Source organism: Actinoplanes sp. TFC3 (genome assembly GCF_001553785.1).
GTDB lineage: Bacteria > Actinomycetota > Actinomycetes > Mycobacteriales > Micromonosporaceae > Actinoplanes.
The window spans coordinates 571,367-629,037 of the sequence record NZ_LOJP01000001.1 but is presented as its reverse complement, the minus strand read 5'-3'; the positions used below and the strand labels follow the sequence as shown (position 1 = coordinate 629,037).

General features: G+C 69.3%; 43 protein-coding genes and 1 pseudogene (1 of these 44 cut by a window edge). 17 read left to right on the top strand and 27 right to left on the bottom strand.

The features are described from left to right. Positions 1-161 carry the 3' portion of a CsbD family protein gene (locus TFC3_RS02695; RefSeq protein ID WP_067495106.1) on the top strand. Its footprint begins 13 nt before the window's first position, so only the last 161 of its 174 coding nucleotides appear in the window; the start codon falls outside the window, past its left edge; it ends in the stop codon at positions 159-161. A 220-nt stretch (positions 162-381) separates the two neighbouring features. Here the strand turns inward: TFC3_RS02695 and TFC3_RS02690 are convergent, their stop codons facing one another. From TFC3_RS02690 to TFC3_RS02680, 3 genes are all read right to left on the bottom strand, one after another. After that, positions 382-2,583 carry an MMPL family transporter gene (locus TFC3_RS02690; protein WP_067495103.1) on the bottom strand — a complete coding sequence of 734 codons (2,202 nt, stop codon included), beginning with the start codon at positions 2,581-2,583 and terminating at the stop codon, positions 382-384. A 95-nt stretch (positions 2,584-2,678) separates the two neighbouring features. Continuing rightward, the gene (locus tag TFC3_RS02685; RefSeq protein WP_067495100.1) at positions 2,679-3,323 is read right to left on the bottom strand and encodes a response regulator transcription factor; all 645 of its coding nucleotides are present in this window, start codon (positions 3,321-3,323) and stop codon (positions 2,679-2,681) included. A 17-nt stretch (positions 3,324-3,340) separates the two neighbouring features. Beyond that, positions 3,341-4,618 (bottom strand): sensor histidine kinase, encoded by a 1,278-nt coding sequence (locus TFC3_RS02680; protein WP_067495098.1) that lies wholly within the window; start codon positions 4,616-4,618, stop codon positions 3,341-3,343. A 123-nt stretch (positions 4,619-4,741) separates the two neighbouring features. Between TFC3_RS02680 and TFC3_RS02675 the strand changes: the two genes are divergently transcribed. Then, positions 4,742-5,866, top strand: coding sequence for a serine hydrolase domain-containing protein (locus tag TFC3_RS02675; RefSeq protein WP_067495095.1), 1,125 nt, complete (start codon positions 4,742-4,744; stop codon positions 5,864-5,866). Between the two features lie 9 nt (positions 5,867-5,875). On the opposite strand, the gene TFC3_RS02670 is transcribed toward TFC3_RS02675, so the two are convergent. The 9 genes from TFC3_RS02670 to TFC3_RS02630 are packed head-to-tail and all read right to left on the bottom strand — an operon-like array spanning position 5,876 to position 14,843. Continuing rightward, complete coding sequence (locus TFC3_RS02670; protein ID WP_067495092.1) at positions 5,876-6,376, bottom strand: MarR family winged helix-turn-helix transcriptional regulator; 501 nt, start codon at positions 6,374-6,376, stop codon at positions 5,876-5,878. Positions 6,377-6,428: 52 nt separating this feature from the next. Further along, on the bottom strand, positions 6,429-6,986 hold the full coding sequence (locus TFC3_RS02665) for a copper resistance CopC family protein (RefSeq protein ID WP_067495089.1): 558 nt from the start codon (positions 6,984-6,986) through the stop codon (positions 6,429-6,431). 43 nt (positions 6,987-7,029) lie between these two features. After that, the gene (locus TFC3_RS02660) at positions 7,030-9,327 is read right to left on the bottom strand and encodes a hypothetical protein (RefSeq protein ID WP_067495086.1); all 2,298 of its coding nucleotides are present in this window, start codon (positions 9,325-9,327) and stop codon (positions 7,030-7,032) included. Next, complete coding sequence (locus TFC3_RS02655; RefSeq protein ID WP_082771824.1) at positions 9,324-10,307, bottom strand: glycosyltransferase family 2 protein; 984 nt, start codon at positions 10,305-10,307, stop codon at positions 9,324-9,326. The genes TFC3_RS02660 and TFC3_RS02655 overlap by 4 nt, the downstream gene beginning before the upstream one ends. A gap of 14 nt (positions 10,308-10,321) precedes the next feature. Next, entirely contained in the window at positions 10,322-11,512 is a 1,191-nt protein-coding gene (locus TFC3_RS02650) for an acyl-CoA reductase (RefSeq protein WP_067495084.1), read from the bottom strand. Then, positions 11,509-12,546 carry an acyl-protein synthetase gene (locus TFC3_RS02645; protein WP_067495081.1) on the bottom strand — a complete coding sequence of 346 codons (1,038 nt, stop codon included), beginning with the start codon at positions 12,544-12,546 and terminating at the stop codon, positions 11,509-11,511. Before TFC3_RS02645 ends, TFC3_RS02650 begins: the two co-directional genes overlap by 4 nt. Then, on the bottom strand, positions 12,543-13,874 hold the full coding sequence (locus TFC3_RS02640) for an AMP-binding protein (protein WP_067495078.1): 1,332 nt from the start codon (positions 13,872-13,874) through the stop codon (positions 12,543-12,545). The genes TFC3_RS02645 and TFC3_RS02640 overlap by 4 nt, the downstream gene beginning before the upstream one ends. Beyond that, the gene (locus tag TFC3_RS02635) at positions 13,871-14,608 is read right to left on the bottom strand and encodes an SDR family NAD(P)-dependent oxidoreductase (RefSeq protein WP_067495076.1); all 738 of its coding nucleotides are present in this window, start codon (positions 14,606-14,608) and stop codon (positions 13,871-13,873) included. The genes TFC3_RS02640 and TFC3_RS02635 overlap by 4 nt, the downstream gene beginning before the upstream one ends. Continuing rightward, complete coding sequence (locus TFC3_RS02630; RefSeq protein ID WP_067505821.1) at positions 14,601-14,843, bottom strand: acyl carrier protein; 243 nt, start codon at positions 14,841-14,843, stop codon at positions 14,601-14,603. Before TFC3_RS02630 ends, TFC3_RS02635 begins: the two co-directional genes overlap by 8 nt. Before the next feature lie 206 nt (positions 14,844-15,049). Here TFC3_RS02630 and pseB point away from each other — a divergent pair, with 206 nt between their 5' ends. The 6 genes from pseB to TFC3_RS02600 are packed head-to-tail and all read left to right on the top strand — an operon-like array spanning position 15,050 to position 21,080. After that, positions 15,050-16,024, top strand: coding sequence for a UDP-N-acetylglucosamine 4,6-dehydratase (inverting) (gene pseB, locus TFC3_RS02625; protein WP_067505818.1), 975 nt, complete (start codon positions 15,050-15,052; stop codon positions 16,022-16,024). Continuing rightward, complete coding sequence (locus TFC3_RS02620; protein WP_067495072.1) at positions 16,024-17,142, top strand: DegT/DnrJ/EryC1/StrS aminotransferase family protein; 1,119 nt, start codon at positions 16,024-16,026, stop codon at positions 17,140-17,142. The genes pseB and TFC3_RS02620 overlap by 1 nt, the downstream gene beginning before the upstream one ends. Positions 17,143-17,147: 5 nt before the next feature. Then, a complete protein-coding gene (locus TFC3_RS02615; protein ID WP_067495069.1) occupies positions 17,148-17,954 on the top strand; it encodes a hypothetical protein in 807 nt (268 codons plus the stop codon). Next, entirely contained in the window at positions 17,951-19,351 is a 1,401-nt protein-coding gene (locus TFC3_RS02610; protein ID WP_067505815.1) for a hypothetical protein, read from the top strand. The genes TFC3_RS02615 and TFC3_RS02610 overlap by 4 nt, the downstream gene beginning before the upstream one ends. Then, complete coding sequence (locus tag TFC3_RS02605; protein WP_082771823.1) at positions 19,348-20,085, top strand: cytidylyltransferase domain-containing protein; 738 nt, start codon at positions 19,348-19,350, stop codon at positions 20,083-20,085. The genes TFC3_RS02610 and TFC3_RS02605 overlap by 4 nt, the downstream gene beginning before the upstream one ends. Further along, complete coding sequence (locus TFC3_RS02600) at positions 20,082-21,080, top strand: PseG/SpsG family protein (protein ID WP_067495066.1); 999 nt, start codon at positions 20,082-20,084, stop codon at positions 21,078-21,080. Before TFC3_RS02605 ends, TFC3_RS02600 begins: the two co-directional genes overlap by 4 nt. On the opposite strand, the gene TFC3_RS02595 is transcribed toward TFC3_RS02600, so the two are convergent. After that, the gene (locus tag TFC3_RS02595; protein ID WP_161952519.1) at positions 21,077-23,104 is read right to left on the bottom strand and encodes a bifunctional diguanylate cyclase/phosphodiesterase; all 2,028 of its coding nucleotides are present in this window, start codon (positions 23,102-23,104) and stop codon (positions 21,077-21,079) included. The genes TFC3_RS02600 and TFC3_RS02595 overlap by 4 nt on opposite strands. A 326-nt stretch (positions 23,105-23,430) precedes the next feature. Between TFC3_RS02595 and TFC3_RS02590 the strand changes: the two genes are divergently transcribed. From TFC3_RS02590 to TFC3_RS02575, 5 genes are all read left to right on the top strand, one after another. After that, on the top strand, positions 23,431-23,922 hold the full coding sequence (locus tag TFC3_RS02590; RefSeq protein ID WP_067495061.1) for a response regulator transcription factor: 492 nt from the start codon (positions 23,431-23,433) through the stop codon (positions 23,920-23,922). A 121-nt stretch (positions 23,923-24,043) separates the two neighbouring features. Then, positions 24,044-25,555 carry an MFS transporter gene (locus tag TFC3_RS02585; protein WP_067495059.1) on the top strand — a complete coding sequence of 504 codons (1,512 nt, stop codon included), beginning with the start codon at positions 24,044-24,046 and terminating at the stop codon, positions 25,553-25,555. A 36-nt stretch (positions 25,556-25,591) separates the two neighbouring features. Beyond that, positions 25,592-26,632: a S66 peptidase family protein gene (locus TFC3_RS02580; RefSeq protein ID WP_067495056.1), complete on the top strand. Its 1,041-nt coding sequence runs from the start codon at positions 25,592-25,594 to the stop codon at positions 26,630-26,632. 229 nt (positions 26,633-26,861) lie between these two features. Continuing rightward, positions 26,862-27,554, top strand: coding sequence for a hypothetical protein (locus TFC3_RS38465; RefSeq protein WP_173745291.1), 693 nt, complete (start codon positions 26,862-26,864; stop codon positions 27,552-27,554). Next, a complete protein-coding gene (locus tag TFC3_RS02575; protein WP_369819663.1) occupies positions 27,532-28,041 on the top strand; it encodes an ATP-binding protein in 510 nt (169 codons plus the stop codon). Before TFC3_RS38465 ends, TFC3_RS02575 begins: the two co-directional genes overlap by 23 nt. A gap of 334 nt (positions 28,042-28,375) precedes the next feature. On the opposite strand, the gene TFC3_RS02570 is transcribed toward TFC3_RS02575, so the two are convergent. Continuing rightward, positions 28,376-29,521: an NAD(P)/FAD-dependent oxidoreductase gene (locus TFC3_RS02570; RefSeq protein WP_067495053.1), complete on the bottom strand. Its 1,146-nt coding sequence runs from the start codon at positions 29,519-29,521 to the stop codon at positions 28,376-28,378. 212 nt (positions 29,522-29,733) lie between these two features. Here TFC3_RS02570 and TFC3_RS02565 point away from each other — a divergent pair, with 212 nt between their 5' ends. Further along, the gene (locus TFC3_RS02565; protein WP_236717949.1) at positions 29,734-30,213 is read left to right on the top strand and encodes a MarR family winged helix-turn-helix transcriptional regulator; all 480 of its coding nucleotides are present in this window, start codon (positions 29,734-29,736) and stop codon (positions 30,211-30,213) included. A 680-nt stretch (positions 30,214-30,893) separates the two neighbouring features. On the opposite strand, the gene TFC3_RS02560 is transcribed toward TFC3_RS02565, so the two are convergent. Then, the gene (locus tag TFC3_RS02560) at positions 30,894-31,631 is read right to left on the bottom strand and encodes a TetR/AcrR family transcriptional regulator (protein ID WP_067495047.1); all 738 of its coding nucleotides are present in this window, start codon (positions 31,629-31,631) and stop codon (positions 30,894-30,896) included. 19 nt (positions 31,632-31,650) lie between these two features. On the opposite strand from TFC3_RS02560, the gene TFC3_RS02555 reads away from it, so the two are divergent. Further along, the gene (locus TFC3_RS02555; protein ID WP_153040070.1) at positions 31,651-31,851 is read left to right on the top strand and encodes a hypothetical protein; all 201 of its coding nucleotides are present in this window, start codon (positions 31,651-31,653) and stop codon (positions 31,849-31,851) included. An 81-nt stretch (positions 31,852-31,932) separates the two neighbouring features. On the opposite strand, the gene TFC3_RS02550 is transcribed toward TFC3_RS02555, so the two are convergent. The 4 genes from TFC3_RS02550 to TFC3_RS02535 all read right to left on the bottom strand — a co-directional run bounded on the left by TFC3_RS02550 (position 31,933) and on the right by TFC3_RS02535 (position 37,140). Then, complete coding sequence (locus TFC3_RS02550; RefSeq protein WP_067495042.1) at positions 31,933-33,510, bottom strand: M1 family metallopeptidase; 1,578 nt, start codon at positions 33,508-33,510, stop codon at positions 31,933-31,935. Positions 33,511-33,570: 60 nt separating this feature from the next. Further along, positions 33,571-36,012, bottom strand: coding sequence for a hypothetical protein (locus TFC3_RS02545; protein WP_067495039.1), 2,442 nt, complete (start codon positions 36,010-36,012; stop codon positions 33,571-33,573). Positions 36,013-36,016: 4 nt separating this feature from the next. Then, positions 36,017-36,640: a response regulator transcription factor gene (locus TFC3_RS02540; protein WP_067495036.1), complete on the bottom strand. Its 624-nt coding sequence runs from the start codon at positions 36,638-36,640 to the stop codon at positions 36,017-36,019. Between the two features lie 146 nt (positions 36,641-36,786). Further along, complete coding sequence (locus tag TFC3_RS02535; RefSeq protein WP_067495033.1) at positions 36,787-37,140, bottom strand: hypothetical protein; 354 nt, start codon at positions 37,138-37,140, stop codon at positions 36,787-36,789. 371 nt (positions 37,141-37,511) lie between these two features. On the opposite strand from TFC3_RS02535, the gene TFC3_RS02530 reads away from it, so the two are divergent. Next, on the top strand, positions 37,512-39,761 hold the full coding sequence (locus TFC3_RS02530) for a BTAD domain-containing putative transcriptional regulator (protein ID WP_082772349.1): 2,250 nt from the start codon (positions 37,512-37,514) through the stop codon (positions 39,759-39,761). Between the two features lie 61 nt (positions 39,762-39,822). Continuing rightward, on the top strand, positions 39,823-43,266 hold the full coding sequence (locus TFC3_RS02525) for a BTAD domain-containing putative transcriptional regulator (protein ID WP_067495027.1): 3,444 nt from the start codon (positions 39,823-39,825) through the stop codon (positions 43,264-43,266). Here TFC3_RS02525 and TFC3_RS02520 read toward each other — a convergent pair. From TFC3_RS02520 to TFC3_RS02485, 8 genes and pseudogenes are all read right to left on the bottom strand, one after another. Continuing rightward, positions 43,253-43,552: a YbaB/EbfC family nucleoid-associated protein gene (locus tag TFC3_RS02520; protein WP_067495024.1), complete on the bottom strand. Its 300-nt coding sequence runs from the start codon at positions 43,550-43,552 to the stop codon at positions 43,253-43,255. The genes TFC3_RS02525 and TFC3_RS02520 overlap by 14 nt on opposite strands. Before the next feature lie 26 nt (positions 43,553-43,578). Next, positions 43,579-46,905, bottom strand: coding sequence for a right-handed parallel beta-helix repeat-containing protein (locus tag TFC3_RS02515; protein WP_067495021.1), 3,327 nt, complete (start codon positions 46,903-46,905; stop codon positions 43,579-43,581). Next, entirely contained in the window at positions 46,902-50,147 is a 3,246-nt protein-coding gene (locus tag TFC3_RS02510) for a hypothetical protein (protein WP_067495018.1), read from the bottom strand. Before TFC3_RS02510 ends, TFC3_RS02515 begins: the two co-directional genes overlap by 4 nt. A gap of 4 nt (positions 50,148-50,151) precedes the next feature. Then, positions 50,152-51,516 carry a type VII secretion protein EccB gene (gene eccB / locus TFC3_RS02505; RefSeq protein WP_067495015.1) on the bottom strand — a complete coding sequence of 455 codons (1,365 nt, stop codon included), beginning with the start codon at positions 51,514-51,516 and terminating at the stop codon, positions 50,152-50,154. A 16-nt stretch (positions 51,517-51,532) separates the two neighbouring features. Further along, positions 51,533-52,942, bottom strand: a complete 1,410-nt coding sequence (eccD, locus tag TFC3_RS02500) for a type VII secretion integral membrane protein EccD (protein WP_067495012.1) — start codon at positions 52,940-52,942, stop codon at positions 51,533-51,535. Beyond that, positions 52,939-56,904 (bottom strand): type VII secretion protein EccCa, encoded by a 3,966-nt coding sequence (gene eccCa / locus TFC3_RS02495; protein ID WP_067495009.1) that lies wholly within the window; start codon positions 56,902-56,904, stop codon positions 52,939-52,941. Before eccCa ends, eccD begins: the two co-directional genes overlap by 4 nt. Continuing rightward, complete coding sequence (locus TFC3_RS02490; protein ID WP_067495006.1) at positions 56,901-57,248, bottom strand: hypothetical protein; 348 nt, start codon at positions 57,246-57,248, stop codon at positions 56,901-56,903. The genes eccCa and TFC3_RS02490 overlap by 4 nt, the downstream gene beginning before the upstream one ends. Then, positions 57,241-57,671: pseudogene (locus TFC3_RS02485) on the bottom strand (hypothetical protein); the annotation flags it as partial. The pseudogene TFC3_RS02485 and the gene TFC3_RS02490, both read right to left, overlap by 8 nt.

The window sequence follows — 57,671 nt, the reverse complement described above, 5'->3', positions numbered from 1 at the left end:
ACAAGATCGACAACAAGGCTGAAGAGCTCGGCGGCAAGGTGAAGGAGGGCGTCGGCAAGGCGACCGACGACCACAGCCTCGAGGCCGAAGGCAAGGCTGACCAGTCGAGCTCCAAGCTCAAGCAGGCCGGCGAGAGCATCAAGGACGCTTTCAAGAGCTGAAGCACGCCTTGACGAGCTGAGGCCTTCACAGCTTCTCCGAGGCTTTACCAGCCTCTACAAGCTGAAGTGCCTTGACGTTCAAGCATGCGCGTATGCGGGGGCAGGCCACGTGGCCTGCCCCCGCAGCTTTATGTTCCGATAGCTTCACCGCCGCTTCACCGTCGCACAGCGCCTGCCTCTCCTCGGCCCTCATCCGACCGGAGCTGTGGCGCGCCTCAGGTCACACGCGGGCGAGTTCGGATTCTGGCTCGGGGTCCGTGGCTCGGTGGGCGCCGATTACCGGCGGGGCGGGCTCGTGGGCGATCGCTGGTAGCCAGTTCAGCCAGCGCGGCAACCACCAGTTGCGCTCGCCGAGCAGGACCATCACCGCGGGCAGCAGCACTGCTCGGATGATGGTGGCGTCCAGGAGGACTGCGGCTGCCAGGCCCACGCCGAGTTCTTTGGTCGAGACCAGCGGCAACGTGGCGAACAGGGCGAACACCGCCACCATGACGACCGCCGCGCTCGTGATGACACCGGCGGTGCTGCCGATCCCGCGGGCCACAGCTTCTCGGGTTGGCAGGCCGCGGTCGTAGCCTTCGCGGATCCGGCTGAGGACGAAGACGTGGTAGTCCATGGACAGGCCGAACAGGATGATGAACAGGAACAGCGGCATCCAGGCGGTGATGCCGGCGCTGGATCGGAAGTCGAGCTGCTTTTCGAAGTGGCCGTACTGGAAGACGTAGACGAGCATGCCGTACGCCGCGCCGACCGACAGTAGGTTGAGTACGACCCCCGTGGCCGCCACCACTACTGAACGGAACGAGACGAGCAACAGCAGGAACGCCAGCCCGAGCACGAACCCGAACACCCACGGCAGCGAGTCGCTGAGCCGCTTGTTGAAGTCCACGTTCTGCGCCGTGTCACCGGTGACCGCCACAGTTGCGCCGCTCAGCGGACCGAACGACTGCGGGGCCAGGGTGCTGCGGAGCGTGGTCAGGGCCGCCTTGGACGTACCGTCATCGCCGTTGCCTTTGAGGGCGAGGGACACAACCGCGACCGTGCCGGCGGGATTGACCTTGACGGTGACCGGGCCTTGCAGGTGGTCCGAGTTCTCCGCGGCGGACGTGAACTTCGCCAGGGCTGCTTCGAACTCCGAGCCGCGCACGCTCGGCGCCTGAACCACCACTTGAGCGGGGGTTTCGTGACCCGGGTAGGCCGCCTCGATCCGGGTCAGCGTCTGGACTGTGGCCAGGCCCGGCGAGAAGTCCTTGAGCGTCTCGCCCTTGGTGCGCAGATCGAGCATCGGCGCCGCGAGCGCAGCCAGGGCGGCCACTGCCACCAGCGCGGAGACCAGCGGCTTCGCGAGTACGACGCGCAGCACGGCCTGCCACAAACGCCCGTCCCCGTTGCGCCGGTAGAGCCCGGGGATCTTGATGGCGTCAACCCGATCGCCCAGCGCGGAGAGCAGGGCCGGCAGCACCGTCAGCGAACCCAGCACGGCGGTGGCCACCACAAGGATCGTGCCGACCGCGAAGCTCTCGAACGTGGCGTCCTGGGTGAAGAACATGCCGGCCATGGCGACGACCACCGTGAGGCCGGAAACCCAGATCGAGCGTCCCGAGGTCTGCGCCGCGATCACCAGCGCCCGGTGCGGATCGGCACCGCGCCGCCGCTCGTCACGCTCACGCCGGATGTAGAACAGGCAGTGGTCGACGCCGACGGCCAGGCCCACCAGCAGCATCACGTGCATCGTCTCGTCGGCGGCCGGGACCATCCGGCTGACCACGGCCAGCAAGCCGAGCGCCGCGATCACCGCGGTCACCGCGAGCCCGACCGGCAGCAGCGCGGCGACGAATGCCCCGAACGCCACCAGCAGAATCCCCAGGGTGATCGGAATCGACAGCAGGCCCAGCCGGTTGAGCCCGGTCTCCAGCGAGTCGTCGACCATCTTGGCCCCGCTGGCATCGCCCGCCTCCGCCACGTAGAGCCCGGGGTGACGCTGCTGCACCTGGGCCACGGCGTCCTGCAACGGCTGCACCCGCTGCTTGGCCGTCTCCGGGTCGCCCTTCATGGTGAAGGAGACCAGCGTGGACGTGTTGTCCGCGGAGGCCAGGGGCTTGGCGACGCCGGCGACCTCGGGGCGGGCTTGCAACGTGCGGGTGACGTCGGCAACCGCCGCCTGCCGGTCCTGCCCCTGAACCAGCACCATCTCCCCGGCCGGCTGGTCGGGGAACCCGGCGGCGGCGATGATTTTGTCGGCCCGGCCCGATTCGCCGTGCCCGTAGTCGGAGTCGGTGGCCTCGGTCGTGCCCATTTGTCCACTGAGCACGGTGATGCCAGCGACGAAGGCTATCCACAGCAGAATCGCCCACGTGCGATGCCGGGCGCTCCACACCGCGGCTCGAGCCGCGATCCCGGTGACGTTGTCCCTGTTCCTCATGGACAACGACGCTATGAGCCAGCACGGCTGAGAATAAGCCGGTCAGCACCCGGACTCGCAGTAGTGCTAGCCCCACCCTGCCTGGAACGCCGGTCCTACCCCTGCAGGTAGGTCAGGACGGCGAGCACCCGGCGGTGCTGTTCGTCGTCCTGGTGCAGGCCGAGTTTGGTGAAGATGTTGCGCACGTGCTTTTCCACCGCACCATCGGTGACGACGATCTTCTTGGCGATCGCGCCGTTGGAGCGGCCCTCCGCCATCAGGCCCAGGACTTCTCGCTCGCGCGGCGTCAACGCCCGCAGCGGATCGTCACGGCGGCGGCGGACCAGTAGCTGGCTGACCACCTCGGGGTCGAGCACGGTGGCGCCGCCGGCCACCTGGCGCAGCGCGTTGAGGAACTCGGCGACCTCGGCCACCCGGTCCTTGAGCAGATAGCCGACCGCCCCTCGGCGGTCGGCCAGCAGATCGTCTGCGTATTCGACTTCCACGTACTGCGAGAGCACCAGGATCGGGGACCCGGGGACGCGGGAACGCGCTTCGACGGCGGCGCGCAGGCCCTCGTCGGTGTGTGAGGGCGGCATCCGTACGTCCACGATCGAAACGTCCGGCCGGTACTCCGCCACGGCCTTGACCAGCGACGGACCATCGCCGACGGCCGCCAGCACCGTGCAGCCGTTCTCCTCCAGGAGCCGGATGAGCCCTTCCCGGAGGAGTACGGCGTCGTCAGCAATCACCACCCGCATGCACGGGACACTACCGTTCAGGCCGGCAGCGCCACTGTCAGCGTGGTGCCACCACCGGACGGGCTTTCCAGGCTCAGCACGCCGCCGGCCGCCTCGACCCGGTCGGACAGCCCGGCGAGGCCGTGACCCTTGGCCTGACTGGCTCCGCCAACCCCGTCGTCCGCCACGGTGATCAGCAGGCCCGCACCGGCCCGGCGTACGGTGATCTGCACCTCGCCCGCGTGGCTGTGCTTGGCGACGTTGGTCAGCGCCTCGGCAACCACGAAGTACGCGGTGCTCTCCAGCATCGGGTCGAGCCGGCCCATCGCCGGAGCGTCCAGGTCCACCGGGATCAGCGAGCGCCCGGCCAGCGCGGTCAGCGCCGCTTGCAGCCCCCGGTCGACCAGGATCGGCGGTGCGATGCCCCGGGACAGGGCGCGCAGCTCGTCCAGGGTCTCCCGGGTCTGGGTCAGCGCCTCGGCAACCGTGGCGCGGGCCGCCTCGGGGTCGTGGGCGAACTGCTGCTCGGCCCGGCCCAGGTCCATGGCCAGCCGGACCAGCCGCTGCTGCGGGCCGTCGTGGATGTCGCGTTCCAGCCGGCGCAGCGCAGTGGCTTCGGCGGACACGGCGGCGGCCTTCTGCGCCTGGGCGGTGTCGCGGGCGGCGTTGGCCTCGGCGACCTGTTCGCGCAGCTCGTTGACCCCGTTGAGCAGTCCCCGGGCGAACAGCGCCTCGAGCAGCGTCACCCCGCGCATCATCGGGTAGAGCGTGCCGAGGAAGAAGAAGCCGGCGGCCATCCAGAACACCATCCGCGTGATGTAGCTGTCGCCCATGCCCAGCAGCTCGGGCAGGTCCTGGTTGTCCGGCCCGCGTGGGATGGTCCAGTCCCAGGCCGGGAAGGTCAGACCGCCGAGCGCCCCGGCCCACCAGGTGACCGCGACCGAGAACGCGATGGTGCTCGGGATCAGCCGGAGGATGGCGTGCAGCAGGTCGAGCCAGGACTGCCCGTCGGTGAAGGGCGTCAGCAACCGGCGTACCGGCGTCGACTCGGGCTTGGCCCGCTTGTAGCGGGGGTGCGGCATCCGCCGGCCGAGCACCGGGGCAATCCGGGCGCGTTCGAGCGTGGCGAATCCACGGGACATCCAGAGGGTCCCCATCAGGATGGGCAGACCGATCCAGATGATGGCGGTGCCGAGCCCGACGGCGAAGCCGGTGATGCCCAGCACGAGGGTCACGATGGCCAGCGGAAAGCCCAGCAGGACGTACTGGGTGTCGATTCCGAGCTGGCGCACAACTCGCACGGCGGGGGAAGTCATGACTTGACCCTAGGCAGCCGGCGCCTGCAAACCGATCCCGCTGACCGGCACATCGGAGGTAGGGCTAGCCCTACCTCGCCGAAATCGCCAGTACGGCGGTGGCGTTTGCGCGATGCTGACGTGATGAGCGACTGGACTCAGCTGCAGTCGACCGTGCAGCGCCAGATCGACGCGCTCGTCTTCGCCGGGCGCGAGATCGGTGTGCAGGTGGCCGCATATCTCGACGGGCAGACGATCGTAAACGCGGTGTCGGGGCTCGCCGACGAGTCCACGGGCGCCCCGGTCACCCCGGACACCCCGTTCTTCAGCTTCTCCACCGGCAAGGGGCTGACCAGCACCGCCGTCCACGTGCTCGCGGAGCAGGGGAAACTCGACTACGACTTGCGCATCGCCGAGGTCTGGCCCGAATACGGCCGGCACGACAAGCAGAAGACCACGGTGCGCCACGCGTTGCTGCACGCGGCCGGGGTGCCGTCGCTGCCGTGCTACACCACGCCCGAGGACTTCCTGGACTGGGATCGGATGTGCCGCACCATCGCCGGGTCGACCCCGGAATGGGAGCCGGGCACGCGGCACGGGTTCCACGAATGGACGTACGGCTGGCTGCTCGGCGAGGTGGTCCGGCGAGCCACCCAACGGCCGATCGCGTGGGTGCTGGCCGAGGACATCGCGCGTCCGCTGGGAGCCGAGCGCGAGCTGTTCTTCGGCGTACCCCCGCAGGATCTGAATCGGGTGGCCCGGCTCAAGGATCGCAACTGGCGTCAGTCGCTGGAACTGTTGAGCCAGCACATCGCGAACTTCGACGCGATCGCCCCGCCCAACGTGCGCCCGGAAGCGGGTCTGGCCAACCGCCGCGACATCATGCAGGCCGACATCCCGGCGGTGGCCACGGTCAGCGCCCGCGGTATCGCCCGGATGTACGCCGCGCTGATGGGCGAGGTCGACGGCGTGCGGCTGATCTCCCCGGCCCGGCTCAAGCAGGTCACAGCCGTGCTGACCGAGGGACCCGACTGGGCTTTCGCCGGAGATCTGCCCAAGACGATGGGGTACGTTGCCCAACTCGGCGGCACGCGTTTCGGCTGGAGCGGCAACGGTGGCAGCCTGGCCGGCTTCTACCCCGGCCTCAACCTGTCCGTCGCGGTGACCAAGAACTACCTGGGCACCACCGACGACGACCCGATGGAAGGCATCGCCGCCACCATCCACGCGGCAGTGCTCAGCCAGCGAGTTGTCACACCCCAGGCCTGACGCCGGCGGTTATGCGGGGCGCTTCGATCGGCGAGTTGTCGCTGAGCGGGGTGGGGCGGCGCGCATCTGGTCCCGGACGCGGCCCAGGATGCCGGCGATGGCCGTGATGTCGGCGTCGGTCAGGGTTTCCAGCAGCAGGCTCTGCACCACCTGGATGTGGCCGGGCATGACCACGCCGAGCAGGTCGCGGCCGGCCTGGGTGAGCGTGACCACCGTGCTGCGTTCGTCGTCTTCGGCCGGGGCCCGGGTGACCAGGCCGGCCCTCTCCAGTTGGGCGGCCTGATAGGTGAGCCCGCTGCGGCTGTAGACCAGGCCGTCCGCCAGGTCGGTCATGCGCAGCTTGCCGCTGGGCATGTCCCGCAGCGACGCCAGGATCTGGAACTGCGGGCCGGTGAGTCCGCCGTCGTCACGAAGCTGCTTCTCCACCGCGTGCTCAAGCAGGGCGGCCACATCTTTCAAGGCCAGGTACGCCTCAAGCTGTTCGGGCAGGATCGGACGGGGTTCGCTCACCCCCACATTCTACTTGCTTCGAATTCGCAGCTCATCGGGCAGCGTCCGGCACTCAACGGCGGCGGGTGCGGAAAAGGGCGACTGCGCCGGCCGCGACGACCACTATTGCCGCCGCCGCGATAGCGATCAGCGTTGCCGGCGACATCCCGCCGCCCGCCGCCGGCTCCTCCTCAACAAGATCAACAGCGGCAGGCGCCGGGGAAGGCGTCGAGGAGGCGGGTGCGAAAGGGGCAGCCGCGGCGGCCACCTGGAAGCCATACGACCCCTGCACCACATGCCCGTCCACCGAGACCACCCGGTAGGCCACGGTGTAGTTCCCGCCCGCCAGCGGAGCCGTCACCTCGATCGTGGCCCTTGTCGTGTCGACCTGCGGCGCCGAGGTGGTCACGCGCTGCTTGGCCGCGTCCGACAGCACGACAGTGGTGAAGTCCGGATTCAGCTTCTGCGCGAACGTCAGCGTGATCGCTTCCGGGGCCTTCTTCAGGGTCGCGTCGCGGGCTGGGTCGCAGGACAGGAGCTGGTTGTGTGCCCACGCGGGCGTGCCGGGCAGCAGCATGACCGCCACGGCCGCGAGGGCAGCCAGAACCGTTGAGACACGCGGGGTACGCATGGGCCGTTGGTCGGCCGGCCGGACGGGAAAGTTCCCTCCGGACTCAAGAAAGTTCGTAGATCGTCACCGGGCCGCTGATGTACCGGACTGCGGCCGCCGAGTCCAGCGCGGGCGAAACGAACCCCGCGCGGGCGTCGGCGAACAGCCACTTGACGTTGTACTGCTCTCGCAACGCCCGCAGGTCCGCTGGCGCAGCCGCACGGAAGGCCCGCTCGTTGAGCTGGAATTCAGCCTGATCGGGGGCCGGTTGTACGGGGTAGCTCAACCCGTTCACGCCGTTCGCGGCCACCGTCGCATCGGAGTAACCCCAGCTCTCCACGAGGGTACGACGACCGCCGAGCCCAGCCACCCAGAACGCCCGCGCGTCGCACGGCTCGGCCAGGGCGATGGCCTGGCAGTGCACGTTCGTGGCGACGATGTCGTCGTTGCCGGCGTGCTCGTCCAGCCAGATGGCGGCCCGCATCTCTTCCTGGGTGATCAGGCGCGAGGTGAGCGGCTGGCGTGCCGGACTGGTTCCGGTACGCCACAGCGTCTGCGAATAGCTGCTCGCGATCGCGGCCATGCCGGACCCCAGCGAGGCGGCCACCACCGCGACCAGCAGCGAACGCCAGCTCTTGCGCAGGACCAGCACCACGATCGCGGCCACGGCAACGAACGCGAGCGCCCGCAGCACCGGCAGACCCAGGGTCCCGGCCCACTGCGACCAGAGCTCGGTGTTGCTCGGCCGGGCGACGTCCGGGGCGGTCAGGGCCCACACCGCGCCGGCCATGAACCCGGCAACCGGGATCCACCAGCGGCGTACCCGGTCGGCCAGGAACCAGACGGTCAGCACGCAGCCGAACGGCAGCGCGCCCAAGAAGAAGTAGAACTGGCTCGCGGACGGGTGGTAGAACACCCACGCCGCGCCCGTACCGGCCACGATCATGCCGCCGAGCAGCCAGGCGGCCGGGTCGATGCGCATCGGGCGAGTTCCGAGGCCGAACAAGCCCAGCAGCCGGGGTGCCTGCATGACCAGCCACCAGGCGACCACGGCGAGCGCGAACACCCAGCCCCGGGCGTCGGCGCCGGCGAGGCCCGGCGGCAGGAAGCCGTTCTGGACGAAGCCGTCCGCAACGCCCAGGGTCTGCGAGTACGGGTCCATCCAGCGCAGCGCGGCAAGCGGTTGAAGGCCGAGCACGCCTGCTCCCCCACCGGCGAACAGCTTGGTGCCGAGGTACATGGGGATCAGCAGCGCAATGAACAGGCCGGCTGCCGCGCGCGGGAACGCCCGGTCGCGGATCCACAGCATCATCGCTGCCAGGGCCACGCCGGCGATCAGCGGGGGCAGGGCGCTGGACTTGGCTCCGGCGCAGGCCAAGGCGAGCACGGGGATCACGAACCAGAGCGGGCCCAGCGGCCGCTTGCGCAGCAGGTCGATGGCGAACAGGACGAGCAGGGCCAGCAGCGGCAACGCGTACGTCTGCGAAGGGCTGGGGAAGGTGAGCGGCGAACCACCGTTTGGTGTTACCGGGTTGCCGAGCGCGAGCGGCAGGGCACCGATGCCCGCGGCACCGGCGAGCGGACCGGCCCACCACTTGCCGCTGACCTCGCGGCCGAGCACCGCGATCACCATCAGCGCGGCCGCCGCGATCGGCACGTTCCACAGCCGCAGCAGCACGGTGCTCTCGGGAATCCGGGTGATCATGCTGGCCGCGGCCATGTCGGCGTCGGACAGGTAGTGGTAGCGCAGCGTGTCCCCGGCCAGCTGCGGCACCTGGAACGGCATCGACCGGGTCATCTCCTGCACCAGCGACAGGTGGTACATGAAGTCCTGGTAGTACGCCGTGTCCGCGGGTGGCAGCGGAACCGCCGACCACGACACTGCACCCCAGGCGACGATGACCAGCAGGCCCCACGCGATCATCCAGGACCAGCGGACCGGCAGTGGCTGGGGCTCGGCGATGCGCCAGTGCCGGCGCAGCGGCGGGACCGAGGCGAAGGCCACCAGCACGAGCAGCGGCCAGCACCACAGCACCTGTTGCAGCCCGGTCGCGGCAGCCAGGGCCCAGCCGACCAACTGGACGAACAAACCTGTGGCCGTACCCAATCCAAGGTCTTCGGGAAGGTTGCCCCGGCTGCCTCGCAACGCGCGGTAGACGAGCGTGCCCGGTGCGACGACCCCGACGGCCAGGTAGGCGCTGTAGACCGCGATGTCGAGGCCCGGGGTGTCGTAGTGGCGCAGGGCGAAGACGTAGGCGAGCGCGACCAGCACCCAGGGCAGGACCGTGAGCAGGCGGGACGGGCGGCGCGGGGCTTCAGTGGTGGCCACGGCCGGGATGGGCCGGGTCAGCACGTTCGTCATAGCGCAGTAGCCGCCGATCGCTGCTTCGGGATTTCCACTTCCTGCGGCACGGTGGCCGAGTCGAATCCAATGTGGAATGTTGGGCGGTTCTGAACGGTTTTGTAGATCCGGGCGACGTACTCGCCGAGCAGGCCGAGGCAGATCAGCTGCACGCCGGACAGCAGCAGCACCGCGAGGAACAGCGACGTCCAGCCCGGGATGACCGTGCCGTTGGCCCAGACCACCATGCCGAAAACCATCAGCGCGAGACAGGCGAGGAACGCGATTGCACCGAGCCAGGTGGCGATCCGCAGCGGGGCGGCCGAGAAGTTGGCCGCGCTGTCCCAGGCCAGGGCGACCATCTTGCGCAGCGGGTACTTGGTCTCACCGGCGGCGCGCTTCTCGCGGACGTAAGTGACCTGGCCGGCGGCGAAGCCGAGCGAGGGCACCAGCAGCCGGTAGACCGGGGTGCGCTCGGGCAGCACCTTGAGCACGTCGACCACCTCGCGGCTGAGCAGCCGGAAGTCGCCGGCCTGCGAGGGCACGTCGGCGCCGACCAGGCGCCGCATCAGCCGGTAGTAGGCCCCCGCGGTGTGGCGCTTGAAGAACGTGTCGGTCCTGCGGTCGGAGCGTACGCCGTACACGACGTCGAGGCCCTGCTCGCGCGCCACCCGCAGCATCTCCACGATGGTCTCCGGCGGGTCCTGCAGGTCCGCGTCGATGCTGACCACCCAGTCGCCGCGCGAGCGGTGCAACCCGGCGGTCAGCGCGGCCTGATGCCCGCTGTTCTGCCGCAGCTTGACCAGGCGCAGCTCCGGCCACACCCGGCCCTGCTCGAACAGCACCTGGGCGGTGCGATCGGCGCTGCCGTCGTCGACGGCAACCACCTCGTAGCCAACCCCCAGACCGTCAAGCGCCGGGCGCAACCGTTCGACGAGCGCGGGGATGACCGCTTCCTCGTTGTACATCGGCACGACGACCGACAGGACGATGCTGCTCACGGCTTACGGATCCCCTATGTCTCGAGCGTGGTCAGACGGGTGAACTCATGCGGCAGGTCGTAGCCGTCCCAGATCGCGCTGAAGGTCAGCGCGGAGCCGAACGGCACGATCCGGTCGACGCCGCGGCCGCCGAGCGCTTCGGCGAACGCGCGCAGGTCGGCCGGGGCGAACCCGAAGTGGCTGAAGGTCTGGTCCTGACGGTTCATCGCGGGCACCAGCTCGGTGAGCGAGCCGACGTGCGCGAACGGGAAAGCGCCTGCGCCGATCCAGCGCCGCGGTGCCTCGCCGGGTCCGCTCAGCGCCAGCGAGGTGATGCTGTTGTCCGGGAACGCCACGGCGGACACCGCGCCGGCGGCGGCCAGCCCGTACGCGTTGACCCGCTTCTCCACTGCCATGGCCGCGTCCACGACCCAGCCGCGCTGCGCCACGACCTCGGCGAGCAGCGTCAGGAATTCCTCCTGCACGGCGGTGGCCTGGGCGGACTCGCCGCCGACGAGGAAGACGGTCCGGGGTGAGGAGCAGGCGGCCTGGTCGAACCAGTACGCGTCGTTGGAGAACCCGGCCACGGCGTTGCGCCGGCTGCTCGCGTCGGCGGCTCGCCAGCCCGGTACGGACAGCGCCGCCCAGGACGTACGGTCCGGGAAGGTCAGATCCCGAGCCGAGGGGCGCAACGGGTGCCGGCGAATCGCTTCCACCGCCGAGTCGCCGCCCCAGATGACACGCAGGTCGCACCACGCGCTGTACTCGGCGGTCAGCTTGTCGTCGCGGCCGTAAGTAATCATCTTCTGGGTCCGCGCGATCACCGGGTCGGCGTCGGGCAGCGTGGCGTTCAGCGTCTCGAGGACCGTGTCGGCGGCACCGGCCGAGCGCGTCGAGATGCGTACGACGTTGTGGTTGCCGGCCAGCGCGGACAGCGCCCACGAGTACACGAAGATGGTGTCGACGTTCGCCGGGGGTACGTGGAACACGTTGCCGCGCGGGAAGACGTAGGTGTTGTCGTCGCGGCGCATCCGGTCGGCAGTGCGCTTGAGCTCGGCCGGGCGCAGGAAGTAGCCGAGCGAACCCAGCTCCGGGTGCCGGCGGGCCACGGCCGGGGCAAGCAGTTTGCGGGCGAAGCGGGACAAGAAGTCCAGCACCCGGGCGTCGCCGACGGCCAGCCGGTCGTCGGAGAAGCCGGGCTCACCAAATCGGTAGTGCATGCTCATGCCGCCTCCCGGTAGGTGTCGCTGCAACCCCGGGCCTCGGCGCGCGGCAACCGGCCGAGCACCGAGAACCGCTTGCCGGGCCAGTCCCCGTCGTCGATGCCGTCGAGCACGCCCAGGTCCTCGGTGAGCAGCACGTGTCCCGGGTACGAGGTGGGCAGCGTGCTCACCACCTCGATCAACCCCGGCTCGCCGACGGGCTGCTCCTGCCAGGTGCGCGGGTTGCGGATGATGACGTCGGCGAAGTCCGGGCAGTACAGCGAGCCGCCGGAGGGTCCCTCCAGGAACACCGTGCCGATCTGCTCGACCATCCCGTAGTAGTTGTGCATGTGGGTGAGCCCGGTGTGCTCGCGGAAGCGGCGGCGGAACTCCTCGGGCGACACGGACTGGTCGACGAGCTTCTTCCAGCCACCGCTGTGGATGAGGATGCCGTTGCTCAGGTCCAGGCCGTGCTCGCGCGCGACCTCGTACAGGTGCAGCCAGACCAGGAACGTGAAGCCGAAGATGAGGAACGGCTCGCTGCCGTGCTTGTCCAGAAACGAGCGCAGGGCGTCGAGGTCCGGCTTGCCATCGGGGTCGAGCGCCCAGGCGTGGTCGCGGCCGAAGGTGGCCATGCCGAGCACCCCGGCCCCGCGGGCGCTGAACGAGCGGCGGTCCTTGAGCAGGCCCTTGGAGTCGACCAGGATCATCGGGAGCCGGCGCGGGCCGAGCACCTGCTGCAGGGTGGCGCCGAGCTGGCGGGTCTGCGCGGCGGCGGCGGCCTTGTCCAGGTAGATCCGGCTGACCTCACCGGTGGTGCCGCTGGAGGTGAGGACCTTGAAGACCTCGTCGTCCGGGATGCTCTTCAACTGCAGGTTCTTGAACAGCCGTACGGGCAACCACGGCAACTCGGCGACCGTGGCCGCCGAGGTGAACCCGGACGCGGCGAGAATCCGGTCGTACTCCGGGGAATTGGCACGGTGGTGCTGGGTGAGCTCGGACAACTCCTTGTGCAGCAACGCCTCGCGCTCAGGCTGCGACAGGGTGAACACACTCACTTGAGGGCCTCCAGCGACCGGTAGTCGACCTTGCCGGTCGGGAGCAGGGGCAGCGCGTCGATGCCGCGGACGTCAAGCCCGGAGAAGTGGGTGCCGAGGAAGCCGGCCAGTTCACCGCGCACCGAGCGGGCGTACTCGGCGTCGGCGCCTTCGACGAAGACGTGCAGCTTGTCGTCGCCGGCGACCGCGGCCACCGCGCCGTGCGGGGCGAGTTCGCGTTCGATGTCGTCGAGGTTGACCCGCACGCCGAAGACCTTGCCGATGCGCTTGACGCGACCGGTGAGGAACAGGAAACCCTCGTCGTCGATCCGGCCGAGGTCACCGGTGCGCAGGACACCGTGCAGTTCGTCGGGCTTGGCGAGATCGGGGGCGCTGTCGGCGTACCCCATCATGACGTTGGGTCCTCGATAGACGACCTCGTCCTGCTCGATGGCGAACGAGCCGCCGGGCAGGGCAAGACCGGCGGAACCGAGCTTGCCGGCGATGCGGTCGCAGGGCAGTGCGGCCATGCGCGGGGCGGCTTCGGTCTGGCCGTACATCACCACCAGCCGGCCGCCGACCGTTGCCATGCGTCCGGCGAAGTCGGTGACCAGCTCGGTTCGCAAGCGGCCGCCGGCCTGGGTGAGCGTGCGCAGCGACGGGTATCTGGCGGGGTCGAAGCGCAGCCGGCGCAGCATTTCGTACTGGTAGGGGACCGCGGCCAGCGAGGTGACGTTGTGCTCGGTCAGCACGGTCCAGAAGTCGCGCTGCAGCAGGCCGCCGCGTTCCAGGACCACTGTCGCACCGGCGAGCAGGTGGCTGTTGAGCACTGACATGCCGTACGAGTAGAAGAGCGGCAGGGTCGTCACCGCTACCTCATCGGCAGTGATCCCGAGGCTCGCCACGATCGCTTCGGTGTTCGCCAGCAACGCGTTGCGGCTCAACCGGACCAGCTTCGGGTTCCCCGTCGACCCGCTGGTGGTCAACAGCAGACCCAGATCCGGGTGTACGACCGCAGCAGCCGACTCCCGCACCCACACGTCCCCGTCCGCCGAGTAACCGGCCGGTGGCTCTGTGGTCGTACCGGTGACCAGCGCGGGCTCGAACCGGGTCACGAAGTCGAGCAGCGCGGGCCGGGGCAGGCCGGGGTCGAGCAGCGCCACGGGACGCTCAGCCGCCAGCGCACCGAGGTAGCGCGCAACAGCCGGCACCGTCGTCGCGGTCAGCGCGAACACGACACCGGGCGGATGCTCGGCGAAGTACGCGGCCGCAGCTTCAACGTCGCCGGGCTGCAGCGTCTCCCCCGTTGCGGCGTCGATGACCCGGGCCCCGGGATGGAGCAGGTTCACAGCGAAATTCCTCCGTCGACTCCCAGCACCTGGCCGGTGACGAAGCGCGCCTGGTCGGAGAGCAGGAACGCGACCACATCGGCGACCTCGCCGGGCTCGCCGAGGCGGCCCAGCGCGGTCCGGCTCACGCGCTCGGCGCGGCCGTCGGTGTCCAGGGTGTCGAGCATGTCGGTGGCGATGAAGCCAGGTGCGACGGCGTTCACGCGGATGCCGCGCGGCCCGAGTTCCTTGGCGGCGGAAACGGTGAGGCCGCTGACCGCAGCCTTGGACGCGGCGTAGACCGCTTGCCCAGCAACGCCCGCGCTTGCGGTGACAGACGACACAAGCACAATCGCCGGGGTACGCCCACGGCCCAGCAGCCGCACCGAGTTCTGCAGCGTGTAGGCCGCACCGGCGGCGTTGACCGCGAACAGCCGGGCGATCGTGGCGTCATCGGTCATCCCGAGCATCCCGGCGGCATGCGTCCCGGCGTTGATGACCAGCGCGTCGAGCCGGCGGAAGCGCTCGAACGCCAGCCGGGTCAGCGCCTTGCTGATGGCCGGGTCCGCGATATCGCCGTGCGCGGGCACGACCGTCACTCCGTATTTACCGGAGAGCTCATTCGCAGCGAGTTCGATCGTTTCCGCACGGTTACCGTGCACCACCAGATCGTGACCTTGTTCGGCCAACCGGGCGGCCACCGCGTAACCGATACCCCGGGAAGCGCCGGTAATCAGCGCTACCCGATCAGGCATCGAAGTCCACCCCGTATTTACCTAGAATTCGCACGGCCTCGGCAAATGAGGACATGTTGATGACGTCATCGGTGTCGATCATTACCGAGAATTCATCTTCGATGGCCGCGACCAGCGACATGTGGGCCAGCGAATCCCACTTGTCATTGTCTTGGTAGTGCAGATCATCCACGGGGGCGTCGGCCGGAAGGTCCAGCGCGGTCCGGAACGTCTCACGCAGTCTCTGCAGCTCAATCACGGTGTAACTCCCAGGGCGGATAGGCGAAGGAAACCACCTTGCCTCAGCGCTCGCAACGTCACGACCAATCGAAGTTGAACTCACCGTGAATAGAACCGGGCATCTTCCGACGCCTCTGGAATTGCCAGATCCCACGGTTATGCTTCCGGCTCGAAGTCACCAAGTTCAAAGCCCGTGCCACCCCCCGGGAGCAATTCATGAGTGTGTTGAGCGGTTCTTCCATCCTGGTCACCGGAGCCACGGGCTCCTTCGGGAAGGCGTTCCTGGGTCACGCACTGGCCAATCTCGACCCGCAACGCATCGTGGTGTTCAGCCGCGACGAGCTGAAGCAGTACGAGGTTCGCCAGATGTTCGGCGACGACCCCCGGCTGCGCTTCTTCCTCGGCGACATCCGCGACAAGGACCGGCTGGCCAGGGCCATGCACGGCGTCGACCATGTCGTGCACGCGGCCGCCCTCAAGCAGGTCGACACCGCGGAGTACAACCCGTCGGAGTTCATCGCGACAAACATCAACGGCTCGCAGAACGTCGTCGACGCCGCGATCAACGCCGGCGTGCAGCGCGTTGTCGCGCTGTCCACCGACAAGGCATCCAGCCCGATCAACCTGTACGGCGCCACCAAGCTGGTCGCCGACAAGCTGGTCATCGCGGGCAACCACTACGCCGCCACCCACCCGACCCGCCTGTCCGTCGTGCGCTACGGCAACGTCATGGGCAGCCGCGGCTCGGTCGTGCCGTTCTTCCGCAAGCTCAACGCCGAGGGCAAGAGCCTGCCGATCACCGACAAGCGGATGACCCGGTTCTGGATCACCCTCGAGCAGGCCGTGCAGTTCGTGGTCGACTCGTTCGATGTGATGCAGGGCGGCGAGCTGTTCGTGCCGCGCATCCCGAGCATGCGCATCCTCGACCTGGTCGAGGCGGTTGCGCCGGACGCGCCCACGCATGAGATGGGCATGCGCCCCGGCGAGAAGCTGCACGAAGAGATGATCGCCGCCGACGACAGCCGCCGGACGCTGCGCTTCCCCGACCGCTACGTAGTCCAGCCGGTTGTGGCGAGCTGGGGCTACAAGACGCCCGAGGGTGGCGAGCCGGTCGCCGACGGCTTCAACTACCGCTCGGACAACAACGACCTGTGGCTGGAGGTCGACGAGATGCGCGACCTCATCAAGGAGAAGTGATGCTGCCGTACGGACGGCAGAACGTCACCGAGGACGACCTCGCAGCGGTCACCGCGGCGCTGCGCAGTGACTGGCTGACCACCGGTCCCCGGGTCGAGTTGTTCGAGAACGACCTGACCCGGATCGCCGGTGCGCCCTGCGTGTCGGTCAGCAACGGCACCGCAGCGCTGCACACGGCGTACGCGGCGGCCGGAATCGGGCGCGGTGACGAGGTCATCACCACGCCGATGACGTTCTACGCCACGGCCGGTACGGCTTCGCAGCTCGGTGCGACTGTGGTGTTCGCCGACGTCGAAGAGGACACCGCGAACCTGGACCCGTACGCGGTTGAGGCGGCGGTCACCTCGCGCACCAAGGCGATCGCGGCGGTCGACTATGCCGGGCACCCGGCCGAGTACGACGAGCTGCGCAAGATCGCCGGTAGCGCCGACGCGGTGCTGCTGGCCGACGCGGCGCACGCGATCGGGTCGTCGTACCGGGGGAAGCCTGTCGGTTCGCTAGCCGATTTGACCACTTTCTCGTTCTTCCCGACGAAGAACCTGACCACCGGCGAGGGCGGCGCAGTGGCCGCGCTCAGCTCCGAGTTGCTGCAGCGGGCCCGCACGTTCCGCTCGGTCGGCGTGGTGCGTCAGGATCTGCGGCGCCCGGACGAGGGTCCCTGGTTCCACGAGGTGCACGAGTTCGGGCTGAACTACCGGCTGCCCGACGTGCTGTGCGCGCTCGGCAGTTCGCAGTTGCGCCGGCTCGGCGGATTCAAGGCCCGCCGGCAGCACCTGTCGCGTCGCTACGACGAGCTGCTCGCCGGGGTGCCGGGTCTGCGCCTGCCCACGACCCGCGACTACGTCGACCCGATGCGCCACCTCTACCCGGTGCGCGTGCTCGACGGACGGCGCCGCGAGGTGTTCGAGCGGCTGCGCACGGCCGGGATCGGGGTGCAGGTCAACTACATCCCCGCCTACTGGCACCCGGTGTACGAGGACCTCGGTTACCAGCGCGGCATGTGCCCCAACGCCGAGGCCTTCTACGCCGAGGAGATCTCGCTGCCGCTGTTCTACGACCTCACCGACTCCGACCAGGACCACGTCATCGAGGCCCTGCGCACCATCCTGGAGAACTGAGCACCGTGCACCACGCCAACCACTTCTACGGCCACGCGCACGTGCTGGCCGAGTATTGCGGGCTCGATCCCGACGATCCACCCCGGATCAACGGCTACCTGCAGCACGGCTGGAACGTGGTGGACGGGCTCGGTGCGGGCACCCCGTACGTCTCCGGGCGGCCCATCTACGTCTGGTCCGAGCAGACCCGGCGCCGGGCGCGCTCGATGGGCCGCCGCTACGCCACAGTGGTCGGGGCGCCGTTCCTGTACCTGCTCGCCTTCAGCGAACCGGCGGCCGAGACACCGCGGGAAGGCACCATCTACTACCCGTTCCACGGGTGGGAGGGCCAGCACGTCGCCGGCGATCACCAACGGCTCATCGACGAGATCCTGGAGACCGAGGACGGCCCGGTCACCTTCTGCCTGTACTGGCACGAGTACCAGGATCTGCGCACGCGCCGCCGCTACGAGCAGGCCGGCCGGGTGATCTGCCACGGCTACCGCGGGCTGCGCTGGCAGGACACGGACACCCGGTTCCTGCACAACCAGCTGGCCGAACTGCGCAAACACCGGCGGGTCGCCTCCAACCGGCTGAGCAGCGCGGTGCTGTACGGCGCCGCGGCCGGCTGCGAACCGGCCGTGTACGGCAACCCGATGCACCTGGCCGGCGAGGTGACCACGATCGCCGGGCGCATCCGCCGGCAGTGGCCGGAGTTCCACGCCAAGTTCCCCGACCCCGCGATGGCAACCCGGTCGGCGCTCAACGAGCTCGGCGCCGACGTTCTCGCTTCCCCTTCGGAGCTGCGCGTGACCCTGGGATGGCCGGCATGACGAACGTGCGACACCTCGGCGGCGAGATGGCCGACTGGTTCGATACGGAACCGGCCGGCGGGCCGGCGTACGGGTTTCTGCTGGAAGCTTTGCGGCCGCTTGTGCCGGCCGGGGGGCGGGTGCTGGTGGCCGGTCCGCATGAGGCTTCGGTTGCGGGGGCGCTGCGGACGTACGGGGAAATCAATTGGCTTGTGCGCTCTCAGCCTTCGCTCGACGAGACCGGCGTCTCGGTTCTGTGCGGGACCCTCGCCAAACTGCCGGACGATGAGCAGTACGACCTGATCGTGGCGCTGGACGGGGTTGGCCGGCTCTGTTCGGTGGAGGGTCCACAGCTCGACTGGGCCGAAAGCGTTCAGGTGCTGAGCCGCAGCCTCAAGCCCGGTGGCGCCCTGCTGCTCACCGTCGAAAACGAGCTGGGCGTGCACCGGCTGGTGGACAGCGTGACCGCGACCGCCGCGCACACCGACGCCGGCTGGAACCCGATCGGCGAGTACGACGATTCCAAGCCCGGCACCCCCGACCGCCTGCGCGACCATTTCACCGCGGAGGGCCTGACCACCGGCTGGCTCGGCACTGTCTGGCCCCTGCCCAGCGCGCCCACGCTGGTGATCGACGAACCACGGCTGAAGTACGGACCCGCCGGTGCCCTCGCCGCCGTCGCCGCCAGCGTCACCGCCGCCGCCTATGCGACACGCCCGGTGCTCAGCGACCCTCGCCGGTTGACGGCCTCCGCCATCCGCGGCGGCATCGGCGTCGAACTGGCCCCCGCCTGGCTGGTCCTCGCCTTCCGCGGCCCTTCGCCCGCTGCTGTGTCGCTGCCCGCTGCCGTGCTGCATGGTGGGCTGCTGCCGCCGCTGCCGGATGGGCGGCTGCTTGAAGAGATGCTGATCGCCGCCTGCCTGCGTCACGACCTGCCCGTGCTGCGCCGGCTGCTGAGCAAGCTCGTCACGGTGCCGACCACAGCGGACAACGTGATCGTCGACGGTGACCGGTTCATCGCACTCAACCCGTCAATCGTCGTCGAGCCGCCGACCGCCGTCCAGCGGTTCGCCGAGACGCTGATCGCCGGTGGCTATGACCATCCGTGGCCGCACGCCGAGTCCCTGACCGCAGTGCTGCAGGCAGCGGCCGGCCTGACCCCTGACCTCTCGTTGACGCTTCCTGCTCCCACCCCCGTGCGGGAGCGCGAGGAACACATCCGGCGGCTGGAAGAGCAGCTCGCCGATGCCGCCACCCGGATCCGGTACGTCGAGAACGAGCTCGTCAAGCGCGACGCCGAGCTGCGCAAGGCCCGGATCCAGATCGACATGTTCAGCGGCAAGGTCGGCTACCGCATCTCCAAGTTCGGGATGCGCGCCGCCCGCGCCGCCCGCCGCAGACTAAGGAACGATTCGTGAAAACCCTCGGTATTGTCCAGGCCCGGATGGGCTCCACCCGGCTTCCCGGCAAGGTGCTGCGGCGCCTCGGGGGTCGTACCGTGCTGGACCGGGTGGTCCGCGCGGCCCAGGACAGCGGCGTGCTCGACGACATCGTGGTGGCAACCACTGTGGAAGACCGGGACGACGCGGTGGCCGAGGAGTGCCGCCGACTGGGTGTGCCCGTGTACCGGGGACCGGTCGATGACGTGCTCACCCGGTTCCTCGGTGTGCTCGACGCCTTCTCCGGTGATGAGCCGGACGCGGTCCTGCGCTTCACGGCCGACTGCCCGCTGCTCGACCCCGAACTGGTGACGCTGGCCGCCAACGTGTTCGCGGCAACCCCGGACCTGGACTACTTGAGTACGTCGATCGCGCGCACCTTGCCGCGCGGGCTGGACGTGGAGATCGTCCGGACCGAGGTGCTGCGCCAGATCGACAAGCTGGCCACCGAGCATCACCGGACGCATGTGACGTCGTACGTGTACTCGCACCCGTACGATTACCAGGTGCTCGGCCTGACGCTGCAACCCGACCTGTCGCATCTGAGGCTCACCCTCGACACCGAGGACGACTGGCGCCTGATCGAGTCGATCGTCGCGCACTTCGGTGACCGCCCGGTGCCCGTTCGCACGCTCGCCGGCTGGCTGGCCGACCGTCCCGAGCTGATCGGGCTCAACGCCCACGTACGCCAGAAGGAACTAGCTCAAGCGTGACCGTCACCGTTGGTATCCGCTGCGACGCGGGCCCCCGCACCGGCGTCGGCCACCTGGTCCGCTGCGTGGCCCTGGCCGAAGAACTGACCGCCCGCCGCGTGGCAGTCCACTTCCTGAGCGACCTGGGCGGCGTTGCCTGGGCAGAGCAGCAGCTCACCGGTCGTGGCCTGCCCTGGCACCCGGCGCCGTACGACGAGGTCGGCTTGGTCTCTGCCGCAGACCGGCTGGCCTTGGACGCGGTGGTGATCGATTCGTATACCCTGCCCCCGTCACACTCCCTGGCCCTGCGCGCCTCCGGCCGCCCGGTCCTGGCCATCGTTGACGGCGAGCTGCGTGGCCAGACCGCTGACATCTACGTCGACCAGAACCTCGACGCGGTGCCCTCGGGTGAAGGCGTGTTCCTGACCGGCCTCGGCTACGCGCTGCTGCGCCGGGCCATCCGGGACCTGCGGCCGTCTGCTGCCCCGCGGCCGTCCACCGCGGTGCCCAAGGTCGTGGCTTTCTTCGGCGGCACCGACGCCTACGGTGCAGCCCCGGTCGTAAGCCAACTCCTGATCGAAACGGGCGCGCCCTTCCACGCCACCGTCATCGCGGCCAACGACGACCTGCGCTCCCGGCTGGTTGCCCTGAAGGCGGGTGCCGGCCAGCACCTCGACATCATCGACCCCACCGACGAGCTGCCCGAACTCCTCGCCGGCGCCGACCTGGTCCTCAGCGCCAGCGGAACATCAACCTGGGAACTCCTCTGCCTCGGCCTACCCTCAGCCCTGGTCTGGGTCGTCGACAACCAGATCAACGGGTACGACCGCACGACCGCTCGCGGGCTCGCTGCTGGGCTCGGGCACCTGCCTGAGCTGGGCGGATCCGCTGGTGCGACGTTGCGGGGGTTGCTGGTGGACCCGGAGGCGCGGGGGGCGTTGGCCGCGCGGGCGTGGGCTGCGGTGGATGGCTTGGGAACCGCCCGGGTGAGCGACGCCTTGCTCGACACTGTCTAGGCGCGTAGCTGTCCGCCGTACCGGTGATCTGTCCAGGCCATGATCTTTTCGTCGATCTCGGTGGCGGGTAGCGGTCGCGCGAAATAGTGCCCCTGCGCCTTGCCTGCGCCGAGCAATGTCAGCTCGCGGGCCTGCTCCGCGGTTTCCACACCCTCGGCGATGGTGTCCATACCCAGCACCCGGCCCAGACGTAGCACCGCCTGGGCCACCGCGGCTCCCTCGGCTGAGGCGTCCAGGGTTGCCACGAAGACCCGATCGAGTTTGAGCATGTCGATGGGCAGATGGGTGAGGTTCTTCAGCGATGAGTAGCCGGTGCCGAAGTCGTCAAGGGCGATCCGGATTCCCTCATCGCTGAGGATGCGCAGGTGGGCGGCGGGGACGCCGTCGGCGATGAGCTGGCTTTCGGTCACTTCCAGCACGAGGTTCACCGGGTTCATGCCGGTTTCGCGGACGGTCCGGCGCACGTCGGTGCTGAAGCTGTCCTCCTCCAGCTGGCGGGCCGACACGTTGACGTGCAGGGGCAGCTGCGGCCAGCGGCGGGCGTACGTGCAGGCCTCGCGCAGCACCCAGCGGCCCAGCTCCTCGATCATGCCGATGCGCTCGGCGAGCGGGATGAAGGCTTCGGCTTCCAGCAGGCCCAGCCGCGGGTGCTGCCAGCGGGCCAGCGCTTCGAGGCCGACCAGTTCCTCGTCGGGCAGGCTGACGATCGGCTGGAACACCAGGCGCATCTGGCCGTCGGCGACCGCACCGCGCAGCTCGTCTTCCAGCGAGGGCTCGTTGTCGCCGCCCATCGTGTCGGCGAAGCAGGCCCAGCGACTTTCGCCGCCGCGCCGCTTGGCGTGGTACATCGCCACGTCCGCACGGTTCATCAACTCATCCGCCGCGTATTCCCCCGGCCCGGACAAAGCAATACCGATGCTGGCCGAGGCGTTGACCGGCGTTCCGTCGATGATGATGGGGGTTCCGGTGGCGGCGGCAATGCGCCGGGCCACCGCCTCGGCGTTCGCTTCGCCGCCGATGTCGTGCAACACCACCGCGAATTCGTCACCGCCGAGCCGGCCGGCCACATCAGCACCAAGAATGGCGTCCCGCAGCATGCGCGCGAATACCGCCAGCAACTGATCGCCGGCCTTGTGCCCCATGGTGTCGTTGACCTGTTTGAAGCCGTTCATGTCGATGACCAGCACCGCGGTCGTCTGACCACTCCGGCCACCGCGGTGCAGGGCCTGCAGGAGCAGACTTCGCAGCCGCGAACGGTTGGCCAACCCGGTGAGCCCGTCGGTGGCCGCAATCTCTTCGCTTTCCCGCTGCATGGCAACCTGGCGCAGCACCACGAGCAGGGTGATCCCGAAAGCGCCGATCGTCAGCCCGCTCCACGGAAACGCATCGTTCTCGCGCACCGCGGCGACAAGCATCAAGCCATAACCCAAAGCAATTGATCCGTACGGAAGATTGCCGCGCATCAGGCACCGCTCGGCACGCGGATCAGCGATCCCGGGCTGCCGGCACCTTTCCACCACCGCCGCGGCCATCAGGGCGAGAACGGCGATGACGCTGATCAGCTTGACTCTGTCGTCGAGCCGGGTCCCCCCGGTCACCGCCGTCACATATCCGGACCGCGCGTCCGCCGCGAACTGCACGACCACCGCGGCGACAAGCAGCATCACCGGGGTTCGCCCGACGCTCGGGCTGGCCCGGAAAAGAAGCCGGGCGAAACCCATCAACAGCAGCACATCCAGTATGGGAAAAGCGGACGCCGCGACCACGATCGTCGTATCGGCATGCACGCTCGGGCCGATGGCCAAGTACCAGACGAGCATCGAGCCGGCCGTCACCACGGTCAGCACATCGAACACGGCCTTACGCCGCTCCAGCGGGGTGATGGAACTCAGCGGAAACGAATAGGCGGCGAACAGCAGCACGGCGATGGTCAGGGCGCGGACCAGGTCGGCCGGCGCCGGAAAGACCAGTCGCGCATCGGGCAGCGCAAGCATCAGTGTGATGACGATCTGCAACAGGAACATCAGCGAAAGCGCCCACCACCCACGCTGCGCTCGTGCACCGATACCAGCGATTCGAGCCGCCTGCAGCCCCGCGACTACACCGCTGACAGCGGACACCGTGACAGGAACGGCGACGAACGGCGTAACAGCCGGCGTGAGCACAAGTCCCGAAATGCCGAGCACGGCCAGGCTTGCGATCGCGACGTGGACACGATTCCAGTTCACAGCTGCCTAATCGGTCACATTTCCTTCAGGTTGAGCTACTCGGCGGCTCGTAACGGCTCAGCGCTCGCCGGCGTGTGCCGAACAGACCTCCGGATCCTGAAAGCCCGGCTGGAGGTGCTGCCATGACGACCGTCCTCATCGTGGATGACGAAGCTGACCACCGCGAACTGATGACGCTCGCGTTGCGCCGGTTCGGGTACGAGGTCGTGGCGGTCGAGAATGCCGATCAGGCGTTGCGGGTGACTGCCGGTGGCGGGATCGACGCGGCACTTCTGGACGTACGGATGCCGGGTATTTCCGGAATTGAATTGTGCCGGCAATTGCGGGAGCTTCCGGGAACCGCTCAGCTACCCATCATGGTGGTGAGTGCGGATGTGAACGGTGCCCGGGTCATGGCGGCAACGAATGCCGGGGCCGACGACTATTTGACAAAGCCGTTTCACCGGGCCGAACTGGGTACGCGGGTGGAGGCTTTGCTGCTGCGGCGCGAACGGTCGGGGAACAAGCCGGCTACCGCGGCTGGGGCTGCTCGGTTGGCTGCGCGGGCTGCTGCTGCGCTGCCTTCTCCTGCGGTGCGGCCTGCTGTTGCTCAGCCTGTGCGGCAGCCGGCCTGATTCTGGTCGCTCAACTCTTCAGTTGCTTGGAACTTTGGTCGATCTGACCGTCGACCCTTGGACCGGGGCATAGTCCTTGGACGGCTGCCGGGGCGGCGGCCCCGCGCGTAGCGTGACGGACATGGATCTACGTAGGGACGAGCCACTCCTGCGCTACGGCACCCCAGCCGGTCGGTGGGTGCTGCTGGCCACCGTGCTCGGCTCGTCGCTCGCCTTCATCGACTCCACCGTGGTGAACATCGCCCTGCCCACGATCGGGCACGACCTGGATGCCGACGCCGCCGGCTTGCAGTGGACCGTCAACGGCTACGCGCTGAGCCTCGCCTCGCTGATTCTGCTGGGCGGGTCGCTGGGTGACCGGTTCGGCCGGAAACGCATCTTCACGCTCGGGGTGGCCTGGTTCGCGACCGCCTCCCTGCTGTGTGGCCTGGCGCCCTCGGTGGAGTTGCTGGTCGCCGCGCGGGTGTTGCAGGGCATCGGAGGTGCACTGCTCACGCCGGGCGCTTTGGCGATCTTGGAGGCCTCCTTCGTACGGGAGGACCGCTCGCGGGCCATCGGCGCCTGGTCCGGACTCGGCGGGATCGGCGGTGCGCTGGGGCCGTTCCTCGGCGGCTGGCTGGTGGAGCTGTCCGGCTGGCGGCTGATCTTTCTGATCAACGTTCCGCTGGCGGTTCTGGTGCTGCTCGTGACAGTGCGGCACGTGCCCGAGTCCCGCAACCCCGCCGCGGCCCGCGAGCTGGATGCGACAGGCGTGCTCACCGGGGCCATCGGGCTGGGTGGGCTCACCTATGGCTTCACCGCCTGGCCAGCCAACGGCCCCGGCAGTCCCACGGTCATTTTCTCACTGCTGGTGGGCGTGCTCGGCATGGCCGGGTTCGTGCTCACCGAGCGGCGATCACGGCACCCGATGCTACCGTTGGCGATCTTCGGGTCCAAGGCGTTCACCGGCGCCAACCTGGTCACCTTCCTGGTGTACGCGGCCAACGGTGGCGTCTTCTTCCTGGTCGTGCTCAATTTGCAGGTGGTGGCCGGGTTCAGCCCGCTGACCGGGGGCATGGCCCTGCTGCCCGTGACGGCGATCATGCTCCTGCTCTCGGCGCGGTCTGGGGCGCTCGGCCAGCGGATCGGGCCGCGCCTCCCGATGACCGTGGGACCGTTCGTCTGCGCGGCGGCCCTGCTGTGGATGTCACGGATCGGGGCGGGGGCTTCGTACCTGACGGATGTGCTGCCGCCGGTGATCGTTTTCGGCCTGGGGTTGTCGCTGCTGGTGGCGCCGCTGACTGCGACCGCGCTGGGTTCGCTGGACGACGCGTATGCCGGGGTGGCCAGCGGGGTCAACAACGCGGTGGCTCGGGCAGCCGGGTTGCTGTCGGTTGCCGTGCTGCCGCTGGCCGCTGGCATCGGATCGGGGAACCTGACGGACGCGGGGACTTTGCACCCGACGTACCAGATGTCGATGGTGATCTGCGCGGGTCTGATGGTTACTGGCGGGGTGCTGGCCGCCGTGTTCGTGCCCACCCGCCTTGCCGCGCATGCCCCGGAGAAGGAGCGGTCCTACTGCGATGTGGCCGGCCCGCCGGTGCACCACGCCGGCGAGGCTCATGCCGGTCCCCATCCTGGTGCCGGAAAATGAATACCGCCGGACGGCGGCGGCTGATGAGATGCAGCCATGCGGCCATCTCGCAAGCCACCCAAGGTCTCCCCCGGCGATCGCGTCGCGGTGCTGTCACCGGCGTCGGCTGCGCCCGCGCTGTTCCCCGCCGTGCACGAACAGGGGTTGCGGCGGCTGCGCGAGGTATTCGGCGTCGAGCCCGTCAAGTTTCCCACCACCCGGCGGGAAGCCTCGCCGCAGGAGCGGGCGCGGGACCTGATGGCCGCGTACGCCGACCCGAGCATCCGAGCGGTGATGGCCGCCATCGGCGGCGACGACCAGATCACCGTGCTGCGCCACCTCGACCCCACGCCGTTCCAGGCCGACCCCAAGCCGTTCTTCGGTTATTCGGACAACACGAACCTGCTGAACTGGCTCTGGTACCACGGCATCGCGGCGTACCACGGCATGTCGACCATGGTCCAGCTCGGACGCGGAGGGGGTGTAGAGCCCATCGTCGAACGCTCGCTGCGGGCCGCCCTGTTCGACGGCGGCGACCTCGAAATCGAGCCGGTGTCAGAGTTCAGCGACGAGGAGATCAGCTGGGCCGAACCCGACTCCCTGATCCGCGCCCCCGAGCCCTACCCGCACCCCGGCCGCATCTGGCACCGCCCGGACCGAGTGGTCACCGCGCCGACCTGGGGTGGCAACCTCGAAATCCTGCACTGGACCGCGGCGGTCAGCCGATGGGTCCGGCCCGCCGAGGACTATGCGGGCTGCGTACTGCTGCTCGAAACCTCGGAGGAGATGCCCCCAGCCACCGAGGTCTTCCGCATGCTCCGCGACTTCGGCGAACGCGGCCTGCTCGAACAGTTCCCAGCCGTCCTGGTGGGCACCGCCAAAGCCACCCTGTTCCTGAACCCCCAGCCCCGAGAACGCCGCGAAACCTACCGCAAAGACCAACGCGCAGCCATCCTCGACGCCTTCACCTCCTACGCCCCCGCCACCATGCTGGTCTTCAACGTCGACCTGGGCCACACCAACCCCCAATGGGTCCTCCCCTACGGCAGCACGGTAACCGTGGACGGCCCAGCCCGCCGCCTCACCGCCCACTATTGATCACCCTCGCAGCGCTTGCACCCTTGAGCCCGTCGCTGCCGTCAGCGCTCACGTAATTCCCCCAGAGGTCCGCGATCCGCTCACGTAATTCCCCTGGTTCGCGCTCGTCATGGGCTACCGGGCCGCTCGTGATGTTCGTGAAGGGGACGGCGAGCGTTCCGCCGTAGTTGCCAAGATCCTTTCCTTCTCACGTAGATCATCTCCCGCCGGCAAGCCATTTGGGGAGCCGATGGCGAGGACGACGTTCCACGTGATAGATATAACCGAGATCCTGGCGCACTGGTACGCGGGCCGGTCTCAGTACGACGTCGCGGCCTCGCTGGGAGTGGACCGCAAGACGATCCGCCGGTATGTCGAGGCAGCGATCGCGGTGGGATTCGTGCCAGGCAGGGCACCGCCGATGAGCCAGCAGGACTGGGCGCCGCGGGTCGAGCAGTGGTTCCCGCATCTGACCGATACCCGGCTTCGGCAGGTGACCTGGCCGGAGTTCGCCAAGCGTCACGACTACATCGTCGAGATGCTGCGGGCCGGGGTGACCAAGGCGACGATCCACCAGCGGCTGCGTGACGAGCACGCGGTGACCGGGTCGCTGGCGTCGTTCAAGCGGTATGTCACAGCGAACCTGGCCGAGGACGCGGTCCGGGAGAAAGCGACGGTGCTGCGGGCCGACCCCGAGCCAGGTCTGGAAGGGCAGATCGTCTATGGACTGCTCGGCTCCTGGACGGACCCGCGGACCGGCCGCTCGCAGCGGATCTGGGCGTTCGTCATGGTCTTGTCGCACTCGCGGCACATGTTCGTACGGCCGGTGATCAGCATGGACCAGGCGTCATGGACGACCAGCCGCGCCCGTTTCGACACCGAGACCACCTGGAAGTTTCGATTTCGGCGCCAACTCGAAACTGCCCGCCGCGCAGATTCGTGACCTGGCCGCGCTGCGCTGGCTGCAAGCCGGAGAATCGATCATCCTCTACGGCGGCGTCGGCGTCGGGAAAACCCACGCCGCCCAAGCCATGGGACACCTGGCCATCCGCGCCGGCGCCGAGGTCCGCTTCCGCAAGACAAGTCGCATCCTGGCCGATCTGGCCGGCGGCCACGCCGACCGCACCTTCGACAAGCGCCTGGCCGCACACGTCAAAGCCGACCTGCTCATCCTCGACGACTTCGCGATGCGCGAGTTCACCCCCGGTCAGGCCGATGACCTCTACGAACTGCTCTCCCAGCGCATCGCCGAAGGCCGCTCCAACGCGATCACCACGAACCGGGCCCCGCAGGACTGGTATTCGCTGTTCCCGAACCCCGTCGTCGCCGAATCGCTGCTCGACCGGCTCATCAATAACGGCCACCAGGTCTTCATGAACGGCCCCTCCTACCGGCCGAACAAACGACCCAGGGCGCAGGCCACCAAGTGACTGCCCAGCCGACGCCTCCCGGCACCACCCATCCGGCACCCGGCTTCGGCATCCCGGACCGAGCCGAACGCGAGCGGCGCAGCGCCGCTCTGCACGCCACCAACACCGAAACCGGCCTTGGGACGACATTGGCCGCCCCGCACCATGGCCCGACGACATCGAGGACTGGACCACCGACACCCGCCAATCTCCCGCCCCAGAACCCGGACAGCCACCGTTCTGACGACGTCGTTCACACCTGACCGAGGCCCTTAACCAGTCCCACTCCATGAGCCCAAGCCAGGTTGATGGCAGGCTGGTCGTGCAGACGAATTCGGCCAGAGCGGCGGCTGAGCTACTCGTGATATTCGCGTCCGTAGGTCTTGGCGCCGTCCATCATGTTCCGCAGGTTGACAGGCGCGTTGTAGCCGAAGGTGCGCTCGAAGGACTGGTAGCCCTCCTCGGATGATTCGGCGCTGCGCGGGAGCATTCTCTCGGCGAAGGCGTCGAACGCGGCGTCGATGTCGTCCGGGTTCTCGGCGATGAGGGTGCCGAGTTCCGCGCCGTCGAAGAGCGCCCAGTTCGCGCCGTCGCCGTCGGGCGGGGTCAGGTGCGCGGCGTCGCCGACGAGCATCACGCCGGGCCTGCGGTCCCAGGTGTGCCCGAGCGGGAGTCCCCAGATGGGACGGACGACGGGGTCGGTGTCCCCGCCGGTGATCAGCTCGGTCAGTTCCGGCGCCCACCCGTCCCCGAGTTGGTCAGCGATAACCTGCAGTGCCTGCTCCCGGTCGGCGAGGTCGACGGGTTCCGCCCAGGCGAGCGGTTTCTTCATGACGGCGTAGACGTGGATGATGTCGTTGGCTTCGCGGTGTCCGAAGATGCCGCGGCCGGGCTGCATCGCGAGCATCGCGCCACGGCCGACGATCTCCGCACCGTCCCGATGGCGGGCTTCGACGTCGTGCAGGAACGTCTCTGCCCACAGGGTGCCGGTGTACTCCGGGGCCGCCCCGTTGAGATAGGCCCGCACCCGGGACCACGCGCCGTCGGCGCCGACGAGCACGTCCGCGTCGACCGAGTCGCCGTTGGCGAACATGACGGTGTGGGCGTCGCCGGTGGCGTGGATCGATGCGACCTTGTGGTCCCAGCGGATGGTCCCCTCAGGCAGGGACTCGACGAGGATGCGGCGCAGTTCTCCCCGCAGCACCTCAGGGTTGGTCAGTTTGCCGTCGTCCGGGATCTCGCCGACGACGTGACCGTCGGGGTTGAGGAACCGCATGGCCTCGGCGCCCGGGTTAACGATGGAGTGGAACTCGTCCGTCAACCGGCACCGTGCGAGCGCGACTTGGCCGTTGAAGTCGTGAATGTCGAGCTGACCGCCCTGCGTGCGGGCGTTCAACGACTCCTCACCCTCGTAGAGCACCACGGGAATGTCGTTGAGGTGCAAGACACGCGCGAGCGTAAGGCCAGCGAGGCCCGCTCCGATGATGACGATGGGCTTCATAACTTGTTCGATCTCCTTGATAGGCGTGACAGAGACGGTCGTGAGCGAACCCGGAGTTCCTCTTGCCGCAAAATGATTATGCCACAAAACTATTCTCGAACAAGATCGCATGGCCCAAATTATTTTGCGGCTAAACTATCCTCACGAGTGCCGTGCCACCGGAGGACATGACCATGGACAAACCCCCGCGACCGCCATCGCAGCGCGAGCGCGTGCTGGACGGCCTGACGGCGTTCGGAGCCGCGCAGAGCGAGCTGCTCCGGCTGTTCGCGCGCACCAAGGGCATGCATGTCACCGACGCCGCGGCTGTCGTGCAGATCATCGAGCACGAAGATGCCGGCCGGCCTCTCACCCCGGCACGTCTGGCAGAGCGCATTGGCCTCTCGCCCGGTGCGACCTCGATCCTTCTCGCTCGCCTGGAGACAGCAGGCTTCATCGACCGGACGCGAGAGCACACCGACCGCCGCATCGTCACGCTGCGATCCACGAGGGCGATAAACGAGGCCGCAGACCACTTCTTCGAACCCCTGGCAAAACAGCTCAACGCCGCGCTGGCCGAGTTCACGGCCAAGGACTTGGACCTACTACTCTCGGCCACCGACCGCTTGCGCGCACTGGTGGAGGCCTACGCCATGACGCAACCCGAACCAACTGGGCACCCAACGGCCGTCGCCTCGCAGCAACTCCCCTGACCACAAGCACACGGGGCAGGCACCACCCGTTACAGCGCCGAACTCCCCCTACCGGCGCCGATGAACCCCTACTCGGCTCTGATCACAGCCCAGTGCTGGCCGAAGCAGCCGTCACAATCGGCCATGTAGCCCTAGCCGTAGCCGCGCGCGTCCATGTCGTACCGCTCCAGGTAGTAGGCTGTCGTCTGGTCGGACATCGTCCAGTAGGACCTGCTCGAGACGGCCCGCTACCCGGCCATCCAGTGCACTCGGCCAGCTGGACCGGGCCGACCTCGAGTGATGCTTCCAGGCACCTGTCGTTCGCGTTCGAGCGGAACCCCGAGGTAGGCGCGTCGAAGATCCAGAGCTCAGCAAGTTGCCTGCTCTGCACGCACGGCATCATGCGGACCTCGGTTCCCGTGCCGCTCGATTTCGCGTCGACGGCGCACAGGCACGACCCGGTTCCGTCGAGCCGCCTGATGAACAACGGCTTGCCCGGAGACGGTGGCACGCCGGCCTCGGCGGGCGCACACCGTGATCGCTTATAGCGCATCGGCATTTTGCGCGGTGATGCGCGTGGCCTTCCGTTGAGCCCGAAACCAGTCCCATTCCGTGAGCCCAAGCCAGGGGAATCACGTTAGCGTCAACACGCTGCCGACCCCGCTCCGCCGCACGCGCTCCGCCGCGCCCACGCGTCGCCGTCACCCCAGTACGTTGCGGAAGAGCAGCTCGGGATCGAGGCTCATGGACGCGAAGTTGCCCTCGATTTCCAAGCTCACAAACCCATGCACCCGGCTCCACAACGCCACCGCCCGCAACGCCACCGCCGGATCCACCGGCGCGATGCCACGCTTCGCCGCCCAAACGGTGAACTGCTCAGCAAGCTCAGGCATCGGCTGCCCTGAGCCCAGATCAAGCGCGGACGGCACCTCGTCCGACCCCGCTCCAGCCGCCATTGGCGCTCCGCCCACCCCTACGCCGGATACGTGAGCTTGGTTCCCATCCGCATCGGTTGCCGCCTGCGCCCCGGCCGCGCCGAGCACCGCCAGCAGCGTGTCCATGCTCCGCTGCGACGCCGCGACCAGCCGATCATCGTGCGCGTCGTAGCCAGGCAGCGGCGCGGCGAACAGCAGTCGATAGCGGTGCGGCTGCCCCAGCGCCCAGGACCGGTACGCCACTGCCACAGCCCGCGCGTCCGTCGGAGCGGCCCGCAGCGCCTCAGCAAGATCGGCGTAAGCGTCCAGTACCAGCTCAGTCAGCAGCGCGTCCCGGCTGGCAAAGTACCGATAGAGGGCCGGCCCCGAGACACCAAGATCCTTGGCGATGGCGTTCAAGGAAAGCGCTGACGGGCCGCCCTCGGCAAGCTGCCGCAGCGCCGCGTCCTTCACTTCCTCTCGCATCTGTGCCCGGAACCGATCACGGATGCCGCCCGAAGTCATGCCGCTGACGCTACCGGGAGTGGAAACCGAAAGAGTGATGGGCTCACCCGGTTACGCGGCCAAGCAGCGCGGCAAGGCGGCGGCCAAGCAGCGCGGCAAGGCGGCGGCCAAGCAGCGCGGCAAGGCGGCGGCCAGGCGAGGGCAGGGAGGTGAGACCACTTCCGCCCGCGCCGGGCAAGACGGATCGAGAGCGGACACGGACGGCGTGCGCTCGCCCTGACCGAAGCCCGACGTAACAGTCAAGCAACCGATCAGGGCGAGCAATCACATCAAGGCAAGCACATCATGCAAGGAAGAAACCTCAGCGAGCAGCAGGAGCGAACCGCCGCAGGTGAGCAGTAACAGCCTGCTCAGCCGAAGCCGCCCGGCTGACAGCACCAGCACCCGAAGCCGGCACCTGAGTCCAGTCCGGGTGACCAGGCATGGGCGGGGTCTTCGTGCCGTACAGCCAGTCGTTGAGGAAGGTGTGCAGGTCCTGGCCCGAGACGCGGGAGGCCAGGGCGATGAAGGCGGCGGTTGAGGCCGACTTGCCCTTGTACTTGCTCACCCAGGCGCGTTCGATTTGCTGGAACTTGGTCTGGCCGACTTTCTGGCGCAGGGCGTAGAGGGCCAGGGCGCCGCCGTCGTAGACGTTGGGGTTGAAGACGTCCCAGATGGAGTCGGACTTGGCCGGGCGGGCCACCGGGCCAAAGCTGGCGCGGAAGCGGTCGCCGACGCTGTAGACATTCTTGAAGTACGAGTCCAGGTCGGCAAACCCGGTGTAGTCCTCCAGGTAGCCGCTCTCATCCGCATAGGTGAGTTCGTACCAGGTGGCGTGGCCTTCGTTCTGCCACACGTCGCTCCACACCGATGGAGCCACGCTGTCGCCGAACCATTGGTGGGCCAGTTCGTGGGTCATGACCGGGTTGAGCACGAAAGCGGGGGCACCGAACAGCCCTGAGTCGTACAGCGAAAGCGTCTGTGTCTCGAGGGCGAAGCCCAAGTTGGCGTCGATGACCAGGGACCCGTAGTTCTCGAACGGGTAGTGTCCGACCTTCTTCTCCATCCAGGCAACCTGCGCCCGCTCAGGCTCGGCCTTGGGCAGCAGCGTGTTCGCCAGCCGGGTGGGAACGACGTCGCGGATCGGCGTGCCGTTGACCGCGGGGCGGTTCTTCACCAGGAAGGCACCGGCCACCACCTGCACGAGTTCGCTCGCCATCGGAGCGGATTCACGGTAGCTCGACGAGACGTAGCCGGCCGTGGTGCGGTCACGCAGGTGCCGGCCGTTGGCAACAGCGGTCCAGCCCTTGGGCACGGTCAGCGTGATGGTGTACGTCGCCTTGTCCGATGGGTGGTCGTTGCTGGGGAACAGCAGGTGCGAAGTGTCGGGCTGACCGGCCAGCACCGTGCCATCGGGGGTGCTGACGAAGCCGACGGGAGAGTCAGCGTTCGCCGCGATCGGCGTGGCGGTGAACCGCTTGACTGTCACCTTGAAGCGCTTGCCCTTGCGCAGCGAGTGCCGCGGCGTGATGACCAGTTCGTCGCCGGAGCGGGAGAAGCGGGCGGAGTGCCCGTCCACGGTCACCGCGCCGACGGAGTTGCCGCCGAAGTCCAGGTCGAAGCGGGACAGATTCTGCGTGGCGACCGCTGCGATCGTCACGTCGCCGGTAACTGTCTGCTTCGGATCCTTGGCCGGGTACTTGATGCTGAGGTCATAGTTCTTGACGTCGTAGCCCCCGTTGCCGAGCAACGGATAGAGCCGATCGCCCAGTCCGGGCGCACCCGGCCGGGCGGCACCGCCGCTGGCGTAGGCCGGCGTGACCGCACCGGCGACGGTGATCAGCACGGTGGCGCCTGCGACGAGCGCGGCGGAAAGACGATTGCCTATCAACGCTGTCATGGCCGCGACGTTACGCGCCCCATACAACTATCGATACACCCCCATCGGTGTGGCTTTCCGTTACCAAAGCCCAGGAACGGCAAGGAAACGGTCAGCGGCGGCCTGGCCCACCGAGGTGGCCCGGCCGGACGTACGCGCTTGCTCAATTGCCCGATGCAATGCACCCAGCGCGAGATCGTCGAATGGCACCCGGTCGGCGGCGGATTCGTCCGCGGCCAATTCGCGCAGCAACAGCAATCCCCGCCCGGTCGCCTGCGCCGCGCTTGCTTCGAGCACCTTGAAATCAGTGCCGGGCAGGAAGACCACCCGCGACTCAGCGTGGTGCGCCCCATCCGGTTCCAGCAGACGGGTACGACGCCCGCTCATCGACCAGATCAACACATCCACATCCCCGGGCAACCCGGTGGGCGGGTCGATCAGCGCATGCGTGAAACCCCGTTCGCGCAGCACCCGCTGCTCCCGGATCCGACGCAGCTCCTCAGCGCTCAGGGCGGCGACTTGCATGGTGGCACCCCGGTGAGACGGCAGCCGGACCAGCCCACCGCTGACACACCGGGCGAAGGGCACCTGCGGCCCGTACCCGCCCGCGCGCAGTGCCTTGTCCACCCCGTCTCCCACTTCGGACAGATACAGCCGTACGGCCACAGCGTCGGCCATGGTGTCCGCACCCGCCTCGAACCCCGGGTACTCCGACAGGATCCGCGACACCGAACTGGCCGCCTGGTCGAACTCGCGGCCGAGCGCGTCGCGCATCCACACCCGCTCCTGCACGAGGGCGGCCCGGTCGGCGATGCCGATGCTCTCCGGCTCCGGCGCGTCCTGGAAACGCAGGGACCGCGGCTGCTCCGCGGAAAGGTGCCGCGGGGCGCTCCCGGCGGCTGCAAAGGCACGAGCGGCACGGGCAGCGGGGATGGTGGGCATCGACTGGGTTGCTTCGGCGACCGCGGCGAGCAGCCGTACCGCGGTCTCGGGCCTCAGCTCGGGGGCGTCGATGTCCGCGGGTGTGATCTTGGGGGTGGTCCCGGCGCGGCTCGGCAGGCCGGCGTCCCCGGCGACCTCCAGCGAGCCCTCGGCCCGGCCCGGCGAAGCCGCCCCCAGAACAGCGGGCACGGCCAGGCCCACAACCTCCACAGGCGGGGCGGGCGGACCGTCCGGCGCGAGTACCTTGTCCAGCTCCAGCTCGGCGGCGGTGTAACGGACCGTCATCCCGTCCGGCAGCGCTCCCCCGGCCGGCGCTGACACCCGCGAGGTCACCACCACCGCGGACGCGAGTTGCAGGCTGCTGCGTTCCCGGGTTGCGTTGTCGAGGCGTGCGACCAGGTCGTCGGCGAGCTCGCGCAGCCGGGAAGTGTGCGCAGGCAGGGCGTCCTCGACTACTACGGCGTGCACCGCGGGGTCGGCTGCGCGGGCACGGATGCGATCGGCGTGGCTGGGGGCGTCTTGTGGACGTACCCAGAGACCGCTCTGCAGAACTTCAACCACGGCGTCGTCGGCATAGCGGAAGACCAGGGGCGCGATCTCGTGGCCCAGGATGTCGGGGGCCTGGTAGCTGACGACGCGCGGCAGCTCGGCCGGGGCTGTCGGGCGCGGGCGCGGTGAGTAGCCCAGCTCGCGGGCATAGACCTGCCAGCCCAGGCGACCGTCGGGAGCCACCGTGTGCATGCGGGGACGGCTGGGATGACCAACCGGTACGCCGGTGAAGCAGACCACGGGCTGCCTGAGCAGGTCGGCGAGGGCCTGGCCGAGGGACTCGCCTTCGGGTAGCTGAACCGGTCCGTACTGGATGAAGCGCGCATGCCGGCGGCCCTCGTCGGCAAGCTCGCGCCAGAAGCGGGCAACATCATCGAGAGCCAACGGCGGCGTGCCAGGACAGCCCAACACGACGGTGAAAGCTTCAAACTGACACGGTACGGCCGAAGCCAGCCATTGCCAATGTTCGCTGAGCGCGGCGTCGTCGCGGGTGTCGCGGATCCAAGCCCCACCCGGCAACGGCTCGACCATGCCGTTGGCGCTGGTCGGCATGTCCTCGGTGGCCGCGCTGTCCCACACCGGCTGCGGATAGCGCTTGGCTTCCCAGCTCGGCGCGCGGCCGCGGTGGTAGCGCACCCAGCCGCTGCCCGCAGTGGCGTGCACGAACAGCCCGCCGGACGTGCCGCGGATCAGCTGCCCGTAGGGCGCCACGACGGATCGGCCGAGCCGGTCGGAGAGCCACTGTCCGGCCAGGACGGAGGTGTCCTGGACCGCTCCGCACACCACCAGGCGAATGCCCCGGCGCCGGCGCGGCAGGGCCGACGCTACCGATTCCCAGATGCCCACGGGCAGGTCGTCGTGCAGGTCGAGCACCACGATGTCGTTCTCGTCGTCCTCGACAACGCTGAGCGCAAGGGTCTGCGCTTCGGAACTGATTTTCTCCCGGGCGTGCAGGACGAGGGCGTTGCCGACGGTGTGCCTGCCGATGGCAGCCGTCTGGGCGAAGAAGAGGGCGGGCGCGGTGTTGCGCATCGCCTTAGATCATGCCAGCACGCAGAGCGTACGCGACCGCGTGCGAACGGTTACGCAGCTTGAGGCGGTGGGTGACGCCGTAGATGACGTTCTTGACCGTGCGCTCGGAGTAGCACAGCTCGCCGGCGATCTCGTTGGTGTCGAGCCCGTCGGCCATCAGCCGCAGCACGTCGATCTCGCGCGGGGTCAGCCCCGAGGCATTGAGCCCATTGGGGGTCAGCACGTCGCGCTGCAGCCGCTCGATGTGCTTGAGCAGCTCGCCGACCAGGTTGGGCGGCATGACCCCGCCACCGTTCGCCGCGGCCAGCACGCTGTGCGCGAGCCGGTCGGCGGTCACGGCGGCCCGGGGCAGGATGGCGACCACCCGGCACTCGACGGCGGTGAGCAGCTCGGTCTCGGTGATCTCGCCGGTTACCAGCACCACCGGGGTGCCGAACTCGGCCGCCGAGCGGCGCAGCATGGCGACGACCTCGCCGGTGAGCCGGTCACAGGAGACCACGAGCACCTTGGCCTCGCCACGGTCGGCTGAGCGCACCAAAACGAGTTCCGGACGGGACTGCAGGTAGCTGGCGAGACCCGCTTGGCTCAGCGGGTCAGACGCCTGCAGCGCCACTCGAATCTGTTCCACTGCGACCTCCGGCTTGTCGTTACGAGCCGGGCCAGTCTCCGCAAGAGTCCTTCAGAAAATCTTCACGGCACCTTCAGAGCCCGGCGCGGGCCGTGAAGGTACAGAAATAGACGCAGGTCAGAGGACCAAGATCGGCTGGATGACGATCAGGCGGCGTCGCCCGGTGGAACCAGCCTGCGGGCCTGGCGCATCGCCTCGATGTACTTCGGCAGCTCGGTGACGGCTTCCTCGAGCCGGCCCGGGGCGAGCTGATCGGCGAAGACCGCATCCACCACATCGTCGGCGAGCTCGCGAGGCAACTCGTCGACGCGCTGGGCCGGCGCGTGCTGCCAGATGCGCAACACGCGCAATCGGGCACGAGCCAACGAAAGGGTGCGTTCCAGACCGGAGATGACCGCATCGGCGCGTGCGGAGTCCACCACCAAGCGCCCCTCGGCGGCGAGCGTCAGAAAGAGCTCGCCGGCGAAAGGAGATGAGGGATCTTCGCAGTCGGGCGCCACCAGGCGAGTCCATCAAAACAAGGCCGTTCCGCCAAGGCCGTAACGGCCGGGATGCCCTGCCCGACCCGGTTCTTTGCCCAGCGCGGCCAAGCGGGCGGTACGGAAGGGCTACCGGCGCGTAGCGATTAAGAATCGGTTAAGAGAGATCCATGAATAAGGGAATGGGGCGCTATGGTTGTTCGCACGCACCGATTGGCCGGTTGCCAGCCCGGTATAGATGGGGGCAGGGCCACGGCCGGAGCGGATCAGTAGGCACCTGACGGGGACGTTGGTCGGCGGGCTGCATTAAGTTGTAGCTTCAACCGCCGAGAGCACGGGAGAGATCCCACGACGACGAGGTTGGGAAAGCCATGTCGGCAGAGCACGAAGGCATGGACCTTCGTCTGCTGGGCCCGGTCCGGGCATGGCGGGACGGCACCGAGCTGGCGCTCGGATCGGCCCGGCGGCTCGCGGTGCTCAGTGTGCTCGCACTGCACGCCAACCACTCCGTCTCCCGCGAGTTGCTGGTTGCCGCCATGTGGGGCGAGGACCCACCGGCCAGCGCGACCGGCAACGTCTATACCTACGTGTCAGCCCTGCGCCGGGTGCTCGAGCCCGGGCGCGACCGCTGGGCCGCGGGGCAGGTGCTCACCTCCGGCGGCGGCACCTACCGGCTGCACGTCCGCGAGCGTGACATCGATGTCTTCCGCTTCGAGGCACTGCGCCAGGAGGCCAAGCAGCACCGGGCCGGGGGCGACCGGGCGGGCGAGCTGAACGCGTTGGCCGGCGCGCTGCGACTGTGGCACGGCGAACCGCTGGCCGGGGTGCCGGGCCCGTTCGCCGAGGCGCAGCGGCTGCGCCTGACCGAGCTGCGGCTGGCCACCGCCGAGCGGCACGCCACCCTGCTCACCGAGGTTGGCCGGCACGACGAGGCCATCGCCGTGCTCCGCGCGCTCGTCGAGGCGTACCCGCTGCAGGAAAACCTGCAAGCCATGCTGTCCTCGGCGTTGCAGGCCGCAGGCCGCCCGGCCGAGGCGCCGCGGCTCACCATGCCGCAGCCCGAAGCCGGCGCACCCGGTCCGGCCCGTGTGGCCTACGCCCGGGTGCCGGTGCCCTCCGACCGGGCGGCTTTGCTCGGCCGGGACGCCGAGATCCGCCGGTTGCGCCGGGCCGCCGCCGAGGTCGCCGATGGCCGGGGTCGCAGCCTGCGCATCGAGGGCACCCCGGGCATGGGCAAATCGGCCCTGATGACCGTGGCGCTGCGGGGTGCGACGCCGGCCGGTTGCCGGGTCGGCTGGGCCGTGGGCGACGAACTGTCCCGGCGCATGCCGCTCGGCGTGCTGCTGGAGTGCTTCGAGGCGGCCATGCTCGGCGATCGGGGCCGTGAGCTGGTCAAGCAGATGGTCGCGGTGGCCGGCGAGGCCCTGCACGGACCGGGGGTGGACATCGTGGCCCGGGCGGCTGCGCTGATCCGCGAGGCCGCCGAGCAAGCGCCGCTGATCCTGGTGGTTGACGACCTGCACTGGGCCGACCTGCACACCCTGCAGGTGTGGTCGGCGCTGCACGCGAGCACCGCGGAGTTGCCGCTGCTGCTCATCGCCGCGAGCAGCCCCGGGCAGGCCGAGCTGCGGCGGAACCCGGCTGACGACGTGATCACGCTGGCGGCGCTGGAGCCGGCTGCCGCCACGCAACTGGTTCGCGCGATCGCGCCCGAGCTCCCGGACCCACGGCGGCTGCGCGGGTTACTCACCGAGGCCGGCGGCAATCCGTCGTACCTGCGTCATCTTGCGGCTGGCGGCCCGGAGAGCGCGGCTTTGACCGCGACCGTGACGACCCACTTGGCCGGTTTTACCGAGGAGGCGCGGCAGTTGCTGCGTGCGGTGGCCTACCTGAGTGCGGGGCTGGAGGCCGAGCGCGGCTGCAGCCTGGGTGAGCTGGCTCTGGTGACTGGGCGTGCCCGTGAGGATCTGATTCGTGAGCTCGGTCCCGCGGTGGCCGCCGGGGTGCTCGGTGCGGCAGGGGAATGGGTGGCGTTCCGTCATCTCGTGGTCGCGCGCGTGCTGCACGAGGGCACACCCAGCTCGCTGCGCATCATGCTGCACCGCTCGTTCGCCTCGCGCCTGGCAGACGCCGACGCGCCGCCGGAACGGGTGGTCGCGCAGCTGCTCGCCGGGCCGGTGCCGCTGGACGGCGCGGTGGCCCAGTGGCTGACCGTCCACATCGAGCGGCTCGCCCGCCGGGCGCCGTTGCTGGCAGTAACCGTGCTGCAACGGGCTCGCGCACAATATGCGGTCGCTCCGGCCGAACGCCTGGAACTGACGGCGTGGCTGGCCCGGCTGCTGCTCGACCAGGGACGCAACGGCGCCGCGGAGGCCGGCTGGGTGGCCGCGCGCACCACCGACCCGGAGATGGAAGGCGAGATGCGCTGGCTGGCTGCGGTGACCCACGAGAACCGCGCCGACTACGAGGCCGCTGCGGACCTCGCGCGCGCGGTGCTGCGCGAGCGCCGGGTCTCCCAGCACTGGATCGAACGTTTCCGGTTGCTGCTGGCCCGGGTACGTCCGCACCTGCCGGGTAACCCGACCGTTCCCCATCTCTCGCGATCGGCGATCATCGGTGACGAGGTTTCTGTTATCCGTTGACGGGCAGGTGGTCCCCCTGATGTGAGTGAGGAGCCTCTGCATTCGCAGAAACGGAGGACGTGTGCCGACTACACCGGAACAGCAGCTGCGGGTCTCGGTTCTGGGTCCCGTACGCGCCTGGCTGGGTGAGCGGGAGCTGAGCCTCGGCGCGGCCCGCCAGCGCACCCTGTTCGCGGTGCTGGCGGCGGCCGCCGGCCGGGTCGTGGGCCGCGACGAGCTGATCGAGGGCATCTGGGGTGCGTCTCCCCCGGCCACCGCCGCGGGCAGCGTCTACACCTACATCTCCGGGCTGCGGCGCATCCTGGGTCACGACATGCTGACGTCCGGTCCGGCCGGATACGCCCTGCGCCTCACTCCGGACGATCTGGACAGCGAACGGTACGAAGCCCTGAGCCAGCAGGCCATCGAGTTCGCCGACGGTGGCGATCTGCGCGCCGCGGCCGCGCTGCTCGATCAGGCCAAGGACTTGTGGCACGGGGAGGCGTACGCCGGACTTTCCGGGCACCGTATCGACCTCGAACGGACCCGTCTGATCGACCGTCGCCTGGCCGCCATCGAACTGCGCGCCCGGGCCGGCATCGAGCTGGGCGAGGAGGACGCGGTTGCCAACCTGACCGCCCGGGTCCGCGACTACCCGCTGCACGAGCCCCTGCACGAGCTGCTGATGCTGGCGTTGCACCGCACCGGGCGGCGCACCGAGGCCCTTGAAGTGTTCCGGGCCGCCCGGCGCACCCTGCTCACCGAGCTCGGCGTCGAGCCGGGGCCCGCCCTGACCGAATTGCACCAGCGCATCCTGACCGGCTCGGCCGACCCCGTGGATGCCAACCGCCCGGTGCCCCCGGTACTGCCCGCCCAGGTGGCCCGAGCCCTGCGCGACGGCCTCGAAGGCCGGGTGCTGGCCGGGCGCGACGCCGAGCTGCAGCGGCTGCGTCGGCTGCTGCGCGAGGTGTCGCAGGGCCACGGTGCCGCGGTGTGGATCGAGGGTGAACCCGGCATCGGCAAGTCCGAGCTGCTCACCGCGGCGTTCGCCGACGCCGCCGAGCTGGGCTGCCAGGTGGCCTGGGGTGTGGCCGACGAGCTCGACCAGCATGTGCCGCTGCAGGTGGTGACCCGCGCCCTCGGGTTGGACAGCACGTCGGAGGACCCGCGGGTGGCCACGATCGTGCAGGGCCTGCACGAGGGCAACGCCGAGGAGGCGTCCGTCGCGGCGGTGGCCGACCGGGTGCTCGCGTACGTCCGCGCCGCCTGCGCCATAGCCCCGCTGGTTCTCGTCGTTGATGACCTGCAGTGGGCCGACGAGTCGAGCGTGTTGTTCTGGGACCGGCTGGTGGCGGCCACCCCGCGGCTGCCCCTGCTGCTGGTTGCGGCGGCCCGTCCGGAGCCCAACGGTCATGAGCTGGCCCAGTTGCGCCGCAGCGTGCAGAACCGCCGCGGCCACGCGCTGGCCCTGCGGGCGCTGCCGCCGGAGGCGATCGAGGAGCTGGTGGCCCGGCTGGTCGGCGCGCCCATCGGACCCAACCTGGCTACTGTCGTACCGCGGTGCGGGGGCAATCCGTTGTGTGCCCGCGAGATAGTCACCGCGCTGATGAAACGCGGGGCCGTGCAGATTGCCGACGGCCGCGCCGACATTGACAACTCCGTAGTGGTGGAGCCGCCCCGCTCGCTGCTGGCCGTGGTGCGCGCGACCCTGGAGTTCCTGTCCGCCGACACCCAGGACGTGCTGCGGATGGCCGCCCTGCTCGGCGCTCAGTTCGCCGTCGACGACGTGGTGGCGGTGACCGGGCGCTCGCCGTTCGACCTGATGGCCAACCTGGACGAGGCGCTGACCGCTGACGTGCTCGTGGACGCGGGCACCGACCTGGCGTTCCGGCACCCGTTCCTGCGTCAGGCGCTGTACGAGAGCATCCCCGCCCCGGCCCGCGCGGCGCTGCACCGGCACACCGCCGAGGTGCTCGACGGCGGCGGCAGCCCGGTCACCCGGGTCGCCGAGCAGTTGGCCGCCGAGATCCCGCTGGTCGATGCGTGGATGACCAACTGGCTGGCCCGCCATCACGCCGAGGTGGTCAAGCGGGCCCCGCAGATCGCCGGGAGGCTGCTGCGCCAGGTGCTGGACACCGGCCTGCCGAGCCCGCAGCAGCGCGAGACCCTGCTGGTTGCGCTGGTCAAGCTGGACTTCCGGCATGAACGCTGGCCGATGGACGAGGCCCGCGAGGCCGCCCAGCTGGCGCAGGACCCGGCCGACCGGGCCGAGATGCGGCACCTGCTGGCGGCCATGACGTTCCGGCGCGGCAACGCCGGCACCGCGATCGCGATGCTGGAGAGTTCGCTGCTCGATCCCACGGTGCCGGAGATCTGGCGGACCCGGCACCGGGTGCTGCTGGCCAACTTCCGCCGCGGTGACCTCGACGACCTGGATCGCGCGGACCAGACCGCCGAGCAGTTGCGGGCCGAGGCGGAGGCGGCCGACCAGCCGTACGAAGCCGCGTTCGCCCTGCAGACCAGTTGGCTGACCAACTCCATCCGCCGCGACCACGAACGCGCCCTCGAGTTCGTGGACCGCGGGCTGGACATCATGCGCGACCACCCCACGTTCGCCGGCATGTACTTCGACCTGCTCGACAACCGCATGTTCACGCTGCAGAACCTGGACCGGCTGGAAGAGGCCGAACGTACGCTGCGCGAGGCTGCCCTGTTCGCGATCCGGCACCGGCTGCCGAGCACGCTGCAGGTCGCCTCGGCGGTGCAGTATTTCTGGCTGGGCCGCTGGGATGACGCGCTGGCCGAGGTCAGCGCGGTAACCGATGACGCGCCGGGCATCACCTTTCTGGGCATGCGCGAGCCGGGCGCGGTCAGCATGCTGCTGCACGGCGTCGCGGCGCTGATCGCCGGTCATCGCGACGACGCTGACCTGGCCGCCGGGCATCTGGACGCCGCAGATGTGCTGCCGGCCACCGACGCCGAGCGGGAGAGCTGTGACTTCCTGCTGGTGGCGCGGGCCTTGGTGGCCGAGCAGCAGGACCGCACGGACGAGGCTCTCACGATCCTGGCGCCGCTGCTGGTGCCCGAGTATGCGCCGATGATGCTGCGTCACCAGTGGCTGCCGGACGCGCTGCGGCTCGCTCAGGGCCAGGGCCGCCACGACATCGCCGAGCAGGCCGCCAAGCTGTGCGCCGCCGAGGCCGGCAAGGAGGTGCGCCGGGCAAGGGCCTGGGCCGCCGCCGAACGCTGCCGTGCCCTGCTCACCGATGACCCCGAGCCGGCGCTGGCCGCCGCCGAGCACTATCGCGCGGTGGGCCGGGTGCCGGAGCTGGCGTCCGCTTTGGAGGATGCGGCGGTGCTGCTGGCCACCAACCGGCGTCCGCACGAGGCCGCGCGGGTGGGCGGCGAGGCGGCGGAGCTTTACACGGTGCTGGGTGCGCGCTGGGATCTGCGGCGCACGCATCAGCGCCTCGCCGAGGTCGGTGTCGACCCCACGCGGGAGCCGGTGCCGACTAGTGGAGCGTGATCTCGATCGGGCCCATCTTCTGCTCGGCGAGCTTGCCGGCGTTGGCCGCCGCTGACTGCACGGCCTCGGCGATGGCGAGCTGCAGGGCCTGCACGTCCCGGCGATCAAAAACCGACGGATCCACACGTACGCCCTGAAGTTTGCCCATTCCGCTGGCGACCACTGTCACCGAGCCGTCGGCGGATCGCCCGGTGACGATGGCCTTGCCGAGATCGGTCTGCGCGTCGCGCATCTGCTGCTCGAACGCCTTGGCCTCATTGAGGAACTGCTGCATGTCCGGCTGCACGGACTCTCCTTCCGATGATCCGGGTGCTAAAGCACTGCGGCCAGGCCACCGGTCTGGCGGGTGGCCGCGGCGGTGCCCGTGGTGGTCCGGCCGGCGAGGCCGTTGAGGTCGGCGAGGGCCAAAGTGCGGGATGCGGCTGTACGGGTGAGGCCCCACGAGAACAGGTGCGCCGCCCGGACCGTGCGCTCGGGCAGCCCGGCGGCCAGATCGACCAGCGCGGCGCGTACGTCGTCGGGCACCTCGTGGCCCCGGCGTACCAGGTGCCGCACGACGATTTCGGCCAGCTCCGTCGTCGAATAGCCGGGCATCGCCCAGTCCTGCCCGAACACTTCGGTCACCGCTGGCACGGCTGCGCGCAACTCGCGAAGCGCCTGGTCCTCGCCGATCAGCACGACGACCGGGTCGCCGAGCGCGGGCCGCATCCGGCCCACCAGTTGCTCGATGATGTCCGGACCTGCGCCGGTGCCGTCGTCGGTGTAGTCGACCATCAGCACGCCACCCTCGGCGTCGCGCAGCGCGGCCTCCACCAGGCTCCCGGCCTGCCCCGGCCACTGCGGCGCCAGCTCCTGGCGGGTGGTGACCCGGATCAGCTGCCCGACCGGCACCAGGTTGAGTTCGGAAAGCCCGGCAGCGTAGTGCCGCGCGAACTCACTGCGGCCGCTTCCGCTGGGCCCGGTCACGATCACGTTCGCATGCTTGCCGTACGCCCGCCGCCGGTTGCGCAGTTCGCAAAGCTGCAGCAGCGTCGCACCGACCGCATCGCGCACCGGCGTCGCCCCGACCAGGGCGCAGACCCGGTGCCAGCTGCGGGTGGCATTGATTGCGCCCGCCGGGTTGCTGGCCGCGTCGGGCTGCTCGTTCTGCTCCACCGGCAGGTCCTCGAGCAGGTCCAGCTCGGGGGCCAGATCCTCGGCGGTGAGCCGGTTGAGCTCGTTGTCCTTCGACGGCGGGGTGATCGCCAGCCGCGACGCCTGATTGTTGATCATGGCTTCGAACAACTTGCGCGCCACGCGGCCGTTACCGAACGTCGCATTGCGGGGAATCCGCTCGAAGTACGTGGTGAGCGCGGTCACCCCGTCATCGGTGAGCTCGTAGTAGTGCTTGTTGCACAGGTTCGTAGTGATGGTGACGAGTTCGTCCACTGAGTAGTTCGGGAACTCGACGGTACGGGTGAAGCGGGACGCGAGACCGGGGTTGGACTCCAGGAACTTCTCCATCAGCTCCGAGTAGCCGGCCACGATCACCACGAGTTCGTCGCGGTGGTCCTCCATCATCTTCATCAGCGCGTCGATGGCCTCCTGACCGAAGTCCGGGCCGGACCCGCCGGAGCCCGCCGACAGGGTGTACGCCTCGTCGATGAACAGCACGCCGCCGAGCGCCTTGGTGACCAGCTCGGTCGTCTTGATAGCGGTCGAGCCGATGTACTGGCCCACCAGGTCGGCGCGCGCGGCCTCGATCATGTGGCCCTGCGACAGGATGCCGAGTTCCTTGAGCACCGATCCGTAGAGCCGGGCCACGGTGGTCTTACCGGTGCCGGGCGGGCCGGCGAAGACCAGGTGCCGGCTCATCGGCGGCATCGGCAGGCCCATCTGCTGGCGGACCTGCGACATCTTGATGAGGTTGATCAGCGCGGTGACTTCGTGCTTCACGCCGCGCAGACCGATCAGGCTGTTCAGCTCGCGCAGCGGCCCGCTCAGCTCGTCCTCGGGCGTGCTGGAGGTGTCGCCGACCGGCTCTGGTGTCTCCGGCTGGTGCTGCGGGGGCGCCGGGCTGACCGGCACGGCCGAGGACGGCTGCGACGCCCGCCGGGTGGACAGCAGGTCGCAGGTGAGCTGGGCACCCTCACCGCGGCGGACATCCTCGGCACCGGACTCCTGCACGGTGCACCTGCTGATGGTGACCGGTTCGGTGGTGTCCACCTCGAAACCATTGGCGCCGCTGCCGAGCACCTCACAGTCGGTGAAGACCCCGCGGCTACCGGGTGTGAGGGAGATGCCGGTGCGGCTGGCCCGGCGTACCCGGGTCTGGTTCGCGGTGACGCTGCCGCCGGCGCCGACGTCGAGGCCGTTGCCGGGCGCTTCGAGGATTTCGCTGTCGCCGAGCTGCAACTCACCATCGGCGACCTGCACGCCGGCGCCGCGGATCAGCGCGGACTGAACGGTCAAGGACGAGCCGCCGCTGATGGACAGGACACTTGCGGACGTACCGGTGAATCGGGCTTCTCGGATGCCACCGCGACTGGCCGCACGCACGTCAAGCGCAACGGCGCCGCCCGCCTCGACCTCCAGGTCCGTGCCGTTCAGCACCGCGCCATCCTTGATCAGCAGGCCCGCGCCGCTGGTGATGGACGCGCGCAACCGCTGGACGACAGCCTGGGCAGAACCACTGACAACTGCCAAGTTCTCTTTGGTTCCGTGTACGGTCACGCCCTCGAACCGCGGCGCGCTCTCCCCATCCACGTTGATGCCAGTCGGCGAATCGGCGAACGTGCAGTCGACAAACGTGGGCCGCGACTTGCCGGTCACGTGCGCGGCGGTGTGCCCGGCGGCGCTGAACGTGCACCGCTCGAACCGTGGCGCAGCACCATCGGCGATGTGCGCGGCCTGCAACGTGGCACCGGTGAACGTGGAGTCGCTGAACACCACGTCGACCTCACCGCGCAGGAACAGATCGACGTTGCCACTCTCCGTGACGGTCAACCGCTGGAACCGCGCCCAGCCCCGCTGCTCGACAACGACGGCTGGCTTACCCGCCCGGACGATGTCGCACTGCTCGGCAACCAGCCGCGCCTCGCCGTTCACGCAGACACTGTTGGCGCCCGTGCCCCGGATCGTGCACCGGCGCAACGTGAGCGACCCGGTCTCGCCCACCACGATGCCCGAGGTGGCCACGTCCGTGACCAGGGTGTCCTCGATCGTGCTGGTGCCGGTCGACATGACCACGATGCCCGCTCCGGTGGAGCTGCGGACCTCACACCCTCGCAACGCCAGCGACCCTTGCAGGCGGGCCAGCAAGGTGACCCAGGCGGCCCCGGAGACCCGGCAGTCGTCGAGCGCGACCTCACCGGAATACACGTCCACCGCGGCGAGCTTCGGGTCGGTGCTGGCCAAGGTGATGCCGCGTAGCTGGGCGCCCTCGCCGTGCACGACGAGAACGCTGCCCTCCTCGACGGACACCTCGACCGGGCCGCCCTCGGCCGCGATCGTGATCCGATTACCGACGACGAGCTTCTCCACGTACCGCCCGGGATGCACGGTGATCGTGGCGCCGGCCTCGGCCCGGGCAATCGCGGCCCCGATCGTCGGGTAGGCGCCCGGCTTCCCGCCGCCCACCACCAAGACCTGACGGCTCATCGGCTGCTCCCCTCTTCGCGGCTGGCGGGTCTGGCCAGGCCGGGCAGCACACCGAAGCGGCCTTCCGATCCGGGCCCGACGCGACGCTGCGGCTCGGTGTTCGCCCAGCGCTCCACGCTGCGCCGCAACGATGTGGCGGCCAGCTCGTCCAGGGAGACCCGGTCCGGATCAACCCGGCCATCATCACTGATCTCGTTGGCGCCGATCTCCCGCATCAGAATGGCCCCGCGCTCACCGTTCGACGGCTCGTGCAGCTCCAGGATCTTGTAGTGCGTGCCAGGCAAGAACAGCACCCGGTCGCGTACCCGGTCATCGCCTTCTGGTTCCAGAACCGCAGTCCGCCGTGCCGTCATCGACCAGACCAGAACGTCAGTGTCCCCGTCCTGCCCAGCACACGGCGCGGTGAGCACATTGACGAAAGCCCAGTCCGTAACGATCCGCCGGCTGCGGTACTCATCCCACTCCGCCCCGGTGGGCGTGGTGCGGAAAACGGTGGTCCCTCGGAACGAAGGCAGCCGCGACAACCCACTGACCGCACACCGCGCAAACGGGACATGCGGACCGTTGGCCCCCGACCGCAACCCGACGTCAATCCCACTGCCGCGGTGACTGAGGTACAGCCGCACCGCCACGGAATCGGCCAGCACGTCATTGGAGCTGAGCGCACCGCTGGCCTGCAAACCGGGGTGCTCGCTCATCAGGCGTGAGACGGAGCTGGCCATGACGTCGAAGTCGCGGCTCAGGGTGCGGCGCAGCCAGGAGCGTTCTTCTTCGAGGGAGCGCTTCGGGAGCAGGGCCGAGGCTGCCGGCGGGGGGACGGGCTCGAGGTGGGCTTCGGGCTGCTTCCTGGCTTCCGGCTTGGGCGCTGCGGCGTTCGACGAGGCTGCTGTGTTGGGCGTTGGTGCTGCGGCGTTTGCGGGAGCTGCCGCGTTTGCTGAGGCTGCCACGTTTGTTGAAGTGAGGCCCGTGGGCGGGGCGGGGGGTGCGGACGGGTCGAGCAGGTGAAGACGGTCGACGCCGATTTCCGCAGGTTCGATGCCGGCTGGGTTGCTGGGCGGCGGTGTGCGGTCGACGGGTTCGACCTGGATGGGTCCTACCTGCACGGGTTCGGTCACTCCGATGGTGACCTGCACCGGCTCAGCGGGCGGCGCCAACGGAGCAACGGGCGGAGGCGGCGCGATGGCGGGTGCGGCCGGGGGCACCGACTCCGACGAGGCGATCGACTGCGACGGGGCGATTGGCGCGGGCGGCTCGATGGGCGCGGGCGGCTCAACTGGTGCGGGCGGGGCGATCGGCTCGGGAGGAGCGATTGGCGCGGGTGGGGCTACCGGCTCGGACGCTGCAACCGGCTCAGATCCACCGTCCGGCTCAGACTTCCCGACCAATTCGGACGGCGCCCGCAACTCGGACGACGAGGAAACGGCCGCCGGCAGCGTCGGCACCGACGAAACCCCGGCCGAAGCGACAGGTCCAGCCGAAGCGACCGGTCCGGCCGCGGCGACCGGTCCGGCTGGCCGGGTCGGCTCGGAGCTTCCGGTTGCGTGCCGCGAGCCCGCCAGGTTGATCGGCCGCGGGTCGGCGGCGGAAGGCGTCACCGGTTGAACCGCACCCCCAGGCGCGACCTGTTCCCGAGGCGGCAAAGGCATCGCAACCGCCCGCCCCGCCACAGCCTCAGCCGGCCCCGGCTCAACCACGCGAGACCCGCGCGACTCAAGCTCAACCGCGGCAGGCGCCGCGTACGCGCGGATCTGCTCCGGCTGGCCCATCGCCTGTGCCATCTGCTGGAGTTCGCGCACGTCGAAGCGCTGCTGCACCACGGTAGGCTCAACCGGCTCGATAACCACAGCCTCCACCGCCGGGCCAGCCACAATGGACGCTGCGGGGGGTGGGGCTTGCACCGCGTAAGGCGCCTCCGCCGAGCGCGAAGTGGCCTCGCTGCCACGCAAGATTGCCTCGGCTCGCCCCGCCGGACGCTGGCCGGGTACCAGCACCGAAGCCGGGAACAGGGCCGTGTCCTGTCCGACGCTGGGGTCGACCCGGGCAGCCAGGTCTTCGGTTAGTTCGCGCATGCGGGCGGTCTGCTCGTCCACGGTGTCGTCGTAGATGAGCGTGCTGCCCTCGGGGTCCAGCGGAGTGGCACGGACGCGTTCGGCGTTGGGGGGTTCGTCGGCGGCGCGGATCCAGAGGCCGGCTTGGACTACTTCTACCACGGCGTCGGGGGCGTACCAGTAGACGCGAGGGGCTACTTCTTCGGTCCAGCGCAACGGGCCGCGGTGGCTGAGAACGGCGGGGCGGCGGGCCTTGGAGTTGGGGTGAGCTCGGGGGGCGTAGCCGAGTTCCAGGGCGAACGGGGGCCAGCCGAGCACGCCGTCTGAACGTACCGTGCGAATCTCGAATTTGTGGGGTGCTCCTACCGGGACGCCGGTGTAGCAGATCACCTGCGTGCCCAGCAGATCGGCCAGAGCCTGGCCGAACGCCTCGCCTTCGGGCAGCCGGACGTCGCCGTATTGAACAAAGCGGGTGCGCAGGCGGCTGTCGGGGTCGAGTTCGCGCCAGAAGCGGACCACGTCGTCGAGCGACAGCGGCGCCGTGCCAGGGCAGCCCAGCAGCACCGTCATTGTCTCGGGCTGGCAGGGCACGTCGGCTACCAGGCGCTTGCGGTGTTCCTCGACGATCTCCGATTCGCGGGTGTCGTGGATCCAGACGCCGCCGGGCAGGGGTTCGATCTCGCCGGTGGCGCTGGAGGCGCGCTTGTCGGTGGCCGCTTTGTCCCACATGGGGGTCGGATAGCGCTTGGAGTCCCAGGTCGGCGGCTTGCCGGGGCGGAAGCGGACCCAACCGCTGCCGGGGGTTGAGTGCACGAACAGCGCGCCGGCCGAGCCTCGGACCAGAACACCATCGGGCGCAATGACCGTACGGTTCAAGCGCTCCGACAGCCACTGCCCCGCCATCGCCGCGGCGTTGTGGTGCCGGCCGCACGCCACCAGGCGGATCCCCCGGCGGCGGCGCGGCAGCACTCCGGCCATGGATTCCCAGGAGCCGATCGGCATGCCATCACCCAGGTCGAGGACCACCACGTCGTTCTCGGCGTCCTCGACCACCGACAGCGCCAGCGACTGCGCCTCGGAGCTGATGGCGTCCTCCGCGTGCAGCACCAGCGCGTTGCCAACGGTGTGCTGCACGACGCCACCGGGTTCGTCGCCCCGGCCGCCGCGCAGGATGCTGCGAATCACGGATGCCATGGTTCTACCCCCTCGGCAGGCCGGTGACGGCCTGACGGCTCAGCACGGGTCCCTGTGGCAGCGCGGCCAGCAGGGCTTTCGGGAACGGGATGGGTGTGACGGTGTTCAGTTTGAGCGCCGCGACGGTGTCGGTGCTGGCCAGCCGGTAGGCGGTGCCCTCCTCGGAGATGAAGCTGACCGGCGGCGCTACGGTGCGTGAGGTGGCGGGTGCGGCGAACACGGCCATGCCGGAGGTGGGGCGGGCGAGCACGAACGTGCCCCCGTCGCCGTTCACCCCGGAGGCGTTGCGGTTGGCGTACACGACGAAGCTGGAGAAGTCCTGCGCGGAGACGGGCTGCTGGCGCATGCACAACGCCCGGCCGTCGGCGTCGGCGAGGCGCAGCGAGGCCAGGTCGGGCAGCCGGTCGAGCAGGGAGTTGTCCGGCGACTTCTTCGCGTCCACGATCGCGGCCGGGTCCACATCGACCGGCGAACTCTTGTCCTTGGCGTCGGCGAACAGGAACTCGGTGCGGCTCAGCGGCGCCAGACCGTCCTTGCGCAGCACGAACAACTGCTCGACGCCGGAGTCCGAGCGCTGCCGGAAGAGCATGCCCACCCGGTACGACTTCCCGCCCACTTCCGGCCCCTGCTGACCGGCACCGCTGATCTTGGCTGGGGCGAGCGACGGACCGTCACCGAGCCAGTCCAGCCACATGTCCGGGGCCGCTGGCGGGTCGATGCTGCCCGCGCCGAGGGCCACCAGCACCGCGTCATCCTCGACCTTGTACTTCACGTGGTTCGCGAGCAGATACGGTGTGCCGCTCTCGCTGCGGACCACGGCGAAGTTCTGCGCGGGCAGCGGATCGGACACCGTCTTGGGTTCGAGGTTGACGCCCACGCCGTTCACCGGCCGGCCGGTGGCCACCGAGCCCGGCAGGCAGGTCAGCCACGGCCCCTTCACCAGGTTGTCCGCGCCCGGGATCTCCTTGGGCGCGTTGGTCACGCCGAGCGCGATGCCGCGGGGCACGTCCTTGAGCGAGTTGCGCGAGATCAGCTTCACCTTGGCGTTGGAGCCCTGGATCAGCATCGCCGAGGTCATGTCGGGCGTGGGGTGCAGCGCACCGTCCACGAACACGTAGCGGTTGCCGCTCTCCTTCTCCACCACGATCACGCCGGCCTGCCGGTAGGCCTTGCTGCCACCGGGCACAATCCAGCCGTACACCGCGAAGCCGCCGGTGACCAGCAGGACCAGGATGACGCCGATCAGGAAGCCGGTCTGGGCGCGGCGCCCCGGGATCTCGGCCCGCGTCGGGTCACCCTCGACCAGGGCGGAGCTGAGCCGGCCCACCATGAACGTGTGGGCGTGGACGTGATCCCGTTGAGTCTGCACGCGCTACCGTCCCCGCCTACCCGAACAGTCCCCGGGCCCACACGTACAGGCCGAGGATCTGGGCCAGCACGGGCAGGACCGCCACGCCGGTGGCCACGTCAAAGAACGTCGCCGAGTATTCCCAGAACGGGAGCATCCGCCGGGGGAACGGGCGCAAAGCGGCCATGACCAGCGGAATCATCGCCCCCAGCAGGGCGCTCAACAGGACCCACCGCCAGCCGGGGGTGAGCGTCTGGGAGAGCCGCATGATGACCATCAGAACGCCGACGGTACCGGCGAGGGTCAGGGCGATCCGCTGCCAGAAACCGAGGAAGGTACGGGCGCGCAACAAAATTGCACTCGCGACCACCAGCACATACGTCCATCCGGCCCAGCCCGGCACCTCCATCGAGTAGTGGAAGACCACCGGCAGCACGAGCGCCGAGGTCAGCATGGCCACGCTCAGGTAGGTGTCGGCCTCGTTGGTGCGGTTGCGGACCTCGTCGGAGGGGGCGGGCTCGATGTCGTACGTCATGTCGGCACCGGTCTTGGGTAGCTGCGGGCCGCGCAACCGGGCGAACTTAACCGCCGCGCGCGGGGCCAGCACGATGACCACGAAGATGATCGCCACCGCCGAGGCCGCCGTACGCTGCGCGGTCATCTGCGACGCGGACTGCAGCAACAGCACACCGACAGACACCAGTGCCGTCACCCCGGCAACGAGCATCGGGGCCGGCGGCAGGTACGGAGTAACAGTGCGCTGACACAGCAGCAGCACCGCCACCACGGCCACCACACCCACCGCGAACGCCAGCACCGACGTCTCGTTGATGGCGATGCCCACCGGGTCGCCGTCCACGGCGCTGGACGCCGACAACCCGACGAAGCCGGCCGACCCGGCACCGAACAGCAGCGAGAACGCACCGTCGGGCAGCTTGCGGGCGCACACCAGCGCCGCGACGAAGAAGATGGCACCGACCACACCGCAGCCGATGACCTGCGGCAACGTCGGGCCGCGGTTGGTCAGCACCGCGGCGATAGTGGCCATGCCGACCACCGAGAGCAGCAGGAACAGCACCCTGCGGTATTCCGGCTGCCACCGGTCGTTGCGCCGGTTGACCACCGTGGCGATACCCTCGGCCAGGTCGTCGAAGTCCAGCTCGGGCAGCGGGTCCTCGGCGCGGCGCAGGTATAGCTCCTCGCCTTCGAGCCAGTCGAGGCTCTCGGGCGTGCCGGACAACTCGAACGGCTGCTCGCCGAGGCGCTGCAGTACCCACGCGCCGTCGCCGGCATCGCCCTCGGGCGCGCGCCCGGGCGTCGTGGTGTGGTTGAGCAGCACCGGGAGCAGCGCGGCCACCGAGGTGGTGGCCGGCACCGCGAGGTCGATCTTGCGGTCGGGGCCGATCACCGTGATCCGGCACAGCCCACCGTCCAGCGCCGTGGTCACCCGCGGCCCCCTTCCACGTAACCGGTCTGCATCAGCTTCACGCCTCGCCGGGTGACGAGCTGCGCCCGCCCCGCAGGCAGGCGGCGCGGGGCGGCCTCACCGAGGAACTTGCCCTCTTCCTTCGGGTACGACAGCAGCGTCGCCGGCGTGCCAAGCTCCCACATGCGCCGGATGACCGGGTCCATCATGGCCCGCATCGCCCCCGACGTGCTGCGCGCGATGACCAGGTGCAGCCCGATGTAGGAGCCCTGGGCCAGCAGCGGCAGCAGCGGGTCGAGCGTCGAGCCGACCCCGGAACCCCTGGTCATCAGGTCGTAGTCGTCGACCACCACGAACAGCTCCGGACCTTCCCACCAGTCGCGGCGGCGCATCCGTTCCGAGGAGATGTCCTGCCCGGGCACCCGGCGGTTCATCGAGACCGATGCCTGCCCGGCCAGCTCGTACAGGTTGTCACCGGTGAAGCCGAACCCGACCTGGTAGTCGTCGGTGATCGCGGTGTCCAGGTCACGGCGGGAGTCACCGAGCACGACCTTGGCCTGCTCGGGCGTGTAGTGCTGCTGGATCGCGCGCAGCACCAGCCGCAGCATGTTGGTCTTGCCGGTCTCGTTGTCGCCGAACACCAGCAGGTGCGGGGTGGCCATGAAGTCGTGCCACACCGGGGCCAGCCGCTGCTCGTCCTCGCCGAGGCAGACCTTGAAGTCGCGCTCCGGTGCTGGTAGCTGAGCCACGGGCAGCCGGGTGGGCAGCATCCGTACGGCCGGAGCAGGCGGCCCCGGCCAGAACGTGCTGATCTCCTCGGTGACCGACTTGGTCGCCTCGGCCAGGTCGTCGATGTCCGAACTGCCGTCCATGCGCGGCAGGGCGCCCAGGAAGTGCAGCCCCTCCGAGGTCAGGCCCCGGCCGGACTGGTTGGGCACGGTGGCCGCCTTGCGCGAGCCGACCTCGGACTCCATCGAGTCGCCCAGCCGCAGCTCCAGCCGGGTGCCGAGCAGGTCACGCAACCAGGTGCGCATCTCCGACCACCGGGTGGAGGTGACGATGACGTGGATGCCGAACGACAGCCCCCGCGAAGCCAGCTCCTGGAATTTGGTCTCCAGCTCGGTGAAGTCCTGCTTCATCGTGTACCAGCCGTCGATGACCAGGAACACGTGCCCGAACGGGTCGTCGATCTCGCCGCGCTCGCGCGCCGCCAGGTAGGACTGCATGGAGTCGAGCCCGCGCGCGGCGAACTCGGCCTCGCGGCGTTCCATGACCTGCCCGATTTCCTGGACCGTGCGCACCACCCGGTCGCGTTCCATGCGGGTCGCGATCGAGCCGATGTGCGGCAGCCCGGCAATCGAGGAGAGGCCGCCGCCGCCGAAGTCGAGGCCGTAGAACTGCACCTGACGCGGGGTGTTGGTCAGCGCCAGGCCCAGGATCAGGCTGCGCAGCAACGTGGACTTGCCGCTCTGCGGGGCCCCGGCGATGCCCACGTGACCGTCGGCGCCGCCGAGGTCGGCGATCAGCAGCTCACGCAGCTGCTCCTGGGGCTTGTCGACAATGCCGACCGGCACGCGCAGCCGGCCCTGAGCGGCTGGGTCGTCGACGGTCATGCCGCGTACCGGGTCGGGGACGACGCTGGGCAGCAGGGTGTCCAGGCTCGCCGCGGCGGACAGCGGGGGCAGCCAGACCTGCCTCGCGGGCGGACCCGAACCCGCCAGCCGGTCCAGGATGACCTCCAGCAGGCTCGGCCCGGTGAGCGTCTCGGGGGCGTCGGCTGGTTCCACCGCGTCCTCGGTCGGCCGCACGCGTCCGGGGTCGTGCCGGATCGCCACCTGCCGGGTGGTGAACGGAACGATGTCCAGCTCCGGTGCGTCATCGTCGGCGGTGCCACCGGTCAGGCTGCGACCTGTGTACGTACCGGAAACATAAGCCGATTTGAAGCGGACCAGGTTGGTGGTGTCCAGCTTCAGGTAGCCGTTTCCCGGCTCCGGGGGCAGCTCATAAGCCTTGCCCACGCCGATGACCGACCGGGACTCCATCGAGGAGAACGTGCGCAGCGCGATCCGGTAGGACAGGTGGCCCTCGACCCGGTTGATGCGCCCTTCATCCAGCCTTTGGGAAGCAAGCAGAAGGTGTACGCCCAAAGAGCGCCCCAGCCGCCCGATGCTCACGAACAGGTCCATGAACTCGGCCTTGCTGGACAGCAGCTCACTGAACTCGTCCACGATGATGAGCAGGACCGGGAACGGCACCAGATGCGCCCCTGCGGCCCGCGCCTTCTCGTAGTCGAACAGCGACGCGTAACCGCTGGCGCGCAACAGCTCCTGACGCCGGGTCATCTCGCCGTTCAACGCGTCCTGCATGCGGTCGACCAGCGGCAACTCGTCGGCCAGGTTGGTGATGACCGCCGAGGTGTGCGGCAGCTTCTCCATGCCCAGGAAGGTCGCGCCGCCCTTGAAGTCGACAAGGACCAGGTTGAGAATCTCCGAGCTGTGCGTCGCGGCCAGCGCTACCACCAGCGTACGGAGCAGCTCGCTCTTGCCCGACCCGGTCGCCCCGATCAGCAGGCCGTGCGGGCCCATGCCGCCCTGCGCGGATTCCTTGAGGTCAAGCTCGATGACCTCGCCGTCCTCGGTGACGCCGATGGGCACCTGCAGCCGGTTGCGTTGCGACTGCCGGGACCGCCAGAGTGCCTGCACGTCGAAGGAGTTGGCGTCGCGGATGCCGAGCAGCGTGGTCAGCTCGAAGCTGGTTTCCAACGGTTCGTCGACCACATCGAGGGTGCCGCTGGTGCGCTTCGGGGCGATGATGCGGGCCAGCGCCTCGCACTGCGTGGTGTCGAGCTCATCGCGTACGGCCGAACCAACCGTGTCGCCGGCCGGAAACTGCACGTCCTCGTCGGACACGGTCAGCCGCAGCACCTTGGGGCCACCGGGCATGGCGCCGGTCAGGTCGAGCAGCACCACGTTGCGCATCCCGGCGCCGAGCAACCGGGAGCTGTCCGGCAGGTCGGCCAGGTGCGCGATGATCACGACCAGCGGCTCGGTGGCCGACGGCCGGGCGTTGCGGTCATGGTCGCCGCGATCGGTGATCTCGGCGCCGAGCAGGTCCATCAGGTCGTCGTGGGTGCCCGCGAACATGCGCACCGGACCGGCCGCGTCAAAGGCGGTCGGGTGGGCGTTGTGCGGGAGCCATTTGATCCAGTCCCATGGTCCCCGGTGCACCTCGGCGGCCAGGACGGCCACCCGCAGTTCGTCGGGGGCGTGGAAGGTGACGAGTTGGGCGACCATTGCTCGTACCAGATCGATTGCGGGGTCTGCCGGTCCTTCGAATTCAATGCTGGTGAAGCTGGTCAGCCCGACCGAGATGGGGATGCCCGAGACCGTGCGGTAGGCCTCGGAGAAGCGGCGCAGGGAGATGGAGGCGAGCGGTTCCAGGTCCTCGATGGGTTTGGTGGAGGGTGGGGAGAACTTGAGCATGGCGTTCTGCCGGCCCAGCCCGATGCGGACCCGGCCGAAGTCGTCGTGGCTGGCCCGGCGTTCCCAGAGGCGGCTGCTCATGGCGATCGACCAGAGCCAGGACGGTTGCGGGTTGTTCCAGAGCACGAACTGGCGTTGCTGGTCGGCTGCGGTGCGGGCCTGTTTGCGCAGCTGGGCGATGTAGCGCAGGAAGTCGCGCCGCTCGCCGCGCATCTTGCGCTTACGGTCCGAGGCCGCCTTGCCGATCTGCATGACGCCCATCAGGAGCATGCCCGAGGCCATCGCGCCGCCCATCACGTACATGATCGGGGCTCGGCTGTAGAGGCCGAACATCGCCATCATGGCGCCCATGCCCAGGCCCATCGGCACGATCATCGCGAACGACCGGAAGTCCAGCGGCGCTTCCTCCGCCATCAGGGGAGGTTCCTGCAGCTCAACTTCACCGTCAGGTGCTTCCGGCCCAGCCGCTCGCGGCGGCCGCTTGACCGTGATCGTGCTCATCCGAGCATCCCCGACCCAGAGTCGTTGCCACCCCACACGGAGTTGTCCTGATGCAGGAGCTTGACGGCGTACCGGTCGTTACGGAACCGCTCGGCCGCCTTGTCCTCGTCCTCCTCGTCCTCAACCTTCGAGACGCGCTTGGACGGAGCTTCTTCCTCTTTGGCAGCGGCCTCCGCGGCCTGCCGGGCCCGCCGCCGCTCCCGCATGAGCTGGAAACGCTCCTCGGTGCTCAATTCCGGCCCGCCACACCGCAACGGCTCATCCGAGCCAGCCACCGCTGGTCCCGAGGCCGTCCGCCGCCACACCGCCCGCGGAACCTGCTGCTCCGCCGAAGAATCAGGCATCAGCCATCCTCCCGTCCCGCTCGGTCAGCCAGTCAGACTCGCTGACGTCATCCCAAGCAGCCATGTCCTCATCCCCATCCCCCACCCGGACGACGGGCACGTAATGATCCCCGGGCGGTGTGACACTCTCCCCGCGGCCCCAGGCCCCGTCATCACCCTCCAGCAATTCGGAAGAATCGGGCCGCACAAGCTCGTCGTCGTCGTCGCCATCGGCCCTGCTGGCACGCAACGGCACCATCCCACCGGCACTGGCATCAGTAGGTGCGGCAGGCGCAGGCAACGAAGGCAGGGGCGGGATCACCGCCATGACGGGCTCGGCAGCAACTGCATCGAGGGATACGTCCACAGCGGCTACTCCGGCGGCGTGCTTTTGGTTGTGCGCCTTGGACGCTGCTGCTTCGGGGGTGGGGTGGGGTGTTCCGT

What these genes read in the sequence shown, in the direction of transcription:
- TFC3_RS02620 (WP_067495072.1), top strand. Translation starts at nt 16,024, where the DNA reads ATGCTGCCGTACGGACGGCAGAACGTCACCGAGGACGACCTCGCAGCG.
- TFC3_RS02490 (WP_067495006.1), bottom strand. Translation starts at nt 57,248, where the DNA reads ATGCCTGATTCTTCGGCGGAGCAGCAGGTTCCGCGGGCGGTGTGGCGG.
- TFC3_RS02570 (WP_067495053.1), bottom strand. Translation starts at nt 29,521, where the DNA reads ATGAAGCCCATCGTCATCATCGGAGCGGGCCTCGCTGGCCTTACGCTC.
- TFC3_RS38465 (WP_173745291.1), top strand. Translation starts at nt 26,862, where the DNA reads ATGGCGAGGACGACGTTCCACGTGATAGATATAACCGAGATCCTGGCG.
- TFC3_RS02510 (WP_067495018.1), bottom strand. Translation starts at nt 50,147, where the DNA reads ATGGCATCCGTGATTCGCAGCATCCTGCGCGGCGGCCGGGGCGACGAA.
- TFC3_RS02660 (WP_067495086.1), bottom strand. Translation starts at nt 9,327, where the DNA reads ATGACGAACGTGCTGACCCGGCCCATCCCGGCCGTGGCCACCACTGAA.
- TFC3_RS02585 (WP_067495059.1), top strand. Translation starts at nt 24,044, where the DNA reads ATGGATCTACGTAGGGACGAGCCACTCCTGCGCTACGGCACCCCAGCC.
- TFC3_RS02595 (WP_161952519.1), bottom strand. Translation starts at nt 23,104, where the DNA reads ATGTTCCTGTTGCAGATCGTCATCACACTGATGCTTGCGCTGCCCGAT.
- TFC3_RS02680 (WP_067495098.1), bottom strand. Translation starts at nt 4,618, where the DNA reads ATGACTTCCCCCGCCGTGCGAGTTGTGCGCCAGCTCGGAATCGACACC.
- eccCa (WP_067495009.1), bottom strand. Translation starts at nt 56,904, where the DNA reads ATGAGCACGATCACGGTCAAGCGGCCGCCGCGAGCGGCTGGGCCGGAA.
- TFC3_RS02545 (WP_067495039.1), bottom strand. Translation starts at nt 36,012, where the DNA reads ATGCGCAACACCGCGCCCGCCCTCTTCTTCGCCCAGACGGCTGCCATC.
- TFC3_RS02650 (WP_067495084.1), bottom strand. Translation starts at nt 11,512, where the DNA reads ATGAGCATGCACTACCGATTTGGTGAGCCCGGCTTCTCCGACGACCGG.
- TFC3_RS02590 (WP_067495061.1), top strand. Translation starts at nt 23,431, where the DNA reads ATGACGACCGTCCTCATCGTGGATGACGAAGCTGACCACCGCGAACTG.
- TFC3_RS02665 (WP_067495089.1), bottom strand. Translation starts at nt 6,986, where the DNA reads ATGCGTACCCCGCGTGTCTCAACGGTTCTGGCTGCCCTCGCGGCCGTG.
- TFC3_RS02690 (WP_067495103.1), bottom strand. Translation starts at nt 2,583, where the DNA reads ATGAGGAACAGGGACAACGTCACCGGGATCGCGGCTCGAGCCGCGGTG.
- TFC3_RS02685 (WP_067495100.1), bottom strand. Translation starts at nt 3,323, where the DNA reads ATGCGGGTGGTGATTGCTGACGACGCCGTACTCCTCCGGGAAGGGCTC.
- TFC3_RS02675 (WP_067495095.1), top strand. Translation starts at nt 4,742, where the DNA reads ATGAGCGACTGGACTCAGCTGCAGTCGACCGTGCAGCGCCAGATCGAC.
- TFC3_RS02580 (WP_067495056.1), top strand. Translation starts at nt 25,592, where the DNA reads ATGCGGCCATCTCGCAAGCCACCCAAGGTCTCCCCCGGCGATCGCGTC.
- TFC3_RS02515 (WP_067495021.1), bottom strand. Translation starts at nt 46,905, where the DNA reads ATGAGCCGTCAGGTCTTGGTGGTGGGCGGCGGGAAGCCGGGCGCCTAC.
- TFC3_RS02635 (WP_067495076.1), bottom strand. Translation starts at nt 14,608, where the DNA reads ATGCCTGATCGGGTAGCGCTGATTACCGGCGCTTCCCGGGGTATCGGT.
- TFC3_RS02560 (WP_067495047.1), bottom strand. Translation starts at nt 31,631, where the DNA reads ATGACTTCGGGCGGCATCCGTGATCGGTTCCGGGCACAGATGCGAGAG.
- TFC3_RS02610 (WP_067505815.1), top strand. Translation starts at nt 17,951, where the DNA reads ATGACGAACGTGCGACACCTCGGCGGCGAGATGGCCGACTGGTTCGAT.
- TFC3_RS02530 (WP_082772349.1), top strand. Translation starts at nt 37,512, where the DNA reads ATGGACCTTCGTCTGCTGGGCCCGGTCCGGGCATGGCGGGACGGCACC.
- TFC3_RS02550 (WP_067495042.1), bottom strand. Translation starts at nt 33,510, where the DNA reads ATGACAGCGTTGATAGGCAATCGTCTTTCCGCCGCGCTCGTCGCAGGC.